The organism is Proteiniborus sp. MB09-C3, from assembly GCF_030263895.1.
Taxonomy (GTDB): domain Bacteria; phylum Bacillota; class Clostridia; order Tissierellales; family Proteiniboraceae; genus Proteiniborus.
Genome location: NZ_CP127161.1, coordinates 980418 through 1038088 on the forward strand (window position 1 = coordinate 980418; position 57671 = coordinate 1038088).

Consider the following 57671-nt stretch of genomic DNA (forward strand, 5'->3'; position numbering starts at 1 on the left):
TACCTAAAATCCCTGTTTCTGTGAACTTATCTCCTGTTCAATTTAAGGATAATAAAATTAGCGATGAGATTAGAGAAATATTAGAGGAATGTGAGCTGGAAGGGAAATATTTAGGCATTGAAATAACAGAAGGGACATTAGTAGAGAACAGACAGGATATAAATGAGAAGCTTTGTTCATTAAAAGCTATGGGGATTTCAATATCTATTGATGACTTTGGCACAGGGTATTCATCATTAGGATATCTTAGAGAGTTAGCATTTGATAATATTAAAATAGATAGAGAATTTATTAAAGATTATCCAGATAATGATGATGGAGTAATTGCTAAAATAATACTTAGCCTTTCTCGTGAGCTTAAGATAAACTCAGTAGCTGAAGGTGTTGAAACAAAAGAACAGCTTGACTTTATAATGAATAATGGTGGCGATTTCATTCAAGGGTATTATTATAGTCCACCAGTTTCAGCAGGAAAAATTGAAGAACTTTTGACGAAGAAAAACGAGAGCGCTTAATCCTCTCGTTTTCTATGATTACTTAATTAATCGGTGGAGGGATACTAATGGTAAAGGAACTTTTAAAGGCCTTTTTCTTTATTTTCGTAGCAGAGATGGGAGACAAGACTCAAATATTAGCTATGACATTTGCAACACAATATAGGGTACAGAAGGTTTTACTAGGGGTGCTAATTGGGTCTGCATTAAATCATGGTATTGCCATAGCTTTAGGTTCTTATTTGTCGAATGTTATTCCGTTAGATAATATACAAATGGCCGCAGGGATATTATTTATTGCATTTGGCCTATGGACTTTGAGAAGTGAAGATGATGAAGAGAAAAAAGATAATAAAAAAAGCTTTGGTCCAGTTTTAACTGTAGCCTTAGCATTTTTTGTGGGAGAACTAGGTGATAAAACTCAGCTTACAGCCATGACATTAGCTACAGATGCAGTTCATCCCGTATTTATACTGTTTGGAACAGTGTTGGGAATGTTGGCTACAAGCAGTCTAGGGATATTTGTTGGAAGTATAATTGGAGAGAAGGTCCCTGAGTTTGGAATCAAAATTGCTTCATCTGGAATATTCTTATTTTTTGGTACTTTAAAGCTCTTTCAAACAGTTCCTCCAAAGTATATAACCGTAATCAATATTATTTTTTATTTTATACTTTTATCTGTGTCAGTTTATCTACTGTTAAAACCAACATTAAAATCAAGAAGTGCAGGAAAAAGACTTCCTATGCAGGAGGCAGCTGCTGCTCTTTATATTCAAGCAAATGAAATAAAAGAAGCTGTTGAGAATATATGTTTGGGAGAATCTCAATGTAAAGAGTGTATGGAAGGTAAGTGCCTTATTGGTTTCACAAAAAAAGCTTTGAAATCTGCTACAGAGGAAGGAACATATATATTACCATCTGAATGGGAAAACATGCCAAATTATAATTCAAAGAATTTTGAACAGGGAAAAGTAATTGAGGCCTTAGCACTAACTATATCTCATTTAATAAAGTATAGTTATAGTTCAGATGAAAATTATGTAGTGAGCAAAGTGAGACAGGCTTTGGAAATCATAGCATTTGGCGAGCCACTTCCTTTTGATGGAAATATAAAAAGATATTATAAGACTATGAAGAAAAGAAATGAAAGACTTTATATTAGAATAAGACAGAGGGTTGAAGAAATAAATTAAGAAAATAAAAGCAAAATTAATATACATTTATGCAGGTAAAAACCTCAATATATATTATGTTTAAAAAGATATCATTAGGGAATAAATATATCAAAGAATATTATATCTAAACATAAGGAGGAAAATAGATGGAAAGAATAGTTGGAAGACCTGCACCAGAATTTACTATGCCGGCAGTAATGATTAACGGTGAAGATTTTGGAGAAGTTAAGCTAAATGACTATAAAGGCAAATGGTTAGTAATGTTTTTCTACCCACTTGATTTTACTTTTGTTTGCCCTACAGAGATAAAAGCCTATAGTGATAAGTTTGAAAAATTTAAGGCAGCAGGAGCGGAAGTGCTAGCAGTAAGTACAGATAGTGAACATTCACATAAAGCTTGGATAAAGGGAGATTTAGGTCAATTAAGATTTCCTTTAGCTTCTGATAGGACAAAGTCTACAGCTAGGGACTATGGAGTTCTTATAGAAGAAGAAGGCATAGCTTTAAGAGGGCTATTTATCATTGATCCAGAAGGGGTAGTCAGATACTCTGTGGTTCATGACCTTGGAATAGGAAGAAGCGTAGAAGAAACATTACGTGTACTAAAAGCATTGCAGGCAGGGGGACTATGTCCTGTGGACTGGAATGAAGGAGATGAACTATTATAGCAATCTACACTTTGCATAGGCATTGCTATAAATAAAAATATAAATAAAAGTAAATTTAGCAAATATAGCAGGGAACTTATTCTCTGCTATTATTTTTGCTATCAATGAAGTAAAATAAGAAATATGATAGTATGATAATGAGGTGGTTTAATGGATATTTTTTATGTTGAACAGATGTTTAAAGAGCGTAAAGGAAAGCCCTTGGAGCTAGAAAATAATTATGCTGTGCTTTTACCACTGATAAATATAGACGGGAAATGGAATGTTTTGTTTGAGGTTCGTTCAGAAAAACTAGACAGGCAACCAAATGAGATATCATTTCCAGGGGGGAAAATAGAAGAAAAAGAGACATTTAGAGAAGGTGCCATTAGAGAGACTTGCGAAGAGCTAAATATTGAGCCTGATAATATAGCTTTATTAGGAGAGCTAGACTATATAGTATCTGTAAATAGTGCCATATATGGTTTTGTAGGGATACTTGAGAACCTTGATGTAGATTATATTCAGTATAGTGAAAATGAAGTAGACCATGTATTTACAGTACCCTTGGACTTTTTTCTAAATAATGAACCGGAAACACATTATACAAGGCTAGAGGTTACTCCTAATGAGAATTTTCCCTACCATCTAATACAAAATGGCAGAGGCTATAATTGGAATAAGGGCAGTCAAGCTGTGCATTTTTATGTCTATGGGGATTATGTAATATGGGGTATGACTGCTAGATTTATTAAAAACTTTGTTAATATAGTCAAAAAAGATATAAAATAAAAAGCAAGTGAGCTTACTTGCTTTTTAAAAATCAAATACAAAGTGAAGAGATTCAATGTATAATTATAAAACCTTTGTATAGTTATTATAAGAGATTATTCAAACTGTTTTCCAGCCAAGCTATTATGTTATTTTTGTTTTTGTTAACCTCGGGAATTGCTTCCCAGGCTTCTATAAAGAGGTCGTTTATAGATTTCACAATAACAGGCTCATTGATTAGAAAACTAAAAGATGATTTTTGATTTTTTAATACATTTGAATATGTATTTTCTAAAGGATTTATTGTACTAATGAGTAAAGAACTTATTCCCTTAGTTTCAAAGCAAAAACCTGGCAATATATTTTTGCTTTTTTTGCTTATTAATGCAATTTCATAATTATCATATTTTTTTAATAAATATATGATGTTATTGATGTACTCAATAATATCATTTTGATCTAATTTAGACTTTAACTGAACATGATATCCATCGACTAATAGAAAATCTCTTTTAGCTATTAAATTTTCTATGTCTTCTCTTATGTAAATATTCTTGTATAAGCAGTTTTTTTTGCCAAAATCAAATGTCTGCAAGCTATTATTTTGATATCTGACTTTCTTTTCAAATTCTGTTTTTGTTGGACTAGACATTCTAAGGTATTTTTCATAAAGTCCTGTAGGCATAGTTAATGAATCAATACTGTTACTATAGAGGTATCTATTTCCTAATCTATTTAAATTTTCTGCTTTGCTTTTACAGAAGAAAATATCTCTGCTATTAAAGCGGTCCACTATTAATGGCGAATAATAAGCAATGGACTTATAATAATAATATAAAAGCATGTTGATGGCTTTTTGATTTTTGAAGTAAAAAGCGCTATCAAAAGAATAACCTATGTAATCTAAGAAGCATAAACATACTATAGCGCCAATTTCAGGGACAATAATGACATCAGTCCCTCTAATATGGGGACTGCTCTCCTTAAAATAAAAAATTTTGAAATTTTCATATTTAGCGAACTTTTGAATAAATTTTATGGTTTTTATATTACTTTTTTTATCGTCTCTTAATAGCAAAGAGATAACTATTTTCCAATCATTCTCTAGAACTTTTATAAAATATTTTTCTATAAGATTAGAAAAAACTTGATTGTATAGAAAAAGCTCTACACCATTATTTAATGTTATAAGAATAGGCTCTGAATGCCTTCCATTCATTTTAGAAGCTTTATAAAGTATATCTGCAACACTAGATAAGACATATTGCTCTCCAACTATAACGCACTCATTACATGACCAGTAGCTATGCATATTGATTTTATCTTCGCTGGATAGGGTATTATCACCACTTGCTAGAATAAACTCCTTTTCCGAGAAGCCTGTCCCAAAATATGGTGAATTAGTTTTATCTTCAGTATTTTTTTTATTCGCAATAGAATATTCTTGGCCAACTAAAAGAATATTTTCTAATATGTCTTCTATCTTTTTGAATTTATCATTTTTCTTATTTCTATTAAGCATATGTATTGCCTCTGTGATGCTTTGCTTCTGTTGGACATTTGTTATGCTGTTCGAAATAAATTTAGCTATATTCTGAATATGATTAGAATTATAAGAAGGAACTCTTTTGTTATTTACCCATCTGCTCACTAAAGAAGGGTCCACATTTATTCCTCTGGCTAATTGATTATAGGTCATATTTAGCGAGGAGAGTATAATTCTTAAACATTCCCCAAATTCTAAAATACTTTTCATAAAACTACCCCCAATATAATCTTTAAATGCATAATGGCTACTTTTAATAACTACACCTATTCAACTTAAAAAACATTTAAAAGACAATAAATTGTCATTGACAAAAACATGACATGTAGGGAAAAGTCATATTTCTTTGTGCTAATATTAGACGTATATCTGACAATATCTAGATTATTCTCCAAAATTCGCATAGCCATTTTATTATCGACTAATCGTAACATAAAAACATATTATTAATCAAAGAACAGATATAATATATTTTATACGAAAATTACATCAATACCTAATGACAAATATATACTTCTAGGGGGCATGCAAAGTGAAGCAAGAAAGAATAAAAAACACAAAATTATTTAATTTTAAAAGTCTAAATACTAAAATAACTCTAGTATTGACACTATCGATATTTATCATATGCATGAGTTTGACATCAATGTCATATTTTAATGCAAGTAAGGCTCTATTAAAGGAAGCAAATGATAATTTAATTCAGATAGCGCGAAGCACTGCAAAATATGTAGAGGCTTCTGTTTCAAAGGATATAGATTCATTAAATCGTACAGTGGAGGATATTCAATATGCGAAAACTGGATATGCATTTATTATAGATAAAGAGGGTAATATTATAGCTCATCCAGATAATAATCTAATTATGTCAGAGAAATTAAAGTATGAAAATATAAAAGATGATCCCCAATATAAATCATTAGAAGCTCTTTACAGGAAGATGATGGCTGGTGAGACAGGGGAAGCCGAATATATTTTTGAAGGAGTAAAAAAGTTAAATGGATATGCTCCTATTGGTAGTACAGGCTGGTCTATTGCAGTAACTGCACCTGAGGATGAAATATTAGAAGGATTAAAGAACTTTGGAAATTCAAGTGTAATTATTGGCATTATAGCAATAATCATAGGTATAATAATTTCTTCAATAATTGGTACTTCTATATCGAAGCCTATAATAGCAATAACAAAACGTGCTGAAAGCATTGCAGATTTAGATCTTAGTGTAGATGTTGATAGCAATTATCTAAATCGAAATGATGAAATAGGGAGAATAGCAACATCCTTCCAGACTATTTTAGATAATCTAAGAAAATTCATATCCAATGTTATGAGTTCTGCAGAACAGGTTGCAGCATCTTCAGAAGAATTAACTGCAATTTCTGAGCAATCAGCAATGGCCTCTCAAAGCGTGGCTGACTCATCTACAGAAGTAGCACATAATTCAGAAGAACAGCTAAAGGAGATATTAGAGGTTACATCTTCTATGGAACAGATATCTGCAAGTGTTCAAGAAGTATATAGCAATACAGAGGAGATCAATAATTTGAGTAAGGAGGCCTTCAAGCAATCAGGCAAAGGAAAAGGTGACATAAAGGAAGTTGCTTCTCAAATGAATAGTATAGCCAAGAGTACAGATAATGTTAAAGAATCACTTGAGGAAGTCATTAACAGTTCAAAGAAGATGAATGATATGACAAATTTAATACAGAGTATAGCAGAGCAGACAAATTTACTATCATTGAATGCAGCAATAGAAGCTGCAAGAGCTGGAGATCAGGGAAGAGGCTTTGCAGTAGTAGCAGAGGAAGTCAGAAAATTGGCAGAAGAATCGCAGAAGGCAACAGAAGATATACAACAACTGATAATGAGCAATGATAAAATAATTCAGAGAGCTAACATAGTTATGGAAAAAGGCCTGAATAACGTCAGCAAGGGAATTGATACAGTCAATGTTACTGAGAAAACCTTTGAAAGCATTGCAGAGCTTATCGAAAGAGTTAGTGAACAGATTAGCTTCATAGCCGAGTCTATAAGCCAGGTGGCTAAGGGAAGTGAGAATGTAGTATCATCTTCTACTCAATTAGAGAATATGAGCAAGGAAGTGTCAGGACAAATACAGAACGTATCAGCTGCAACAGAAGAGCAGACAGCATCTATGGAAGAAATAGCTTCAGCCAGTCAAAGTTTGGCTAAGCTAGCAGAAGAACTACAGCAAAGTATTGCTCGAGTCAAGTTATAGAAAATATTAAAAGCAAAAAAGTTAGAAGTTTCACAAGTGTTTTTTTGTTGAAGCTTCTAACTTTTTTAGTTTATACAATTATTTTTTTATAAGCTAGACTTGGCTTTCATCATGCATTGTTTGCAATCTTTTCAATTCAAGTATAATAAAAGTACTTGTTAGCAGAAAAGAGAAAAAGTCAGCAGTTGGACCAGCCATCCATACACCATTTAAACCAAAGAAACGAGGCAATATCAATATAGCTGGAATGAGCATCAAAACCTGCCTAGATAAGCTAAGGAGCATAGACTGCTTTGGCTTGCCTGTGGCCTGAAAGTAGTTTGAGCTAACAATTTGGAATCCAATAATAGGAAGCATAGTAAAGAAAATTTTCATTCCATTAGCTCCAATACTTATAAGCTCCTTGTCCTTGCTGTTAAACAATGCTACAAGCTGTGCAGGGAATAGCCTAGTAACGATAAAACCAATTATTGTAAAGGACGTTGCTGCCATAATCGCAAGCATCAAAGCCTTTTTAACCCTATCATATTTTTTTGCTCCATAGTTAAAGCCTATGATAGGCTGAGAACCTTGATTAATCCCAAATATGGGCATTAACAATATTGTTGAAAAGCTGTTTATCGCTCCATAGGCTGAAATAGCCAAATCTCCCCCATAAGTCTTGAGACTATGGTTTAGGAGTGTAGTTATTCCACTTGCTGCTACTTGCATTGCAAAAGGAGCAGAACCAATAGCAAGTATACCTTTTACCGTTGATAAATTCAATTTCCAGTTTTCTTTTTTTACTTCAAGGGAACTTTTATTCCTAAAAAAATAACTTAATACCCATGCAGCAGAAACTGCTTGAGAAATAATAGTAGCCAATGCTGCCCCCTTAATCCCCATATTAAATACTATGATAAAAATTGGATCGAGTATTGTGTTAAGTATAGCTCCTATAAGCATTGTAGACATAGCTCTTCTAGGATTTCCTTCTGCACGAATAAAATTATTCATTCCAAATCCTATAGTTTGAAAGACTGCGCCAAATAATATTATGCTTAAATACTCCCTTGAATAAGGTAAAACCTGTGGACTTGCTCCAAAGAGCTTAAGCAATGGATCCAAAAATACTAAACCAAGAATAGAAATAGATGCTGAGAATATTACTAACAAAACCATTGCATTTCCTAGTATAAGCTCCGCTTCTTCTTTTTTTCCTTCTCCTAATCTTATGGATATTAGTGAAGTACCTCCTATACCCACGAGCATACCAAAAGCCATAATAATAATCATAATTGGAAAGGCTATAGTAACACCTGCCAAACCTAGAGAATCAACAAAATTTCCTATAAAAATCCTATCTACTATATTATATAAGGCATTAACTATCATACCTACAATGGCTGGGATAGAAAATTTAAGTAATAATTTCCCTATTTTCTCTTCACCTAATAATTGTGCTCTATCCATTTACTACCTCCTATACTGTTATTTTTATACGCTTCAATTATTAAAATTCTATTGATTTTCCTTTAGTATGTCAATAGGCATTTGTTTTTTACCAATATTATATGGAAAATAGTGCACTTATATGGTAATATGAACATATAATTACTAGACTTGTTACACATCAAAGACTATAAAGCTTTACCAAGGGGATTTGGTGTTATATATTTTTCAAAAAAGTGTTAGAATGCCTACAAAAAGGGTATAAATCAACAATAGCTGACTTACATAGAGAAAAAAATAACAGGAGGAATTTATATGAAACAAGAGAAAATTAGGGGTAAAAAATCCTTTAGCCTCAATAACTTGCAAATTAAAATGACCTTTATATTAATCATATTAACATTGGTTATATGCATAAGCCTAGGGTTACCATCCTATCTGAATGCAAAGAAAGCTTTGCTTAAGAATACAGAGGATAATTTAATTCAATTGGCTAAAAGTGCTGCTAATTATGCAGAGCTTAGTATTATAAAAGACTCAGGCTCATTAGATCATGCAATTTCCGATATTAAATATGCACAAACTGGTTATGCCTTTATTATAGATAAGGAGGGCAATATTGCTGCTCATCCAGACGAAAGCCTAATTATGTCAGATAAATTAAAATATGAAAACATAAAAAATGATTCTAATTATAAATCCCTAGCTGTTCTTTTTAAAAAAATGATGGCTGGAGAAACAGGACAAGCCTCATATATATTTGAAGGCATCAACAAGTTAAATGGATATGCTCCTATAGGAGAAACAGGACTTTCTATTGCAGTAACTGCACCAGAAAATGAGGTATTAAAAGAGCTGAACAATTTAAGGTATTTAACTATTATAATAATTGTTATATCAGCAATTGTAGCCGTAATAGTTTCATCAATAATCAGTAGATACATATCAAAACCTATAGAAATGGTAACTAAACGTGCTGGAGGAATTGCAAATTTAGATTTTAGTATAAATATAGAGGATAAGTTCCTAAACCGAAAAGATGAAATTGGAGTAATTTCGTCATCTTTGCAAACTATACTAGAGAATTTCAAGGGATTTGTGACTAATGTTACATTTTTATCTGAACAGGTAGCAGCTTCTTCTGAGGAACTAACTGCAACCTCTGAGGAATCTGCAATGGCTGCTGAAAGTATAGCTAATTCATCTATAGAAGTAGCACAGAATTCAGAAAAGCAGTTAAGAGAAATTTTGAACATTACTTCCTCAATGGAGCAAATATCTGCAAGTATTCAAGAAATTTACAGTAATTCAGAGGAAATCAACAGTCTAAGCAATGATGCCTTTGAGCAAACAAATGTTGGGAAAAAAGATATAAAAGAAGTAATTTCTCAAATGAATAATATATCTAAAAGCACAAATCATGTTAAAGAATCATTAGCTGAGGTTACCAATAGCTCGAAAAAGATGGAAAACATGACTAACTTGATTCAAAGTATAGCAGAACAGACAAATCTGTTAGCGCTAAATGCTGCCATAGAAGCAGCAAGGGCAGGAGATCAAGGTCGGGGATTTGCTGTAGTTGCAGAGGAAGTTAGAAAGCTAGCAGAAGAATCTCAAAAAGCAACTGAAGACATATATCAATTGATAGTGAATAATGACGAAATCATAAAAAAAGCGAATTTAGCTATGGAAGAGGGCATGACTAATGTCAATAAGGGAATAGATATAGTCAATACTACAGAAAAGTCCTTCGAAAATATTGCTGACTTAGTAAACAAGGTAAATGACCAAATTAGTATCATAGCTGAATCTATAAATCAAGTAGCTAAGGGAAGTGAGCATGTAGTTTCATCCTCTGCTCAGGTTGAAATCATAAGCAAGGAAGTATCAGGGCAAATACAAAATGTATCATCTGCCACAGAGAAGCAAACTGCATCTATGGAAGAAATAGCTTCAACCAGCAACGACTTAGCAAGATTAGCCGAAGAGCTTCATCAAAATATAGCACAAATCAAAATGTAAAAATGACAGGGAGCTTCCCTGTCATTTTCTTATGACCTAACCCAATTTTCCGAATGTTTTATACTAGCTTTATTTGATGATAAACTTTTTTCCCTTTTCTAACAATTAATTTATCATCTTGGAAATCATTTAAGGTGATTATTGTACTCGGATCATTTATTTGATTATCATCAATAGATATTCCGCCTTGAGTGATTAGTCTTCTTGCCTCGCCATTAGATTTTGTAAGTCCAACCTGAGTTAAAAGATTTAAAATTCCTATGCCTTCAATAAAAGTGGATCTTTCAAGCTCAGTTGTAGGCATAGATTCTAAATCACCACCACTACCGAATAGGGCTGCCGATGCTTCTTCAGCCTTTCGTGCTTCTTCTTCACCATGAACGAGTTTAGTTACTTCAAATGCTAATGCCTTTTTTGCTTCATTAATTTCAGCTCCTTCAAGAGCAGAAAGTCTTTTAACCTCATCCATTGGTATAAATGTTAGAAGTCTTAGGCATTGATTAACTTCAGCATCATCGACATTTCTCCAATATTGGTAGAACTCATAAGGAGAGGTTTTTTCTGGGTCTAGCCATACAGCTCCCTTTGCTGTTTTACCCATCTTATTTCCCTCACTATTTGTAAGAAGAGTACATGTCATGGCATATGCTTGCTTACCAGTTTTTCTTCTTATTAGCTCCATACCTGCAATCATATTAGACCACTGATCATTTCCTCCTAATTGCATTTTACATCCGTATTTTTCGTTTAATACATAGAAGTCGTATCCTTGCATCAACATATAGTTAAATTCTAAAAACGACAATCCTTTTTCTAATCTTTGTTTAAAGCATTCAGCAGTTAACATCCTATTTACAGAAAAGTGAGTTCCTACTTCTCTTAAGAAGTCAACATAGTTTAAATCCAATAGCCAATCAGCATTGTTGACTATCAAAGCTCTATCATTGCTAAAATCAATGAATTTTCCTAATTGCTCTTTTATACAGCTTACATTATGTTCAATTTTTTCTTTAGTAAGCATTTGTCTCATATCAGTTCTTCCTGATGGATCGCCTATCATAGCAGTACCGCCACCAACTAAGGCTATAGGCCTATGGCCTCCTCTCTGCATGTGAGCCATGAACATCATCGCTATAAAATGTCCTACGTGCAAGCTATCTGCAGTAGGGTCAAATCCTATATAAAATGTAACAGACTCTTTTCCTAAAAGCTCTCTGATTTCTTCCTCATGAGTTGTTTGTGCTATATATCCTCTTTCCTGTAAAATATCAAATACATTCATTATATTTCCTCCTTTAACTAATAATTTTAAAAATAAAAAAGGGCTTTCTCGAGTCCTGTAAGGACGAGAAAACCCGTGGTACCACCTTAATTTACATCAAAAGATGCCTTATAGTCATTATATCGTATGACATACGCAATACTTTCATATTGAGACTCCAGAGTGTAATTCATGCTTTATGGATTGAAGGCTTTTCACCAACCAGCCTACTCTCTAATAATAACCATAAAGTACTACTAATTCCTTCATAGCCTGTAACTATATGATTTGAAGTATATGATAATTCTTTTTTTACTGATTGTCAAGAGTATTATTAAAAAAGAATCCTTAAATCTAAGGATTCTCTCTTTAAATCTCTATTATTCAATAACTAGATTAGCAGAATTTTCCCACAAGCCATGAATATTACAATAGCTCATAGTATGAACAGTACCTGATTTACCAGCTCTCATTTTAGTAACTACTACAGGCTCATTAAATACTTCTCCTTCACCATGAGCAGAAAAGTTAAAACTACCTACTTCTATAGGGAATTTTGCGCCTTCAGGATGGAAAAATACCTTTATCCAAGAAATATGATGCTCAAGAGTATTAGGATGACTAATTTCTTCACCTACTAAAACCTTGATTTCTATTTCTTCTCCTGCCTTTACCTTCTCAGGAATATGTATTACTGGAACGTGTTTTTCACCTTTCCAATCTCCAGATTGTAAAAATTTACCTAAGCTTTGCATATACTTACCTCCTAATTATTATAATGTATTCATAAACTAAGACTTGGTTCAAAGGGAATTTTATTTTCCTCTGAACCCAAAGTCGTGTTATCCAAGAACTATGCAATTCTCATCTTTCATTTAGGAAAGTGAAAGATGAAAAATTGTAAGATATGGGATAAAAATAAAAACTTTATTGACTCATAGTATTACCTTTTTAAATGCAAATTAGTTGAAAGTTATTAACGTCTATCTAATAGATATTATCTGTACACTAACAATATACCCAGCTATTTTTAGATGAAACAAAAAAATAAAAATGTTAAGTAAAGGCTATAAGTGTATCGACAAATAAATTTATGTTATAATATAAACTAAAATTACTATAACAGCTGGCACAACAGATTAATTAGTAAAGGTGGCCTATTAATTGAAAATTAAAGCGGCGATTTTCTTACTGATAATATTCTTATCCTTTAGTTTAGTTTCCTATTGTACAGATGCTGAGAAGCTTTTAATAATTGGTGGAGAAGCCAATTATCCTCCATTTGAATTTGTAGACGACGATGGTGAATACAGAGGATTTAATGTGGATTTGATGAAGGCTCTTTCATTGGAAATGGGAGTGGAAATAAAGCTAGTGCCAATGGACTGGGTAGATGCGCATATTTCTTTGCAAAATGGGAGCATAGATGCAATACAGGGCATGAACTATAATGAAGCTAGACGAACTCTGTACGATTTTTCTGATGAGTATTTAATAAATTCTCTTGCTTGTTTTGTAAGAGAAGATGAATCTCAAATATTTGGAATTGATAATCTAAAAGGACATAGGGTTGCTGTTCAAAGAAGCGATTTTGCAGCATATGCTCTTGCTGATATTGGAGAAATAGAAGTTGTATTTTTTTCGGATTTGAATGAAGCGTTTAAAACTCTTTTAAATAGAGAAGTCGATGCAGTTCTGGGAAACAAATTAACTGGGCAATACATACTCCGAAACAATAAAGATATAAAGAGTATCAAGATTGTAGGTAATGAGATCAATTTTACATTCTATGGAATGGCTTTTAAGAAAGGTAACGATGAGCTGGTTGGTGAATTTAATAGGGCTCTAAAAAGCTTAAAAAAACAAGGCACATACAATAAAATATATGAAAAATGGTTTGGAGAAGATTTAAATCCAATTTGGAAATATACCAGATATATAGTCGGTACAATTTCTGTTATTGCATTTATAGTATTTCTAATTGTTGTTCTATTTATTAAAATTAATAATGCATTAAAAAAAGAGGTAGAGCAAAGAACTCTTGAACTCACTGTAGCGAACTCACAATTAAAACGAAATCAGCAGATTATTAAAGAAAGTAATAAATATAAAGAACAAATATTAAATGGAATTGGTAATGGACTAATAACATTTGATAATAGGGGAGTTATTACAACAATAAATAAGAGCTGTGAGAATCTATTGAATATAGAGGAAAAGGATTTCATAGGCAAACATATTGATAAGACAGACCTTAATAAATATTTTGATATTGATAAGATAAAGGACTGTTTAAAATCAGAAAGACATTTTAACTATCAGGAAAAGAGACTTTTATTAAATAATAAAGAAATAACTATATCATATATTTTAAGACCTTTATTTAATTTGAACAATGAAAATATTGGGGCTGTAATGACATTCAACGATATAACAGAGCTTAATGTTCTTAGGAAAAGGCTTGCAGAAAATGATAAAATGAATTCATTAGGTATTGTTGTATCAGGAATATCGCATGAAATAAGAAATCCGCTTACAACGATAAAGACATATATTGATCTTCTGCCACTTAAGTATGACAATAGGGAGTTTAGAGAAAAGATAACCACACAGGTACCTATAGAGATATCTAGACTCAATGACTTGCTTTCTGACTTGATAAACTTTTCTAAACCCAAAAAGCTTAAGAAAGAAAAATTTGATTTAGTTCAGCTAGTGAACCATGTAATAGATATTTTTGCTGTTGAGATGAGGAAAAAGCAAATAAGCTTTAACTATCTAGACGAAGCAGAAAAGTTTTTATATGCAGATAAGCAACAAATTATGCAAATAATAATTAATATTCTACTTAACAGTATAGATGCTATTGAGGAGAATGGGAGTATATCTATTGGTATAGATGACTCTCAAGGAGATATCATTGTGAGTATATTAGATGATGGACCTGGTATTAGGGAGGAAGACCTAAATAATCTGTTTGATCCTTTCTTTACTACAAAGCATTATGGGACAGGCTTAGGTTTAGCCATAAGCTATCAATATGCTAAGGATAATAATGCAAGCATTAGTATTACCAGTAAGCATGGTGAATGGACAAAGGTAAAATTAATCTTTTCTTTACAGGATAACATCTAAGGAAGGAGAGAATCATTGTGGAAAAGATATTAATTCTAGATGATGAAAAGCATATTTGTGATTCTTTAGAGTTTGCTCTTGAAGACAATTATAATGTATATACTTCCCAAAGTGTTGAGCAGGCCATGGAAATACTAAGCAGTGAGGACATCAGCGTAGTTTTATTAGATTTAAAAATAGGAAAGTACGATGGAATACAAGTATTAAGGGATATAAAGAATAATAGAAGTGAGGTACAAGTTATTGTAATCACTGCATTTGGTACTATTCAATCGTCTATCAATGCAATAAAAGAAGGAGCATTTCATTATCTAACCAAGCCTTTAGATATGGAGGAACTATATCTATATATTGAAAAGGCAATTGACTATAAAAAGCTAAATTTCTCACTTAACAATCTAAAAAAGATAGTAAATGAAAGATATAGCTTTAAGGAAATAGTAGGGAGTTCAGAAAAATTAAAATTAATGCTTAAAAGAGTTGAAAAGGTAATTGATATTGATTCAACTGTCCTAATAATTGGCGAAAGTGGGACTGGGAAGGACTTAATAGCTAAAGCACTGCATTTTCAAAGTAATAGGAAGGACGGAAATTTTATAGTAGTAAATTGTGCTGCAATACCTGCCAACTTACTTGAAAGTGAATTATTTGGATACGAAAGAGGAGCATTTACAGGGGCAGATAAGAAGAAAGTAGGTAAGATACAGCTTGCCCATAATGGTACACTGTTTTTAGATGAAATTGCAGAAATGGATTTGCAGCTTCAGGCCAAGATATTGAGAACCGTTGAAGACATGGTGGTTACGCCATTAGGAGGCAATACACCTACTAAAATCAATGTAAGAATAGTGGCTGCTACGAACAAGAACCTAGAAGAAGAGGTTAAGAAGGGAAATTTCAGAGAGGATTTGTTTTATAGACTTAATGTCATAAAAATAGAAGTTCCTCCACTGAGAGAGCGTAAAGATGATGTACCTATTTTACTCAGCTATTTTTTAGATAAATACAATAAAAAGCTAAAGAAGGACATTGATGGATTTAGTGAAGAGGCCATACGGATTCTAAAGGAGTATAGTTTTCCTGGTAATGTGAGAGAGCTTGAGAATTTAGTTGAGATGCTAGTAGCCTTATCAGATAAAAATATTATTATGAGAGAAGATTTACCAAAAAGGTATTTCTATAATAGGGATCAAGGTATTGATGAAAATCATATTTGCATTAAGGTGGGAACTAGCTTAAAGGACATTGAAAAAGAAGTCATACTAAAAACCTTGGAGCATTATAATGGAAATCGACAAATTACAGCAGAGAGCTTGCAAATAAGTATCCGTAATCTTCAATATAAAATTAAGGAATATCAAATTTAAAATGAAAGCCTCCTGCAAAAATTGCACTTTAGTGCAAAATATGCAGGGAGCTTTTTTAATTTATATTACAAAAGTGGTTACTTTCAATGAAATTATTAGGCCATGCTTGGCATAACTATTGCAATATTATATATGGATTGCACTTAGCAATTAAATTAGATACCAGTAGGGGGTAATATTAATGTTAAAGCTTAAGAAAACATCGTTATTATTAGTTTTAATGCTGTTACTAAGTGTAATAGCCATTGGTTGCAGCAATGATAGTGAAGGAACAGATGCAGATACTACAGATAAAGTAATTGAAATTTCTTATGGACATGGATTTATGCCTGATACTCCTCATCATAAATCAGCTATTAAGTTTAAAGAAGAAGTTGAAAAAGCAACAAATGGCAAGGTCAAGGTAAACGTATTCCCGTCAGGTCAATTAGGAAGTGCAAGAGAGATGTTTGAAGGATTACAGATGGGAACACAAGAGATAGCACTTGTACCTACAGCTAGAATAAGTGGTTTTGCTCCTGAGCTTCAACTGTTTGATCTTCCGTTTTTATTTCCAGATAGAGAAACAGGGTACAAGATAATGGATGGAGAAGTAGGAACTGAATTACTTGATAAATTAGCACAGCAAAATGTCAAAGGCGTAGCATTTTATGAAGATGGGTACAAGCATTTTACTGCTAATAAAGCTATAGCTAATGTAAACGATTTCAAAGGCGTTAAATTCAGAACCATGGAAAGTCCAATTATCATAAGTCAATTCAAGGCATTAGGTGCTGTACCTGTACCAATAGACTTTGGGGAATTGTATAATTCATTGCAATTAGGTGTTGTACAAGGACAAGAAAACCCACTAGTTACAATAGAAAGCAATAAATTTTATGAGGTTCAAAGCCACTTAACACTTAGTGAACATGCATATTTGGCCCATGTACTAATATTCAGTAACGATTGGTACAATAAATTACCTGAAGATATTCAAAAAATTCTTTATGAAAAAGGCAGAGAAATAGCGCAATGGCAGAGACAAGCAGTTCAAGATGAAGAAGTGAAATATATACAAACAATTAAAGAGGCTGGCACTACTATAATTGAATTAACAGATGAGCAAAAAAATGATTTAAAGGAAGCAACTAAATCAGTTCATCAAGAATATTCTAAACAATTTGGAAGTGAGATTTTAGAAAAGACATATGCTGAAATAGAAAAATATCAATAGTTTTCCAACAAAAGCTTGTATTAAGGCCTTAACAAGGTAGCTTTTGTTGAAATTTATGACGGAAAGTTCTTTAAATAAAAAGTAACAGAATAGAACTTTCCTATTCTTTATAAAAAATAGGAGGAAAAGATGAAATCAGCTAATAAAGTACTATCAAAAATTGAACAGTATTTTATCGCAATATTATTGTTAATTGTTGCAGTTATTTTGTTCATCAATGTAGTTCTCAGATTTTTTGGTACTTCAATGCTCTGGGCTGAAGAACTTGCACGCTATGCCATAGTATGGATAACCTTTGTTGGTGCCAGTGTATGTGTATACAAAGGTGCCCATATAGGTGTTGATGTAATAATGAATATATTAGGGGAAAAGCCAAAGAAAATACTGTCTTTAATATTAGCATTATTTTCACTTATATTTAGTGTTGTTTTCACATATTTTTCATTTAAGATTACAATGAATGTTCATAATACAAATCAAATTAGTTCTACAATGGGAATTCCCATGTCAATTGTGTATGCAGCTATGCCTGTAGGAGGAATTCTTATGTCAATAAGATATATTCAAGAGTTTATTTCCTTGATTAAGGTAGGTGAAAATAAATGATAGGTGTTTTATTTATTTTATTATTTGTATTTTTACTAAGTGCTATGCCAGTATTTATTGCAATGTCTTCAGCCAGTGTTCTTTCATTATCGCTTTTTTCACCTATACCTTTAGAGGTAGTTGCACAAAGAATGTTCTCAGGAATTGACAAGTTCTCTCTAATGGCAGTTCCCTTTTTTATACTTGCTGCCAATATAATGAAGGGCGGTGGCATGTCTAAACGCATAATCAATGTTGCAGATAAGCTAGTAGGACACTTGAGCGGTGGTCTAGCAATGGCAACTGTTATATCCTGTATGTTTTTCGGAGCACTATCAGGTTCAAGTCCTGCAACAGTAATAGCAATAGGAGGACTTTTACTACCTGAACTGCTAAATGCAAATTATGGAGAGAAATTTTCCCTTGGTTTGATAACAGCTACCCCTGCAGTTGCAGTTATTATTCCACCTAGTATTGGGATGATTATATACGGAACTGTTACTGGAGTATCAATTGGAGATTTATTTATAGGCGGAGTTGGACCTGGACTGGTATGGGGGCTTATTACTATAGCATATTGTTACTTTTATGCAAAGAAACATAAAGTGCCGGTGAAAAAAAGAGCCTCATTTAAAGAACTAATGACAGCCATAAAAGATGCTGGATGGGCTTTAGGTGTTCCAATAATAATTATTGGAGGAATATATGGAGGTATTTTTACTCCTACAGAATCCTCAGTTGTTGCAGCAATTTATGCTATAATTGTTTCACTGTTTATTTATAAGGAATTGAGTTTTAAAGAACTGATGAATGAAACAATTGATTCTGCTGTTGGAACTGCTCAAATTATGGTATTGCTAGCTGCTGCTTCAATATTCTCATGGATATTGACAAGACAACAGGTTCCTCAGGTTCTTGCAGCGGGATTAATGGGAATAACCAATTCTAAGATTTCAATACTGCTTATGATTAATATTATTCTTATAATTGCTGGAATGTTTATAGATGCAGCATCAATACAAACAATTTTATCACCATTGTTTTTACCAGTGGCTATAAATTATGGAATAGACCCTGTTCACCTAGGCATTATAATGGTTGTTAATGGAGCTATAGGTATGTCTACACCTCCATTTGGACTTAACTTATTCGTATCTTCAGGGGTTGCAAAAAAACCTCTTGGTACCATTATCAAGGGCACCATGCCTTTTATATTGCTGTCTTTAATTGCCATGGCCATTGTAACATATGTGCCTCAGGTTACAATGTTTCTTGTCAATGCAATGAAGTAAATAACTTTGGGAGACAGTTATCTGTCTCCTTTCCACATTATTCCTAAAATAAAAATTCTCCGCATAACAAATATTAAAGTTAGCAAAATGTATTTCATTTTGGTAAAATATAAATGAAGACATGATATAGGAGAGATAAAATGGCAAATATACAGTTAATCGCAACATCCACATTTGGACTTGAGGCCGTAGTAAAGAGAGAGGTAGAAAAGCTCGGATATAAAGATATTACAGTAGAAAATGGGAAAGTTACTTTTAGTTGCGATGAGTCGGGGATACCTAAAGCAAATTTATGGCTAAGGACTGCAGATAGAGTTTTGTTAAAACTAGGTGAGTTTAAGGCTCTATCCTTTGAAGAGCTTTTTCAAGGGACTAAAGCACTTCCTTGGGATGAATGGATAACAGAGGATGGAGAATTCACTGTCACTGGAAAATCCGTAAACTCTAAGCTTTTTAGTGTTTCTGATTGTCAGGCAATAGTAAAGAAGGCAGTAGTTGAAAAGCTAAAAGAAAAATATAAAACAGAATGGTTTAAGGAAGATGGACCTAAATTCACTATTCAGGTATCTATTCTTAAGGATATAGCAACACTTACTATTGATACAAGCGGAGAAGGATTACATAAAAGAGGATATAGGGTAGAAAATGTAGAAGCCCCTATTAAAGAAACACTAGCAGCTGCTAGTGTTAGCTTAAGCTATTGGAATTCTGGCAGAATATTATTAGATCCTTTTTGTGGCTCTGGAACAATACCTATAGAAGCAGCTATGATAGGTAAAAATATAGCTCCAGGATTACAGAGAAGCTTTGCATCAGAAGAATGGCCTAGAATAGGAGAAGCTCTATGGAAAGAAGCAAGAAAAGAGGCATTTAAAGCTATCAATCAAGATTTAGACATGAAAATATATGCCTCGGATATAAATCCTAAAGCAATAGAGGCTGCAAGGGAAAATGCTTATGAAGCAGGGGTAGATGAATGTATAACCTTTGAAGTTAAGGATATGTCTAAAGTAAATATAAGAGATGATTATGGAGTCATTGTATGTAATCCACCCTATGGCGAAAGACTAGGAGAAAAAAGTGAAGCAGAGGAGCTTTATAGGGAGATGGGCAAGGTATTCAAAAAATTAGATACTTGGTCTGTTTATGTAATTACATCAAATGAGGATTTCGAAAAGCTATACGGCAAAAAAGCAGATAAGAAAAGAAAACTATTTAATGGCAGGATAAAGGTAGATTATTATCAGTATTATGGACCTAGACCTATCTAAATGATTATAAATTATAAGGGGGTTTTGTCATGATAGTATCACACAAAAATGATGTAAAGGCAATGAAAATTGAAAACCCACAAGCAAAAGAAGCAGCAATGAAAGTGCTGGTGTCACCTACAGAAGGGTGGGAAGGTTATGTAATGCGTATCTTAGAGATTGAAGCTGGAGGATATACTCCGAAGCATAGCCATCCTTGGCCACACATAAACTATGTAATAAGTGGCAGGGGAAGACTGCATCTAGATGGAAAAGACATAGATGTAGAAGCAGGCTCATTTGCCTATGTACCATCAAATAAGGAGCATCAGTTTTCAAATGTTGGCAATGAACTATTTGAATTTATCTGCATAGTGCCAAAAGAAGGGCATAAATAGAATAAAGTAAAGGGCTATTCCTATGATTATTTAAAATCATATGGAATAGCCCTTGTTTTCTATGCTCCCATGAACATTTTCATGTCATCTTCCACATTTGTAATTCCACCTATCCCAAATGTTTCAACTAATACCTTAGCCACATTTGGAGATAGAAATGCCGGTAGAGTTGGTCCTAAGTGAATATTTTTAACTCCTAAATATAGAAGTGCTAATAATACAATTACAGCTTTTTGCTCATACCATGCAATGTTATATGATATTGGAAGCTCATTTATATCATTTAATTCAAATACTTCTTTTAATTTTAGCGCAATTACTGCAAGAGAATAGGAGTCATTACATTGTCCTGCATCTAATACTCTTGGAATTCCACCTATATCTCCTAACTCAAGCTTATTATATTTATATTTTGCACAGCCTGCTGTAAGGATTACAGTGTCCTTTGGCAAAGCCTTAGCAAATTCAGTATAATAATCTCTTGACTTCATTCTTCCGTCACAGCCTGCCATAACAAAGAATCTCTTTATAGCACCTGATTTAACAGCATCTACAACCTTATCTGCAAGACTTAATACAGTATTGTGAGCAAATCCACCAACTATTTCACCTGTTTCGATTTCTGTAGGGGAAGCACATTTTTTAGCATGCTCAATTACTTGAGAAAAGTCTTTCCTGCCATTAGCATCTGGCATTATATGTGTCAATCCATCAAAGCCTACTGCACCAGTTGTATATATTCTATCCTTATATGAATCCTTCGGTGGAACTAAACAGTTTGTAGTTAATATTACAGGGCCATTGAAGCTATCAAATTCCTTATCCTGCTTCCACCAAGCATTTCCATAGTTGCCTGCAAAATGAGAATATTTTTTAAATGCTGGATAATAGTGGGCAGGCAGCATTTCACCGTGAGTATAGATATCTACTCCAGTTCCCTCAGTTTGCTTTAAGATTTCCTCAAAGTCTTTTAGGTCGTGTCCGCTTACTAATATTGCTGGGTTATTTCTTACCCCTATATCTACCTTAGTTATTTCAGGATGCCCATAAGTGCTAGTGTTAGCTTTGTCTAATAAGGCCATTACATCTACGCCGTGCTTTCCACATTCCATCACAAGGGCTACTAGTTCATCTGCTGATAGGCTATTATCAGTAGTAGCTACTAAAGCCTTTCCTATAAATGAATATACTCCAGCATCTTCATAACCTAGATTGATGGCATGTTCAGCATATGCAGCCATACCTTTAAGTCCATATGTCAATAATTCTCTTAAAGATCTCACATCTTCATTTTCTGTAGCTAAAATTCCTACATATTTAGATTTTTTATCAAATACTTCCTCTGAATCTGAATACCAAGTTGCAGAATCATGTGTAATATCTACTATGCTTCCTCCAGCCTTTATTACTGATTCTTTAATTTCATCTCTAAGCTTCAATGCTTCTTTGATTCTAGCGACAAAACGAGCTTTATCAAAGTTTGCATTAGTTATAGTCATGAAGAGACCTTCGATTATAAAATGATCTGCTTTTTTTGTATCTAATTTTAATTCCCTAGCTTTATTGTTGTAGAATGAGATACCTTTTAGTGAGTAGATAAGTAAGTCCTGTAAATTGGCTACCTCAGCAGGCTTACCACATACTCCTCTAATTGTACAGCCGGCACCTTTAGCTGTTTCTTGACATTGAAAGCAAAACATACTCATTAAAAACTCCTCCCTTTAATTGGTGATATTTATATTGAAAATTATTATAAACTAAAGTTTCTATCTATATAATAAAAGAGAAGAAATTACAAAGCCGTGATTGGCATCAAATAAAATTGTGATATATGTCACGAAAAATAAATAAAAAATAGAATACGGGGTATATCTTGATTATAGTAATAAATAGAGGAGGTGTAATATATGAGTGTATATACTAAGACTGGAGATAAAGGTCAAACCAGTTTGTTTGATAACAAAAGAGTAGATAAAGATGATATAAGAGTGGAAAGCTATGGCACAATAGATGAACTGAATACCTTGCTAGGTTTATCAAAAAATTATATACGAGATGAGGAGATATACAGGCTTATTCATCAAATTCAAAGGAAGCTATTTGATGTGGGGGCAGAATTAGCTACAGAGGATGAAAATAAAAAACCAGCTACAATAAAGGAAGACGAAGTAATCTTTTTAGAGAAGGAAATAGATAAATACACAGAAAAAATAAAAAAGCCTGATCATTTTATAGTACCAGGAGCAGGTAAGGCATCAGCTTTTTTACATGTCGCAAGAACTGTTTGTAGAAGAGCTGAACGAAGAATAATTACACTATCAAAGGAAGTACAGGTAAATCCCCATCTAATCAAATATGTAAACAGATTGTCTGATTTAATATATATACTTTCAAGATATATTGAAGATGGATTTGAGGAAGTGAATTTCAATTAGAAAAAATAAGGCAGGCCTATAGCTGATATAGACCTGCTCTATTTAATAATACCCACCAAATTGACTTGCAACGCTTATTCCTACTACTAGGGCTATGATTATGCCTATAACTGCTAGAACAAGTCCTACAATGATTAGAATACCTTGAAGCTTCAAATATGAACCTAAGCTTTCAAAAATACCATTGATTTCTCTTGCATCTCCTGCTAAGTATCTATCCACAGATGTTTTAGCATTTCTAAGCTTTACTCCTAGTATAATTTGAATAATTCCGGGAATTAGAGAGACCCCAAAGGTTGCAATTGCGCCTAGACATGTAAGAGCACCTGTTATGATAGTCATTATACCTACGAAGCCAGACCATTTACTTATTGTTTCTAGCAAATTTCTGTCTGGTGTAGAGTATGTTGCTTGATTTAAGTTATCCAATCTAAATTCACCTCCTTTTTTTCAGATTATAATTAGATTATATAATAATCTTATGCGGTATATCAAATAATTATTGGAACATCTTTTGTCGTAAACATGAATCTAGTAAAACAATAGATTTATGATATAATACTATAAATAAGTATTTTAAATATATGCATCATATGAATTTTAGCATAGATTATATAATATAGTGTAAGATATGATTTGAATTAAGAGTTTAATTTATTTATATGCATTTATAGATAAAGGGGGGATAGAATTTGATTCAAGAACCTAAGAGAATATTTATTAATGACAGAATAAAAAAAGATGAGATTATTTCTTATGAAGTTCTAGATGGTATGGTAGACTGGGTACGTGTTATTGACAGGAATGGAATTATTATATATGCAAACAAATCAATGGAAGATGAATTGGGTAAGGACATTGTTGGTAAAAAATGCTATTCTGCTCTTGGGAAGTGTTCTGCTTGTAGCAGATGTATTTCCTCAACCACTGTAAGTACGGGAGAGGTAGTAGAGAAAGAAGAAAATATAGGCGATAGGATATTTTCAGTTAAGAGTTCACCAGTTAAAGATCCAGACGGCAATATTTATGCAGCTGTTGAAGTGTTTAGGGATGTAACCAAGGAAAGGAAGCTTGAAAAGGAAATAATTAAGAAGAATGAAAAGATGAGCAAGGATTTGTCTTTTGCGAGAACTATTCAGAAAAATATATTACCAAAGCAAGGAACATTAGGTCCTCTTAATGTGGATTATTTATATTTTCCCTCTGAAATGTTGAGTGGAGATATTTTCGACATAAATAAAATTAATGAAAACCTTATAGGTATTTACATTAGCGATGTAGTAGGACATGGAATTACAGCATCAATAATGACAATGTTTGTTAGACAGGCTATGAAATCAATAAAATATGATTATTTAGAACCAAGCAAAGCCATTAGCGAACTACATCAGAAGTTCCTAGACTTGAATCTTGATACGGATAAGTATTTTTCTATATTTTATGGTATTTTCGATAAAAGGGATAATACTTTTAGATATGTTAATGGTGGACACAATTGTATTCCTTTACATATTAATTGTAATGGAATAGAATTTTTAGAGTCTAAAGGCTATCCAATCACTTGTCTGTTTGACAGCATTAAATATGAAGAGAAGTCTGTTAAACTCCAAAAAGGGGATAAAATGTTATTCTATACTGATGGAGTAATTGAAACTAGAAATGAAAAGGGAGAATTATTTGGTTTCGATAGATTGATAGATATAACAAGTAAAAACAAAGACAATCTTTTAAGTGCCATAGAGAAGAGTCTTAATGAATTTAAATATAAAGATGTAGATGATGATTTCGCATTGTTAACTGTTGAAATAATGAATTGAGAAGCTGAGCAACCAGCTGGGGATAATAAGTTACTGTATAAGTGACTAGGACAAAAGGGGGATATAAGTGCAGAATATTTTTTTAGACTTTTCAAATTCAATGGTTTTAGAATCAGAGATTGAAAATATTAAAGAAGAAGTATTTACTGCCCATGAAGTATTACAAAGCAGAGCGGGTCTGGGGAAAGAGTATTTAGGCTGGATGGATTATCCTATTAATTATGACAGGAAAGAATTCGAAAGGATAAAGAGAGCCGCAGCTAAAATAAAAAATGATTCTCAGGCACTAATAGTAATCGGTATAGGTGGATCATACTTAGGTGCAAAGGCTACCATTGAAGCTCTAAGTCATTCATTCTATAATTTACTTCCCGTGGATGAAAGAAAAACACCAGAGATACACTTTGTTGGAAATAATATTAGCACTAAATATTTAGTAGATTTATTGGATATTGTAAAGGGGAAGGATATAAGCATAAATGTTATATCAAAGTCAGGCACTACTACAGAGCCTGCTATTGCATTTAGAATATTTAAAGAATATATTGAGAAAAAGTATGGCAGAGAAGAAGCCTCAAAAAGAATATATGTGACAACGGATAAAGAAAAGGGAGCATTAAAAAAACTTGCAGAAGATGAGAAATATGAAACCTTTGTTGTACCTGATGATATAGGAGGTAGATTTTCTGTACTTACTCCTGTAGGACTACTTCCTATTGCAGCTGCTGGTATAGATATTGAGCTGTTAATGGAGGGAGCAAGATCAGCAAGAGAAGAGTACTGTCTTAAGGATTTAGAGGAAAACCATTGCTATATGTACGCTGCTATTAGAAATATACTTTATAGAAAAGGAAAAAATGTAGAAATATTAGCTAGCTATGAGCCTTCAATGCATTATACTGCCGAATGGTGGAAACAGCTTTATGGAGAAAGCGAGGGAAAAAATGGGAAAGGAATATTCCCTACTTCAGCAGATTTTTCTACAGATCTTCATTCCTTAGGACAATACATACAAGATGGCAGAAGATTTTTATTTGAAACAACAATAAATATTGGAAGTATGACGGAGAAAATAAAAATTAATAGCGTAGAATCAGATATTGATGGTCTAAACTATCTGGCAGGGAAAACTGTAGATTATGTAAACAAAATGGCATTTAAGGGTACAGTCATAGCTCATGTAGATGGAGGAGTACCTAATATTATTATAAGTATACCAAAGATAGACGAATTTTATTATGGTAAGCTAATATACTTTTTTGAAAAGGCATGTGCCATAAGTGGATATTTACTGGAAGTAAATCCTTTTGATCAGCCTGGAGTTGAGGCCTACAAGAAAAACATGTTTGCCCTATTAGGAAAACCAGGATATGAAAATCTAAAAAAAGAACTGGAAAAAAGAATATAGAATCAGTTGGATAGATTAGTAGAAGCAAATGGCTATTAAAGTTTGATTCATAAAATTGAAATAAAGGCTGAAGAAAATCCGTAGACACATAATATCAAGTCTACGGATTTTTAATAGCTTTGAACCAAACTTTATTCAAGTTTTAGTGAAATGAGTACTACTAATTTTTCTTCTAATCGCTAAGATTATCAATAGGTCTTACATACTTTAACTCTGTTTTTTTGTTAAGACTAGGTATTACTATATTATCTTTTTTAGTAATATTGACCTTAAGGCGCAGCTGCCTTTTCATACTATCCAATATTCCACCCCTAAAGGTCATATTTGACTCTAGTTCCTTAGGGTCTCCTATAGCCCTTACAATTATTGGAGTACTGATAACATGGTCATCAAATATCAATGTGTTATTTTCTGCTATAAGTGTTGAATACGAAGTATATCTTATATCATTTACTGATATGGCTTCTGCATTGGCAGCATTCAGAGAACTAATTATCTGTAAAAGATAATCATAATTATATGCTACAATGCTGGTGCCATCATCAAAGATAGCTTCTGCCTCAGGTTCATCAATTTCTATTTGAACACCAGAACCCTCCATTTCTTTATATCCTAAAAACATATTATATTTTTCTAGCTCGTTATAAAGAGTCCTTAGGTGATAATCCTTATCAGCTTCTTCTTCTTCAAGCTGCTTAATCTTACCTTCGATTTCTGCTAAGTCTTTTTTAGCTTGTGCTTTTTGGCTTTCCAGATTATTAAGCTCTGCCAATAAGGCTTTAGATTTAGCAATGGGATTAGCACCATCGGTAACATTCTGAGTAGTTTTAAATTGTATAGAAAGTATTACCCCTAAAAGTACACAAACTAGAAAAACTGACAGCATACCTTTTATATTTTTCAAATTAATTCCTCCTAGAATTCCTAGTTATAATTATATAATAACCTTTTTGAGAGAAAAAAGAAATTGTTAATAATTATAATTTTTGCGATTAAAGATAATTAGCAGGAGGAGTGGGTATATTAATTGATATATTTAATACAACAAAAACTATTAGTCATGAGTGATTTAGTCAAGGAGGACGAATATGGAAATAATTATTGATGATAGGGTAAAACAATACTTAAGAGCTTTAGGCAAAAAAACAATTGCAATATATACAGAAACAGTAGGAAGCTGTTGAAGTCCTAGACCTGAAATCTTTGTAAGGACTAGGGAGCCGGAGGCGCCTGAAGATTATGATGTATTTGATATAGATAATATTAAAGTGTATTTATATAAAGAGGCTAGTACAGAGGGAAAAGTTAGCATAAGTATGTCAGAGCAGGCTTCTGATTTGCCGAATAAGGAAATCGCAGTTAAAGTTATTGACTTAAGCAGGTAAAACCTGCTTTTTGTTTTTCTGAGGTTTCTTTATTCCTGATAAAAACATTCAGAAAATCGGGTTAGGTCATTTTCTGCAGTTTCGAAACACAAATTTGTTCACTCCCTACGGTCGTGCAAATTTGGTTCTCATTGCGTTTGACCTACCTACGATTCTTTCGATAAAAACATTCGAAACAATCGGGTTAGGTCATAAATAATAACATAATTTTTGGTTCAAAATATACTGGATAGTATAATAAAAACTTGTGGGAGTGATTTATATGCCAGATGTATTTACACATATATTATGTGGCTATGATACAATACAGGGCTTGGATCAAAGTCTGAGGACAGAAATATTAAAAAAAGAAAAGCTCTTTAATTTGGGCTGCCAAGGACCCGATATGTTTTTTTACAATGATTTCATTCCTACTGCAAAGGGAAAGAGAGGCCCTAAGTTCGGTAGAATGATGCATAGGGAAAAAACAGGGGACTTTTTAGTAGAAAGCATAGATTATATAAAGGAAAAAAGAAATAATAAGGCTGAATTTTATTTGCTATTCACTTATATATGTGGACTAATATGCCATTTCAGTTTAGATAGAAAGGCACATCCATATATATATTATTTTTCAGGAAAGCATGAAAAAGATAAGCCCGAGACACGGAAATATGGAGGCTATCATAAAAGACTTGAATTAATGATAGATACAATATTGATGAAGGAAAGAAAAAATTTAGAGAGCTTTAAGCATCAGATATATGAGGAAATAGATGTAGGACAATCTCTTCCAAAAAGCATTATTGACTATTATGTCTATACATTAAGCAAGATATATGCTCCTAAGGAAATTATAAATTTCATTAATGATTCCTATAAAGACATGAAAACAGTTCTTAAGCTTGCTCATGACCCGTCAGGAATAAAAAAAGGCCTGATGAAGTTTATTGATAAAATTGCAAAGGATGATATAGAATACAGTACTCTTATATATCCAAGAAAAGTTGATAATAGACATGATTATATGAATACTAAACACAGCTTTTGGAATCACCCATGTGATAAATCTGAAGTATATTCTAAAAGCTTTTATGATGTATATGATATTGCAGTAAAGGAAAGCCTGGAAATGATTAAAACAGCCATTAAGTATTTAGAAAATAAAATTTCTATAGACAGCTTAAGAAAGGTTCTACCTAACATTTCCTATATTACAGGTAAAGACACTAATGTCCCTTGTGAGATTATATATTATAAACCTATATTTGAAGCGTAATTAATCATAACTATGATAAACATCACAGATTTTTGTGAGCCTTTTCATGTATTATTATAGTTGTTCAGTTATAATTAAAGCATAATAAAATGAAAGGGCGTGCAAAAATGGCAATTAGAAAAATAATGCATATAGATGAAGAAAAATGTGTTGGATGTGGCCTATGCACAAAAGGATGTGCAGAAAGTGCCATTAAAATAGTCAATGGAAAGGCAAAGCTAATATCTGAAAATTTATGTGATGGTTTAGGAAAATGTATTGGTCATTGTCCAATGGGTGCTATTGAAATAATCGAAAGAGAAGCAGAGGAATTTGATGAAGAGGTAGCAGCAAAACATCTAGAAGGTCTAAGCCAAAAGCAGGCTCCTATAGATAAGCACTACGGAGGAGGATGTCCTGGAAGCAGGGCTATGGCTATTCAAAGAAATGAAAAAGGTGAGACTTCAACTTCAATATCCACAGATGATATTGAAATAAAGATAAAACCACAACTGTCACAGTGGCCTGTTCAGCTGAAGCTGGTTCCAGAAAAAGCCTCATATTTTGATGGCAAGGAGCTGTTAGTAACTGCGGATTGTGTTCCTTTTGCATATCCAAATTATCATCTAGATTTACTTAAAAACAAATCAGTAGTTATTGGCTGCCCAAAGCTTGATGATGTAAATTATTATGTTGAAAAGCTGACTAATATTATATCCTATAATCAAATAACAGGAATTACAGTAGCCCATATGGAGGTCCCTTGCTGCAATGGTATAGTTATGGCAGTAGGTGAAGCAGTAAAAAGGGCAGGAAAAGATATAAAGGTGAATAAAGTTAAAATACTGATTAATGGTGAGAAGGAGAGCTAAATACTCTCTTTTCTTTTTGTCAGGGAAGTATGATATAATTAGATAAAAATTTGCAATCAAGTGGGGGTAAATATATGCTTAAAGAATTTAAAAAATTTGCAATGAGAGGAAATGTAGTTGATTTAGCAGTAGGGGTCATTATTGGAGGTGCCTTTGGAAAAATCGTAACTTCTCTTGTAAATGATGTAATTATGCCTTTATTAGGACTTATATTAGGGGGCATAAATTTTTCAGAAGACAAACTGTTATTGAGAAAAGCAATAGAAGGAAAAGATGCGCTTTATCTACATTATGGACAATTTCTCCAATCAGTTTTAGACTTCTTGATTATATCTTTTTCAATATTTCTTTTTATTAAGGCTATAAATTCATTTAAGAAAAAGGAAGAGGAAAAGCCAAAGCCTGCAGAACCAACTAAGGAAGAAGTTTTACTTACTGAAATCAGAGATTTATTAAAGGAAAGAAGATAGATTCATTAATTCTTAAAAATGAGCTTCAAAGATTTATCTATTGAAACTGTAAACTAATGATTTTCTATAAATATAGAAATTAGAGAATTATAATTAAAGTTGTACACATTAATAATGGGCTTTGTGGATATCTGCATGAGTTTTTTTAAAAAAATGTGGATATTATTCTATAAAAAAGTATAAAAAAGTCTTAAATTGTAATACAATTTTAACTTTTTAATATTTCGTAATATGTTATAATTTTGATAAACAATTGTTTAATTCTAACAGTATTAAATTTGAAAGCAACTGTAATTTTAGTTTTTATAAAGCTGAAAGTAGGTGTTCATATTGAAGCATTTTTTAAAGATATTTTCTATTGCTTTTATTTGCTTTTTATTAGCTGTAGGTGCAGGCGTATATACGTACTCTAAAATATATGTGCCTTCAGAAGAGCAGGATGATATAGGCCAAAGTGATAAAGACGGTGATGGAGATAATAGCTCAAAAAATGAGGAGCCTAAGGATCCCTTCCAAAAAGCCATAGCCTCTAGCAAGAGAGTGAACTTTTTACTCATGGGCATGGAAGGGCCTAGATCTGATACAATGATATTTGCTAGCTATGATCCTAAAGAAAAAAAGGTAGATATGATATCTATTCCTAGGGACACTTATTACTACACTAAAGGATATGAGAATGCGGATGTTAGGAAAATAAACGCAGTATATGGGAGAAGTAAAACAGAGGGAAGTAAAAAAGCAGTAGAAGAAATTTTGGGACAAGTACCTGTTCATCATTACATTATGATAGATTATAAGGGTGTGGAGGCGATTGTAAACTCCATTGGCGGCGTTGAAGTAGATGTACCTTTTCATATGGAATATTTTGATCCAAAGGACGTACCACCTTTACGTATAGATATACCAAAAGGAAAGCAATTGTTAAAAGGCGAGCAGGCAGTAAAATTTTTAAGGTTTAGGCACAATAACGATATGACTGTAGGATATCCTGACGGAGACTTAGGAAGAATAAGGGCACAACAGCAATTCCTAAAATCCGCCATCAAAAAATCCCTAAGTCTTAAAATTATAAACGTAGTAAATACAGCCTTTGATCATGTAAAAACCGATGTTAAATTGACAGAAGCACTAGGCTATGCTGCTGGTTTAATAGGATTTGATGCAGATAATATTTCTATGATCACGTTGCCAGGGAAAGATGAATATAGGACATACAATAAAGTTAAATTATCCTATTTCATACATGATCCCGACAAAATAAAAGAACTGATGATGGGAATTTACAACGTGCAGGAGGAAGTTATTGAAGAAAATAAAAATAATGATTAGGAATGAAATTATTAACCAATCTTAATATCTGCCCGTCAGGATAAGAATTAAGATTTTACCCATTAGTCGTGTTTAGAACGACCTATCATCTAAATAAAGTGAGAAATCTTGAACTAATATACAAGTAAAAGCCTGCAAAGCTGCAGGCTTTTATACTCAATATATAACGGACTCTCATTATTTATTAGTAAGAAGCATTTCTCCAACTATATATATATCTCCTGCTCCCATAGTTACTATGATATCATCCTTGGATGCATTATTTCTAATATAGTTGCTTATCTCTTCAAAGGTTCCTAAGTACTCAGCATCAACTCCATTTTTAACCAACTCATTGACTAAATCCCTCGAGTGAATCATTCCAGTGTCCTTCTCCCTAGCAGCGTATATATCCGCAATTATAACCTTGTCAGCATCAGAGAACGAATCAGCAAATTCCTTAAGCAGTGCTTTAGTTCTTGTATAAGTATGAGGTTGGAATGCGCAAATTATTTTACCTTTAGAAGAATTTCTTAGTGCAGATAATGTAGCCCTAATTGCAGTTGGATGGTGGGCATAGTCATCTATAATTATGGCTTCTCCTAGCTTTCCCTTGTACTCCTGCCTTCTATGAGTTCCAGTATATTTAGCTATTGAATCAATAATAGAATCCATTGGAACTTTACATATATGAGCTGTAGCTATTGCAGCTAGTGCATTATATACATTATGAATTCCTATTGTACTCAATGAAATATCATAAGCTTCCTCGTTATTTACCATTAGTTTAAAAGAAGGAAGTCCTCTATTATTAAATGTGATATCAGTAGCTTTATAATTGGAATCATTGTCAATTCCAAATGTAACTACATTGCATTTAGCGTTTTTAACAGCTTCTCTAACATTTTTATCATCATTGTTTGCAACAATATATCCACCCTTAGGTATTAACTTTACAAAATCTGAAAAGGTGTTAATGATATGAGTTAAGTCCTTATAATAATCTAAATGATCTGCATCTATGTTCAAAATAACACCTATGGTAGCGTGAAACTTCAATATATTCCCTTTATATTCGCATGCTTCTGTGAGGAGCACCTCACCATTACCTATTTTTACATTGCCGCCTATTTGATCTAATTCTCCACCTAATAGAATTGTAGGATCTAAAAGAGAATCATTAAATATTACAGACATCATTCCCGTAGTTGTAGTCTTACCATGAGTACCAGATACAGCAATTGAATTTTTATATAGCTTCATCAACTGACCTAGAAAAGTACCCCTATCTACAGTTGTTATATTTTTATTAAAGGCTTCCAGTAGCTCAGGGTTATCCTTACTTATTGCATCAGTATAAACTACTAAATCAGCATCTCCTATATTATCTTTATTATGACCTATATTTACTACAGCACCCTTACTTTCCAGCTTTTTCAAGATAGAAGAAGGCTTCATATCAGAACCAGAAACTCTGTATCCATTTTCTATAAGTATTTCAGCTAGCCCACTCATACTTATTCCACCAATACCAATAAAATGAACATGGGAAAAGCTATGGTTATGTATATTAAAAGAAAACATTATATTACCTCCTGACAAGGAATAACATGATTATTCATATTATTGCCAACAATTATACTATTATTATCATATTCTAAGATAATTCCTCTTGATACAGTGATGATTATACCACATCAATAACTTTTAAAAAAGGAAATAATTTATAATATTAAATATTTGATTATTGTGTGAATAAAGCTATTCATAAGGTGGAATAATATTCATGTTTAATAGGTATAATGTGGAAATCCATATATGTCTTGGCAATTATTTGTTAAGGAATATATGCACTAAAAATGATTATATCCTATTATTACTTAATATAACACAATAGTAGTGGATAAAAAATCATAAAAAATAACCAAATATTAGTATATGGGTATAAGAATACAAAAATTCATTATTTTTTGTTTAAAAAGAAGGAATTACCAAAAAGATAGAGAATATTATTGTTAATTACGAAATCAGGTTCAGAGACCCCGTGGGAAGGTGGTGAATTCATGAAGGTAACAGACGTAAGAGTCAGAAAAGTTAACAATGAGGGAAAAATGAAAGCTATAGTTTCAGTTACATTCGATGATGAATTTGTAGTACATGACATTAAGATTATAGAAGGGCAGAATGGATTATTTATTGCTATGCCTAGTAGAAAGATGGCTGATGGGGAGTTTAGGGATATAGCTCATCCAATTAATTCAGAGACAAGAAATGCTATACAAGAAGCAGTTTTTGCTGAGTACGAAAAAGCAATGATTGAGTAAATTAAAGGGTCGTTAGACCCTTTTTACTTTTTTGCAAATAAGTATATATAATACTGTATACATATTTTATATATTATCTTGTATTTTTATATGCAAAATAGTATATTATTATTGGTAGCTAATAAACGATTTTACTTAAATAGATGAATTAGAAGGCATAAAATAGCTAAATATTATCTATATAGTACTAGTATAACATAATAGCTAAGAGGAGAGTGAAATATGATTTTTTCTATTATACTTGCAGCAGGAGAAGGTACGAGAATGAAATCGAAGCTTCCAAAGGTTATGCATAAAATCTGTGGGAAGCCATTATTAAGTCATGTAATAAATACTGCTAAAGCCTCTGGTATAGATAAAAACATAGTTATAGTAGGTAATGGCAGTGACCTTGTGCAGAAGGGCATTGAAGAAGAAGTATTTTTTGTAGAACAACCTATAGGAGAAGGGGTACCGTATGGAACTGGATTTGCTGTTATGCAGGCCAAAGACTATATAGAAGATGACAGCCATGTTATTATTTTATATGGTGATACTCCCCTAATTACTAGTGAAACAATAAATAACACTATTGAGTTTCATAAAAAAGGCAATTATGAGGCAACCGTTTTAAGTGCTGATTTTGATGACCCTACAGGCTATGGAAGAATAATAAGAGACAGTAACGGAAATGTAACCAGCATAGTTGAACATAAAGATGCAAGTGAGGAAGAAAGAAATATTAAAGAAATCAATTCAGGAATTTATTGCTTTAATGGTAAGAGTTTAAAGCTGGCATTAGATAGATTAGACAGTAATAATGCTCAAAATGAATATTATATTACGGATGCAATAAAAATACTTAATGATTTAGGATTAAAGGTTGGAGGATATAAAATCCTAGATAAGGAAGAAATTTTTGGAATAAATTCTAGAATACAGCTTGCTGAGGCTGAAAAAGTCATGAGAAAAAGAATTAATAATGCTCATATGGCTAATGGAGTCACTATTATAAATCCTGATAATACTTATATTGATGCAGATGTGAAAATAGAAAGAGACACTATAATATATCCTGGTGTTATTATTGAAGGCAAGAGCAATATTGGAGAGGATTGTATCATAGGACAGAACAGTAGAATTGTAGATAGTCATGTAGGAAATGAAGTAGACATTCAGATATCAACAATTTTGGAAAGTAAAATAGGAGATAATGCACATATTGGTCCTTATGCATATCTTAGACCGAATAGCGAGATTGGAAAGAATGTAAAAATAGGGGACTTTGTAGAGGTTAAAAATTCAAAGATAGAAGATAATTCAAAAGCTTCTCACCTTTCATACATTGGCGATGCATATGTAGGAAAAGGTGTTAATATAGGCTGCGGAGTAGTATTTGTAAACTATGATGGCAAGGAAAAGCATAAGACAATAGTACAGGATAATGCCTTTATAGGGTGTAATACTAATCTTGTATCGCCTGTAGAAGTAGAAGAAGGAGCTTATATTGCAGCAGGCTCTACTATCACAGAAAGAGTACCAAAGGAAAGTCTTTCTATAGCAAGAGCTAGGCAAGTAAATAAAGAGGGTTGGGTTAAAAAGAAAGGTTTAAAAAAATAAAGGAGGCTTATAAATGAACATTAGTGGAAGAGACTTAAAGATTTTCACGGGCAATGCGAATAAGGAGCTAGCAGAAAGAATATGCACTGAGCTCGGTGAAACTTTAGGAAACAGTGAGGTTGGTGTATTCAGTGACGGAGAAATTTCTGTGAATATAGGTGAAACGGTAAGAGGATATGATGTATTCGTTATTCAGCCTACATGTCCGCCTGTAAATGAAAGTTTGATGGAGCTTTTAATAATGATTGATGCACTTAAAAGAGCCTCTGCTGGTAGAATAAATGCTGTAGTTCCTTACTATGGATATGCAAGACAAGATAGAAAGGCTAAAGCAAGAGACCCTATAACAGCTAAGCTTGTCGCTGATCTTCTTGAAGTATCTGGACCAGATAGAATAATAACTATGGATCTGCATGCTGCTCAGATACAGGGATATTTTGACATACCAGTTGACCATCTGCTAGGAGGACCTATACTTGCACAATACTGCAAGAAAAACTTAGTAGGTGATACAGTCATAGTATCACCTGATGTTGGTGGCGTTCAAAGAGCAAGGAACTTTGCTAGTATTTTAGACTTACCTATTGCAATTATTGAAAAGAGAAGGCCAAAGGCAAATGTGTCAGAGGTTATGAATGTAATAGGAGATATTGAAGGAAAAGATGCTATAATAGTTGACGATATTATTGATACAGCTGGTTCTATGACTAAGGCTGCAAGTGTATTAAAAGATTTTGGAGCTAAGAGAGTTTTTGCATGCTGTACTCATGCAGTATTATCAGGCCCTGCTATTGAGAGAATACAAAATTCTGTTATAGAGAAACTAGTGGTTACAGATACAATTCCATTAACAGAGGAAAAGAAAATAGATAAAATAGAAGTAGTATCAGTGGCATCTATTATAGCAGAGGCAATAAGAAGAATATACAGAAATGAGTCCGTTAGCAGAATATTCGATTAGACTCATAAAGGAGTTGGTTGTTTGTATGCAGTAATAGGGCTGGGCAACCCTGGCAGTAAATATAAAGGAACCAGACATAATGTGGGTTTCGATACAATAGACTGTATTGCCCAGAGAAATAATGTAAAGATTACTAAGATCAAGTTCAAAGCAGTGTATGGAGAGACACAAATAGGCGGCGAAAAGGTACTGCTGGTAAAGCCACAGACTTATATGAATAGAAGTGGAGAAAGCGTTTTAGAAGTATATAATTTCTTTAAGATACCACTAGAAAATATTATTGTGATATTAGATGATGTAGACATAAAATTTGGCTCACTAAGGATAAGGACAAAAGGAAGTGCAGGCACTCATAATGGGATGAAATCTATCATATACCTGCTTCAAAGTGATAATTTTCCAAGGGTTAAAATTGGCGTAGGTAAACCTAATGAGCATCAGGATTTAGCAGATTTTGTACTAAGCGGTTTCTCGAAGGATGATAGAATATGTGTAGACAGTACTATTGAACAAGCTGCCAAAGCAGTTGAAAAGATTATCACAAATGGTATAAATACTGCAATGAATGAGTTTAATATAAATATTGATAGCCCAGGCATATAAAGCCTGGGCTACAGGTGTTTTAGCTAAGGAGCTGGTTTTATGGAATTAAATATGTTTATAGACAGTTTAAAGAATCTGTCTTCATATGACCAATTATTGAATGAAATAAATAAAAAATCCTCACCAATTGCCTTACATGGATTATCAGAGGAGAATATAGCCCATATATCGTATGGGCTAAATAAGCACTTAAATAGACAGATACTTATAATAACCTATGATGATATGAGAGCAAAAAAAATAGTAGAGGACTTAAGCTTTTTTAGTAGAGAAAATAGCGAATTATTTCCCACAAAGGAAGTAGTTCTTTATGATATTGATGCTCATAGTCATGAAGTATCAAACCATAGAGTAAAAGTTATGGATAGACTTATCCAGGGCGAAAACATAGCTGTGGTATCATCTATTCATGCCATAATGAACAAGATAATGGCAAAAGATTTGATTAGGAAATATACAATTGATATTAAATTGGGGCAGACTATTGATTTGAACCAGCTATCAAAAACCTTTGTAGTCCAAGGCTATGAAAGGGTGGACATGGTAGAAGGAGTAGGACAGTTTAGTATAAGAGGAGGCATTATTGACCTTTTTTCAGTCAATTCTCAAAATCCTTTTAGGATTGAACTATTTGATGATGAAATAGATTCAATAAGAATATTTGATTTAAAAAGTCAAAGATCAATTGAAAATTTATCTAATATTCACATTCCGCCAATTAAAGAGATTCTAATTTTAGATGGAGAGATGGAGAGTATCATCAATGGCATTGAAGGTGATTTAAACACATCTATCAAAAAGCTTCAAAAAAAGGGAGAAACAGAAATAATTGATAATCTGACTGAAAAGTTTAGATATTATATAGATAGATTATCAAATGGACTAAGTATAGGAAATATTGACTTACTAGTACCTTACTTGAAACAAAATATTTCTAATATTATTGAATACTTCAAAAATGACTCGCTGGTCATAATAGACGAACCGCAGAGAATAGAAGAAAGCATTAAGGGTCTTAAACAGGATTTCATAAATAGATACACTGATCAATTTGAGAGAGGAGAAGTATTATCGAAGCATCAGGATATATACCATACCTATGATACTATTTTAGACAATATATCTAAAATGACTTGCATCACTACAACAAATCTTTTAAAAAATAATCCTAGATTTAAACCTAAGGCTATAATCAATTTCACTATAAAGAGTATGCAGTCCTTTCATAATAAGATTGAGATTTTATCGGATGAGCTTAAGCATTTTAAATATAGAGGATATAAGACCATAATACTTTCTGGCACTAAAGAAAGAGGGATTAGGCTAGCACAAAACCTTTTAGAAAACAATATCGAATGTAGCTATGTAGATGATGCCTCTAGGGAAATCAAATCAGGACAGGTATTTATAACTGCTGGGAGCATAAGCAGAGGATTTGAATATTCAAACCTAAAGCTTGCAATTATAAGCGATAAAGAAGTGTTTGGGACATATAAAAAGGCAAGATCAGTAAAGACAAGAAAGGATACTGCTAAGATTGCATCCTTTACAGATTTAAATATAGGGGATTATGTAGTGCATGAAACCCATGGTATAGGAAAATATGTTGGAGTAGAGCAATTAACAGTGCAGGGAGTACGAAAGGACTATTTATCAGTAAAGTATTCAGGTGAAGATAAGCTTTATGTGCCAATAGATCAAATGAATCTAATTCAAAAATATATTGGTTCAGATACAACTGAGCCTAAGGTAAATAAGCTTGGCAGCAGTGAATGGGCAAAAACTAAGACAAAGGTTAAAAAAGCCATAGAAGATATGGCAGCAGATTTGATTAAGCTTTATGCTTCCAGACAAACTATTAAGGGATATAGGTTTTCTCATGATACTCCATGGCAAAAACAATTTGAAGATGCTTTTTCATATGAGGAAACCGATGATCAATTAAGATGTATAGAGGAAATCAAAAGAGATATGGAAAAAGATAGACCTATGGATAGATTGTTATGTGGAGATGTGGGCTATGGAAAGACTGAGGTGGCTTTGAGGGCTGCATTTAAGGCAATAATGGATGGCAAACAGGTGGCTATTTTAGTACCCACAACCATATTAGCTCAGCAGCATTATAATACAATAATCGAGAGATTTAGCCAGTTTCCTGTAAAAGCTGAGATGTTAAGCAGATTTAGAACACCAAATCAGCAAAAGAAAATAATAAATGACTTAAAAAGCGGAAATCTTGATATTGTAGTTGGAACTCACAGACTTCTATCAAAAGATGTAAAATATAAGGATTTAGGATTATTGGTCATAGATGAAGAGCAAAGATTTGGGGTTAAGCATAAGGAATCAATTAAAGTAATAAAGGAGAGTATAGATGTCCTTACCCTAACAGCTACTCCTATACCGAGAACTCTTCATATGTCTTTAATAGGTATTAGAGATATGAGTGTCATTGAAGAACCCCCAGAGGAGAGATACCCTGTACAGACATATGTTGTTGAATACAACGACCAGCTAATGAGAGATGCTATTATTAGAGAACTCAATAGGGAAGGACAGATTTATTATCTTTATAATAGAGTTCAAAATATTCAACAGTTTGCTTCTAAGGTAAAAAGCTTAGTTCCTGATGCCAGGGTAGCCATTGGTCATGGGCAGATGAGTGAGAGAGAGCTTGAAAGAGTAATGATGGATTTTCTTAATAGAGAGACAGATGTGTTGGTATGTACGACCATTATTGAGACAGGTCTTGACATACCTAATGTAAACACAATAATCATAAATGATGCTGACAAAATGGGACTTTCTCAATTATATCAGTTAAGAGGCAGGGTAGGGCGTTCTAACAGAGTAGCCTCCGCCTACTTTACTTATGAGAAGGATAAAGTGTTAACTGAGGTTGCAGAGAAGAGGTTAAAAGCAATAAAGGAGTTTACTGAGTTTGGCTCTGGATTTAAAATAGCAATGAGAGACTTGGAAATCAGAGGAGCAGGCAACTTGCTGGGCTCAGAACAGCATGGTCAAATGGCTGCCATAGGCTATGATCTATATGTTAAATTCCTAGATGAGACTATAAAGAAACTTAAAGGAAAACAAGGGGAAGAAGCAGTAGAGACTACTATAGAACTTAATGTAGACGGATATATACCTAAAAAATACATCGAAAACGAGGAACAGAAAGTAGAAATATATAAGAGAATTGCATCTATTATGAATAAGCAGGATTATTCAGATGTCTTAGAGGAAATAATAGACAGATTTGGCGAAATACCAAATGAAGTGACAAATCTATTAAAGATATCATATATCAAATCTCTTTGCAGTAAGGCAAAGATAGTTTCTGTATCTCAAAATGATCAAATTATAAAGCTAGAATTTAAATCGCTAGAAAGCATTACTCCTGATTTGATAAATGAATTAGTCTTGTCCTATGGCAGAAGAATGACATTTGATTTATCTAAAAACCCAAATTTCAAATATAAGCTTACAGGCAAGTCACAAGAGAGCATATTGAAAGAGTTAGAGAAGGTAATTGAAAAAATTAGTAGTTTTCATATGGATACAAATAATATATAATATTATATATGTAGGCTTAACGTTAGGAGGGTAAGGATTGCAATTTAGAATAAATAGAAAAATAATATTAATTACAGCAGCTATATTCATATTATCTATGGTACTAAATGGTTGCAATGCATCAAAAGAAGATTCAGTTGCAATAGTTAATGGAAAGATTATATCAAAATCTGAATTTGGAATTAATTTCGATATAAATAAAAAAATGTATGAAAATCAGTTAGGATCAGATATTATGTCAAAGGATATGGGAAAAGGAAAAACCTTTGAAGAAGAATTGAAGCAAGTAGTATTAGACAATCTTATAGTTGAAAATGTAATATTACAGGATGCAGAGAAGCAAAAGATTACAGTGAAAGACAAAGAAGTTGATGAGGCTATAGATCAGTTCATTGTGTCAGTAGGTGGAAAAGAAAAATTAAAAGAGTTTCTTAAACAAAACAGTATGACTGAAGATTATATGGAAAAAAGAATGAGAACTGAAATGATTATAGATAAATACAGAAATCATTTCTTTGAATCCATTATTTCTGATGAAGATGTTAAGAAACAATATGAAGAAAATAAGGATTCCTATGTTTCTATTAGAGCTAGTCACATATTGGTAAAAACGGAAAAGGAAGCTAATGATATATTAAAAAGGATAAATAGTGGAGAATCCTTCGAAGAGCTTACAAAATTATCTACTGAACCTGGTGCAGAGGCAAGGAAAGGAGATTTAGGTTATTTTACTAAAGGTAAAATGGTTCCTGAATTTGAAAAAGCTGTTTTTGAGTTAAAACCAGGTGAAATAAGCGATGTAGTAAAGACAGAATTTGGATATCACATAATAAAGCTAACTGATATAAAGGATTCATTTGAAGAAGTTAAGGACAATGTGCTAGCTGATCTACAAAATAAGGAATCTGCTAAATTTGATCAAAAAGTTAAAGAGTTAAGAGATAATGCAAAGATAGAGATTCTTATGAATACTGAAGTCCCAAAAAGTGACGAAGAAAATAAAGCCCAGGACAGTGATCAGGATAAAGGGCAAGATAATACAGAAAATGAATAAGTAAATTAGAAGGCTGCCTTATGACCTAACCCGATTTTCTGAATGTTTTTATCAGGAAATCGCAGGTAGGTCAAATGCAACGAGCATCAACCCTGTTGTAGGTTTATGATAGGAGTGTCCGTCAGGACCAAATTTATGAGAGCGATAGCGAGCAAATAAATTTGTGTAGCGAGACTGCTAAAGCAGTCTTTTTTTATTTTTGCTATAAAATTTCCACATATGCATAAAATAATCTCAATAGTAAAATAATAAGTAAACAAAGAGCTATATATTTACATTTATTATTGAGGAGGGAAATAAGTGAAAGCTACTGGAATCGTAAGAAGGATTGATGACCTAGGTAGAGTAGTAATACCTAAAGAAATTAGAAGAACACTTAGGATAAGAGAAGGTGATCCTTTAGAAATATTTACTGACAGAGAAGGAGAGGTAATATTAAAAAAATATTCTCCTATTGGTGAGTTAAATGAATTTGCAACTGAATTCGCTGAGTCATTATATGAAAATATAGGTCATACTTCAGTGATATGTGATAGGGATACAATCGTTGCTATTTCAGGAGGATCTAAAAAAGAGTACTTAGATAAAAGAGTAAGTCCTGAACTAGAGAAAATTATGGAAAGCAGAGAGACCTATTTAGCTACGGGCACAAGTAAACCAATTAGGTTGGCCTCAGATGAGTTAAACCCAGAAAAATATCTCAACCAAATTATTGCACCTATTGTAACACAAGGAGATCCAATTGGAGCAGTAGTACTTGTAACAAAGGAACCAAATGTGAAAATGGGAGACGTTGAAATTAAGCTTGCCGAAACTGCAGCAGCATTTTTGTCAAAGCAAATGGAGCAATAGTATATCTACATAGCCTACCAGCAGTGGTAGGCTTAAATATTTCTGTTCATTATCTGGCCTAGTTCTGATATAATAGTATTTGCTAATTATAAATGTATGGTTCTAGGGTTTTAACAAAGAAAATTTATTAAAATCTTAGTCGGATATACATGAGGTTTAGATAACAAGATTGGAGGACGCTTATGGCTAGAGATAATTTTTTAAAAGGAGCTGCTATACTGGGGCTGGCAGGTCTAATAGTAAAGATACTAGGAGCTTTTTATAGAATTCCCCTTTCAAACATGATAGGACCAGAGGGAATGGGGTACTATCAAACTGCATACCCACTTTACGTATTACTGGTGGCAGTATCCACATCAGGGTTTCCTACTGCTATTGCCAAAATAGTTTCTGAAAAAAGAGCACTGCATGATTATAGAGGAGCCCATAGAGTATTTAGAATATCATTCATGGGTTTTTTAGCTGCTGGTATAATTACATCCTTGTTTGTATATTTTACGGCTGGATATATTGTAGAGGCAGTTGGAAATAGCAAAGCCTATTATTCTCTCATTGCTATGACACCAGCACTATTTTTTGTGCCGATCATGTCTGCTTTTAGGGGATATTTTCAAGGTAGGCAGTCCATGACACCTACTGCTATATCTCAGTTCATTGAGCAGCTGTTTCGTGTTTCTATAGGCTTATTTCTAGCCTATCAGTTAGTGGGGATTGGACTTCCACAAGCAGCAGGAGGAGCATCCTTTGGAGCCTCCGCAGGAGCTATTGCAGGTACCATTATTATAGTTATTATATATATAAAGGAAAAAGGCAAAATAATAGAAGAGGTTAAGAGTAGCGCTGCTTCTGAGCAGGAAAGTGTAAGTAAAATTGTAAAAGATATTCTAATTATAGCTGTGCCTATTACTATTGGTGCTTCAATTTTACCTATAATTAGTACTATAGATACTTTTCTTATTATGAGAAGGCTACAAGAAATAGGTTTTACCCAAAAAGAAGCCACGGCTTTATATGGACAACTTACGGGAAATGCGCAAACTTTAATTAATCTTCCTCAAGTACTGTCTATGGCTATAGCAGTGAGCTTAGTGCCAGCAATATCTAGTGCATTTGCAAGAAAAGATTTTAGTGAAATTAGAAGTACAACTAAGTCAGGAATTAGGGTAACTCTCCTTATTGGACTTCCTTGTGCATTTGGTTTATTTATATTATCTACACCTATTATTGATCTTTTATACTATAACTATAGTTTAGCTGAAAAACAAAGCACAGGAGCCATACTTCAAATTTTAGCTATAAGTCTTATATTTTTGACATTGATTCAATCTCTTACAGCTATACTTCAAGGATTGGGAAAAATAATGATACCTGTTAAGAATTTAGCTATAGGAGCTATAGTTAAGACCATATTTACTTATATACTTACAGGTATACCTTCTATTAATGTAAAGGGTGCAGCTATTAGTACAATAATGGCTTATTTGGTTGCTGCAATACTTAATTTTATTGAAGTTAAAAAATATACTAAGGTTCAGTTCAGGTTTATAGATATAGCCTTAAAACCTATAATATCAACTCTTATAATGACGGCCATTGTTTGGGTTAGCTACAGATATACTTCTGGAATACTAGGAAGCAAGATTTCAACTGTACTTTCTATTGGTATTGGCGGAATTGCCTATGTCATAGCCTTGCTTCTAAGCGGTGCCTTAACATCAGAGGACTTTGAGCTTTTACCTAAGGGAGAAAAGCTGGCTAAGAAATTAAAATCTAAAAGACTTTTAAAAAGCTAGAAATACACATGTATAAAGAAAACAGGATTTGTCAATGATAAGAGTAAATATGGAGGTAAACTATGGGGAAAATTGTAGTAGTAGGGCTAGGACCAGGAGATATAAGCTCACTTACATTAGGTGCTATAGAAAAAATATGTAATGGAAATAAGGTATTTTTGAGAACAGAAAAACATCCTACAATAAAATATCTAGATGAAAAAGGAATAGATTATAGTTCATACGATTATGTATATGAAAATCAGCAGAATTTTGAAAAAGTATATGAGTTTATAGTCCAAGATTTAGTAAAAAAGTCTCAAAAATTTGAAAGCATTACTTATTGTGTACCTGGTCATCCATTAGTAGCTGAGAAAACAGTCACAATGCTAATGGAGCTTGAAAAAAGAGAATCCATAGAGTTAGAAATAATACCTGGTTTAAGCTTCATAGAGCCTGTAATATTAGCAGTAGGTTATGATCCTATAAATGGTCTTAAAGTAATAGATGGACTAAATATTTTTGAGACAAATTTTGATATAAATATTGACTGTTTAATAACTCAAGTGTATGATAAAATGAGAGCATCAGAGCTTAAGCTTGCTCTCATGGAAGTTTATGGGGATGAACATGAGATATATGTTATAAACTCTGCTGGTATTAAGCATGAAGAAAAGGTATTTAGGATTCCTCTGTATGAGTTAGATAGACTAGATTGTATAAGCTTTTTAACAAGTGTCTATGTACCTAAAGTAAAAAATAAAGCCAGATATGATATCTATGATTTAATGAGAATCATGGAAAGGCTAAGAGGAAAGGATGGATGCCCTTGGGATGCAGAACAGACCCATATCTCTTTAAGGGAATATGTGATTGAGGAAGCTTATGAAGTAGTAGACACAATCAATAATGATGATATGGATGCTCTAGCAGATGAACTAGGAGATTTATTGCTTCAAGTAGTATTTCATAGTCAAATCGGCAAGGAAGAAGGATACTTTAACTTTTGGGATGTTACATCAAATATTTGCAATAAGCTTATTCATAGACATCCTCATGTGTTTTTAGATCAAACGGCCAGCAATGTATCTGAGGCTTTAAAAAGCTGGAATGATATGAAGGCTGAAGAAAAAAGTATTCAAAGCTATACTGATAGGCTTAAAGACGTACCTAAGAGCCTTCCTTCACTTATGAGAAGCTATAAGATTCAACAAAGAGCTGCTGATGTGGGGTTTGACTGGGACGACGAAAGTGGGGCAATAGAGAAGCTGTATGAAGAGTTAGACGAAGTTATGGAAGAAATCAGGAACAAGGATAAGGACAGTTTAGAAGGCGAAATAGGAGATTTAATATTTGCAGTAGTAAATGTATGTAGGTTTGTAGGCATAAATCCTGAAAATGCTATAAATAGAACCATAGAAAAATTTGTCGATAGGTTTGAATTTATAGAGGTCGAAAGTAAGAAAATGGGTATGGATTTAAAGAAAATGCCCCTCAAAGACATGGATTTTATGTGGAATAAGGCAAAAATACATAAAAATAAAAAAAATGATAAAAAATAGTACAGAAAAGAAGGATTTTGCTAAAAAACATAGAATAAGCTATACGTAACCAAATTAATATTAAAAGGGAGGTTATATTGTGAACAAAGCTGAATTAGTAGCTAGCATGGCTGAAAAAAGTAATTTAACTAAAAAAGATGCTGAAAATGCTTTAAATGCATTTATGAAGAGTGTTGAGGAAGCATTAGCAGGTGGAGAAAAGGTGCAATTAGTTGGATTTGGTACTTTCGAGGTTAGAGAAAGGAAAGCTAGAGAAGGTAGAAACCCAAGAAATCCTGAAGAAGTTATAAAAATACCAGCATCTTCAGCTCCAGTTTTCAAAGCTGGCAAAACTTTAAAAGAAGCAGTTAACAAATAAGAGAATCAGGTCAGTGACCTGATTTTTTTATGACCTAACCCGATTTCACGAATGATTTTATCGGGAAATCGATGGTAGGTCAAACGCAACGAGCACCAAATTTATGTGAGCGATAGCGAACAAATAAATTTGTGTTGCGAGACTGCGAAATATGCGCAAGGGACATTTGCTTTTTAACATTGTAGAGGTGACTGTAGGGCAGTCTGTACTGTCATATAAAATGGGGTGAACTATATGAGAATAGACAAATATCTAAAAAATGCAAGAATAATCAAAAGAAGAACTATAGCAAAAGAGGCCTGTGAACAAGGAAGGGTTTTTGTGAATGGAAAAGAAGCAAAGCCTGGAACTGAATTAAGCATTGGAGATAAAATAGAGATAAACTTCGGTACAAATACCATGAAAATAGAAGTTCTCAAGCTACTTGAACATGTTACTAAGGAAAGTGCAGAAGATATGTATAGGAATTTATAATATGATTATAAGGATGATAAATCAAAATTCTTTGTCATATATCTAGGGAATGATACCCTCATTGTTTTTTGTAATAGGGAGAGATAATATATGAATTGTCCATACTGCAATAAGGAAATGGAAAAAGGATATATTAGTGATAATAGAAGGTATAAAATGCTTTGGTTACCTGAAGGAACAGGATTTTTTCTAAGAACTGAGAAAAATATAAAAAAGCATAATGGCATGATTATATCCAAATCACATTTATTAGAGTGGGATAATCCAGTTGCATATGCCTGTAGGATATGCAAAAAAGTGATTATTGAGTATGAAGATTAGCTGATTAAGCAGAATGAAAAGAGTATTAATATTTAAGCAAGGTTAAGTTAGATTATTTATATATCTAGTCTTAACCTTGTTTTTTTATTTCTTAAAAAACATACTATATAGAGCTAATATCTCCTATACCTAGCATAAACAAAGTATGAAAAACATATTTATTAACATAAGTATAAAAAGGAGGAGAAAGATGACTGAGAAAAAGGTTACAACCAAAAGTAATAATATAATACTTGAAGATAGAGAAAAGCTTGCGATTTCAGGTGTTGAATCTGTAGAAAGCTTTAACGATAACACAATCATCCTCGCAACATCAAAGGGAGGCATCAATATAAAGGGGACTTCATTAAATATAAGCAAATTAAACCTAGAAGATGGAAATGTAACTATTCAAGGTATTATAAATAGTATAGTTTATACGAACAAAGAAATTTCAAGTGGGAAAGGAAATGGATTATTAGGAAAGATGTTTAAGTAAGTATTAGCATTAGCATGAGGTGGTCGGATGGACATCAGTATTCAAAACCAAGTTTATATATTTTTTGCAACCCTATATGGTGGTATAGTAATGGGGTTTATATATGATTTATATAGGATATTTAGATATTATCTAAGGCCTAAGAAAGTGGCTACCTTTATAGAGGATTTTATTTTCTGGATTATTATCTCAGTTATATTTCTGACAGTTATTTTATACACTAATTGGGGTGAAATAAGGGGATATATTTTTCTTGGGTTCTTTAGTGGAGCCTTTTTATATTCAAGGTTTTTAAGTAAAATTATAATTACTACAATAGTATGGCTTGTAAATGGCATTGTAAAAATCTTAAAGTATATACTTAAAGTTGTTTTTCTCCCATTCAGATTGATCGGCTCAAGGCTTCAAGGACCATATAATAAGGCAAGATCTAATGTAAACAGGTTAACTAATAGAGCTAAAAGATATCTAAAGCTGCCTTTTATAATGCTTAAGGGTTTAAAGAAAAATATTAAAACCATATTTAGAAAAAAGTAAGTCCTAAAAATTTTGCTTTTACAAAGGATTTTAATAAGTTTTGTAGAAGCATTATATACTAAAGCAGAAATAAGAAAGGTGAGTCTAATGAGAGAAAGAAAACCTAGAAGGAGATTTAGAATAAGTCATTTTTTCATATTAGCCGTAGTTATCTATTTGGGAATAACATTTTTTAAACAGCAAAGGTTAATCAAGGCTTTTGAAAGTGAAAAGATACAAAAACAAGAGGAAGTAAAGAAACTCAATAGTGAAGTAGCGGATATAGAAGAAAAATTGAAGTATACAGACTCATTAGAATATATTGAGAAAATGGCTAGGGAAGAGTTAAAAATGGTGATGCCAGATGAGATAATATATATAGATACTAATAAAATCAAAGACAAGTCTAGCAAGGGCATAGATAACTGATTTTAACAGATTGACATATTAATTGTTATAATATATACTAAAATAAGTTGATGTATTTAAAATATCTAAAGGAGGAGTTTTTAATTTATGCCCGTTTTAGTAGGTAATGTAGTTGAAGGCACAGTCACAGGTATTACAAACTTTGGTGCTTTTATTCAACTGCCAGAAGGAAAGACTGGACTAGTTCATATATCCGAAATATCTCATGATTATGTCAACAATGTAAGCGATTACTTAAAAAAAGATCAAGCTGTTAAGGTAAAGATTTTATCGATTAGTGATGAGGGAAAAATTAGCCTCTCAATAAGACAAGCCGAGCCGAAAAAGTCTAAAACTATGCCAGTAGAAATAGACTGGAATAAGACTGACGATAAGCAAAAATTTATGTCTTTTGAGGATAAGATGGCAAAGTTTTTAAAGGATAGCAGTGAGAAGCAAGAGCAGATCAAAAAGAAGGAAACAAAAAAAGGTTTTGGAGCGAAAAGTCGCAGAGCATAGAATACAACCGGGGATTCCCCGGTTTTTTTATGACCTAACCCGATTTTCTTTTGACAAAATTATGTTTTGTTTTTAATAAAAAGGTATTAAGTATAGTTAATCTAGGTTCTAAATATTAAGCTGTATTATGGCTGCATACTTTATTTGCAGGAATATTACAGGATAATACATTAGTTCATCTAGATTATTTTTTTTATTAGGCATGAATTATACTTGTCGATATTTGATGGCATTAGATTTTAGCAGGAGTAGACTACTTGCTATAAAGATTTCTTAAATTAACATTATATTTTCTTTAAATACTTTAGCCCTAAAAAATGATAAAAGTATACTAGATATTGTCAGAAACTTATTAAAACCCTACAACCTAGATTGACAAATATTTTGAAATCTATTTGTTACAATGACATAAACTAAAGACTGGGTGGAGGGATATGAAATGATAAGTAGAACTGAAATGTTTCCTACAAGTGAACAAGGCAGGTGGAGCAGAAGAGCTATTGATTTCAAGAACCTAAAAGGAATTATTAAAGGAATTAACATCAGTACTTTTGTAATTGGTGTTTTAGCCTATCTTATAAGCAGATCGTCTATTATGGAAGGATTGACTCCTTTTGGAATTGCATTTATATCGGCCTATTGTATAAAATACGGAAGCTCATATTTGATTCCGTTATTTATATCTTTGGGGATTATAACGGTTCATGGACTTGGCAGTTATCAATATATTTCAGTTGTATGGTTTATATTCTTCACATTTAAAATATTAAATCCCAAATTTAAGGAAAGCATAATAAAAACATCTATATTCTCAGCCTTATCTCTGGTGCTGCTCAAAAGTTTGTACTTAATCATTAATGATTATTATATTTATGATTTAATGCTAACAGCCTTTGAGGGTATAGTCGTATTTACTCTTACATATATACTTTCCTATAGTATCCCTACTATAGATACTACGTTTAACAGGGTGTTTTCAAGTGAGGAAGTCATTTGTGGAGCAATAATGCTTGCATTAGCTGTATCTGGCTTGGATAGCATAGGTATATTCGGGATATCAATAAAAAATGTAATTGGAATAGCAATTGTAATATTTTTTGCATTTAATAAAGGACCTTCAATAGGTACTGCTGTAGGTATTACTATTGGTGTAATTACATCGATGTCGCAGATTAGCTTGCCTTTTGTCATATCCATATATGGATTTGCGGGGCTTTTGTCTGGACTATTTAAGGAAGTAGGCAAAATCGGTAGCTGCCTAGGTTTTCTTTTGGGAAACATTATTATGTCATTTTATATAGATGGATCTACACAGACAATACTTAAAAATAAGGAAATTCTATTATCCATTGTCATATTTCTTTTAGTTATAAAATTAGCAAAAGGATTAGGCAGCAAGGTTGTTATCGGTGTATCTGGTAGAACACAAATAGAGGAAGCATATTCAAATAGGGTTAAGGATATGACTTACAAAAGGCTTACTGAAATATCACAGGTTTTTGAAGAGCTTGGACAAACCTTTAGAAGGGTATCAGATAGGGAAAAGGTTGTTGAACAAAAGGATGTATCTAAGCTTATTGATGCTGTAGCTAATCAAGTTTGCAGTAAATGCTCTCTTTGCAGGTTTTGTTGGGAAAGCGACTTTTACACAACATATCAATCAATGTTTGAGATTTTAGGCATTATTGAGATGAAGGGAAGCATTTCTCCTAATATGATGCCAGATATCTTTAATAAAAGATGTACAAAAACCGATGAAATTGCACAGAAGGTCAATTATCTATTTGATATCTATAGGCTTGACTATAGATGGGAGAATAAAATATTGGAAAGCAGGCAGCTTGTATCTCAGCAGCTAGAGGGCATGTCTAAAGTGATTAAGGATTTGGCAAATGAAATATATAATGATGTAAGGTTTAAACAGGACGTAGAAAAGGAGATCTATGCAGGTTTGAAAAAAAATAAAATAAATGTAGATAAGGTAATTGTTACAGAGAATGAAAGAGATGATTTCGAAATATACCTAGAGGTGAAATCTCGAGATAGCGATGATGTTATAAATAAATCAAAAACAATCGTGTCTGAAATAGTAGGTATTCAGCTGACTAGTGATAAATATTGTGCCAGCACTAAACAAGAGGATAAAAAAATAAAATTTAAGCTTATAAAGGCAAATCGTTTTGGAGCAATTACAAAGGTATCTAGGATGGATAAAGGATTTAATAGCGTATCTGGAGATAATTATACCTTTGGAGAAAGAAACAATAACTACTTCGCAGTCATTAGTGACGGAATGGGGGTTGGACACAAAGCAAGCCAAGAAAGTGATATTACTATCTCATTACTTGAAAAGTTTTTAGAGGCAGGATTTGATAAAGAACTAGCTTTGAAGACTATTAACTCAGTATTAGTGCTAAAGTCCTCAGACGAGATGCTGGCAACCATAGATATGTCAATTATCGATTTGTACAGAGGTAAGACTCAATTTGTGAAAATTGGTTCAGCGCCGACATTTGTTAAGAGAAGGGATAAGGTACAGATAATTAATTCTCATTCACTTCCTGTAGGTATACTTAAGGATGTTGATATTCAAGTATACGAGGAAGAATTAGAGGATGGAGATTTCATTGTTATGGTATCTGATGGTATTTTAGATTCGAATTATGATGAAGATAATAAGGAAAAGTGGTTAGCTAAGATTATTCATGATATTGAAAGTGTAAATCCTCAGACTATTGCAGACAAAATAATGGATGCTGCATTAGAAGCTTGCCATGGGACAGCAAATGATGATATGACTGTACTAGTAACTAAGATATGGAAGAGAAGATAAACAAAGTTCGAGATGAAATCTTAGAACTGTTAGCCATCGAATAAGGCATGTGAGAAAACTCACATGCCTTATTATGACCTAACCCGATTGGTGGCTTAAACACAACAGCAAGTTCTGAAAATTGATGGACTAGCATATCTATGTATTAGTTACAAAATGATGTCTAAAATCATTAAAATGTATATAAATCTAGGGCTTGGCAATAATTACAAAAAAAGCTTAGGAGGATTGTTGTTATGGATAAGATTATTGAATTTAGACAGGTAATGCTTATAACTGATGGAGAATCTAATGAGGGTATAGACCCTATAAGTGCTGCAAGAGAAGGATATGAAAAAGGAGTTACTATAAGCACCATAGGAATAACAGATAAAACAAATGATGAAAGACCATTAAAAGAAATTATGGATATAGCAGAAGCTGGTGGAGGGGTATGGGAATTGACTAATATTCAGAACCTTTCAACTGCTTTGAGCATGGTAACTGTAAAATCAGTTTATAAAACCATAGAGGAAGCAGTAAGTAAGGAATTGAAAGAAATAATCGGTACTGGACTTAATGATATGCCTCCACAATCTAGAGTAAAGGTTACAGACATGATAGACAGGCTTGGAGATGAGATAAATATTAATTGCTGTGTAGTTATAGATTCCAGCAGCAGCATGGCTAATAAAATTAGTATGGCTAAGAAAAGCATATTAAATCTCTTGAGAATATTAAATCAAAGGAAAGGAAAAACGAAAGTATCAGTAATAAGCTATCCTGGGAAAAATCAAGGACAATATGATATTCTCTGTGACTTTACAGAAAATATAGCACTGCTTGAAGAGTCACTTAACAAGATACTTATAGGAGGCAATACTCCTACAGGTCCTGCCATTAAAAGTGCTATAGAGCTTTTAAGTAATGATCTCAATTATGGAATTAATGTAGAAGAGGAAATAGTTTTTAAGAGTATGAGTGTATAAAATAGAGTGCAATTAGGTAAGACACAATATTTATTTGTATGGACAATAGTCAGGAGTACCCTTCGGATTACACTCATGATGATAATATTCTATCATCATGAGTGTAACGAAGGGTCTCAATTTTTTCACAATGATTAGGGTTAAGGGGGATATAGAAATGCTTCAGCTAACAGAGATTGTTACTGGAAAATGGAATAGTAATAAATATACAGTATTATCTAAGCTAGGTGAAGGTGGTATAGGGGCAGTATATAAGGTAAAAGACATTAGGGGAAATATTAGAGCTCTAAAAATTAGCGAGGATATTAATTCTATAACTAGAGAATTTAATATGCTTACTAAGCTAAAACAGCTTAAGAATATTCCAAATGCATATGAGATTGATGATTATAAAAAAAATAAGAATACATATTATTTTTTTATTATGGACTATATAGAAGGGTACAATATTAAAGAAATAATAAAGCATGGAAAAATAAAAGTAAAAGATATAATAGGAATTGGAATTATTTTATTGAATATTCTTGAAAAAATTTATAAAATGGGATATGTATATGCAGATATGAAGCCAGATAATATTATGATAGATAAGAGACTTAAAAAAGTTAACTTTATTGACTTTGGCGGCGTAATTGAAGTTGGACAAGGAGTCAAGGAATTCACTCCAACCTACAGTACATTTTTCTGGGGAGCAGATAGAAACTATGATTATGTAACTAATTTGAATTTTAGTGTAGCAATGATAATTACATCCATGCTGCTAAAAAGAGAATTTAATCCATTAGTACATAATTTAGAGCAGGTAATATCAAATATAAAGCTGCTTGCCATAGACAATAGATTAAAAAAATGTTTAATAAAGGCACTTAAAGGAGAAATTAACCATATAAAAGCTTTCAGAGAAGAACTAAAAAAACTTTTTAAGGATTGTAATTCATCTTTAATGGTTATGGGTAAACTAAACTCCAAAACAAAAGCTAATAGAAAAATGGGAATTATAGATGCTTTTTTTATATTTAGTATAGGATTTTTTTTAATTGTAATGATTATTGGGGTAAATACCTACCTTTTTAGCGGGTAATGAGTTTAACTATGGATGTTTTAATAAAAAGAATATAGGTGATATTGCTTATGAAGGAAAAAGTTGTTAATTCAATAAAAGAGTATAGTTTAATAGCAAAAAATGATAGAATAGTAATCGGTGTTTCTGGTGGTCCTGATTCCATGGCCTTATTATATATTTTAAAAGACTTAAAGGATGAGCTGGGATTCAATATTTATGTTGCCCATATAAATCATGGCATTAGAAATGAAGAAGCAGATGCAGATGAAGAATTTGTAAGGAATATCTGTCTTAAATTTTCACTTCCCTTTTACTCAACAAAAGTAAATATGGATGAATATGCTAGAGAAAATAAGATTACTTCAGAAGAAGCGGGAAGAGCTATAAGATATGGTTTTTTTAACAAGATATTAGATGGCATTGGTGGGGGGAAAATTGCTGTAGCCCATAATAAAAATGATCAGGCAGAAACATTATTGATGAGATTCTTTAGAGGAACAGGCTTAGAAGGTTTAAGAGGAATGGAACATAAAAATATGAATATCATAAGACCTCTCTTAGATATAAGCAGAGAGGAGATAGAAAAATATTGCAGAGACAATAATATAGCTGTTAGAATTGATAGGACAAACCTTGAGCCTATATATGGCAGAAACAGAACAAGGTTGGAGGTTATTCCTTATATTGTAAAGCACTATAACAAAAACATTATTGATACATTAAATAGAACCTCTAAATTAATGCAAATGGATAGTGAATTCATACTAGGAATTGTAGAAGAAAAATATAAAAATATAGTTGTAGATGAGTCTCCAAATAGTATAGTATTATATATAGATAAGCTAAAAAATGAGCATTATTCTATTAAATCAAGAGTTATTAGGAAAAGTATTGAAAAGATAAATGGAAGTTTAAAAGGTATTGAAGAAAAGCATATTAACAATATTATAAGTTTAATAGAGGAAAACATAACAGGAAAAAGTATAAATATAACTAATAATATTGTCATTAAAACAAGTTATGGAAATATGATAATTAAGAAAGATAATAAAAATAATATAGATTTTTTTAAGTACTTTCTACCCGTGGGAGAGACTATACACATATATGAATTAGGCTCTGATATTACTTCTAAGGTAGTATCCATATCTGAAGTGGATATTAAACAAATTAATAGGTTCATAAAGTACTTTGATTATGATAAAATAAGGGGTAAACTGTACATAAGAAATAGAAAAGATGGAGATAGATTTACTCCACTAGGGATGGAGGGTTCTAAAAAGCTTAAGGATTTTTTTATAGATGAAAAAGTGCCTAGAGATGAAAGAAATCTTATACCAATTATCGAAGATAATAAAGGGATAATTTGGGTAGTAGGATATAGAATAAGCGAAGAGTATAAGGTCAGTTGCCATACTTCAAAAGTTTTAATATTAGAATATAAAAAACATTAAGATAGTTAGAGGAGGATATTTGATGAAAAACAGCGTAAAGGAAGTACTAGTTTCATACGAGGATATTCAAAAGAAAGTTAAAGAAATGGGGGAGAAAATTACAAAGGATTATCAAGGCAAAGAGCTGATGCTTGTTGGTGTACTAAAAGGTGCATTTATGTTTTTAGGAGATCTTGCGAAGAACATAGAAATTCCACTTACTATAGACTTTATGGCAGTTTCCAGCTATGGACATTCTACAGAATCTTCTGGTGTAGTAAGAATTCTTAAAGATTTAGAAGGAAGTATAGAGGGTAAAGATATATTATTAGTGGAAGATATAATTGATACTGGGTTGACTCTAAACTATCTTGTTAACAATTTAAGATCTAGAGGAGCTGCTAGTGTAAAGATATGCACTCTTCTTGATAAACCAGAAAGAAGACTGGTTAATGTAGAATTAGCTTATAAAGGTTTTGATATACCTGATGAATTTGTAGTTGGTTATGGAATAGATTTTGCAGAAGGATATAGAAACCTTTCAGACATATGTATATTAAAGGAAGAAGCATACAGCCATATACTAAAAAAATAAAGTTTGACCATTATTGTCTTTTTATAATTGCTATGTTAGAATATAATGATAGTATTAACAACTCAGTCTGAAGGGAGGACTATTTTTGAAAAGATATTTCCGAGGTATAAGCTTCTATTTGCTTATATTCATTATACTAGTATTTGCAGTTCAGCTGCTTACGAAAAATGTTGAAGAAACAAAGCAAATGGACTATACCACGCTTATTGAAGAAATCAACAAAGATAATGTTGAAAGCATAGTAATAGTTAAAAATGAAGATACTGTAAAGGGTAGGCTTAGGGATAATACAACCTTTACTCTAACCTTACCTACTAGTTCAGATAGTTTCTATATAGATTATCTAAGAAAACCGATAGAGGAAGGTAGAATCAAGAGTGTGGCTGGAGAACCTCAACCACAAACTCCATTTTTTCTATCAGCTCTTCCTACTATTTTTATGATTCTTGTATTTGTTGTATTCTGGTTTGTGTTTATGCAGCAATCACAAGGCGGTGGGAACCGTGTAATGTCATTTGGCAAAAGTAGAGCTAAAATGCACAAGGATGAGGGCAAGAAGATTACTTTTGCTGATGTAGCAGGCTTACAAGAGGAAAAAGAAGAGCTTAAGGAAATAGTTGATTTCCTTAAAAGCCCAAGAAAATATATTGAATTAGGTGCTAGAATTCCTAAAGGAGTGCTAATGGTAGGGCCTCCAGGTACAGGAAAAACTTATTTGACAAAGGCTGTGGCAGGAGAGGCAGGAGTCCCTTTCTTCAGTATAAGCGGCTCTGACTTTGTTGAAATGTTTGTAGGTGTAGGAGCTTCTAGAGTAAGAGATTTATTCGAGCAAGCTAAGAAAAACTCACCTTGTATAGTTTTTATAGACGAGATAGATGCAGTAGGTAGAAGAAGAGGAGCAGGTCTTGGTGGAGGACATGATGAAAGGGAGCAGACCTTAAATCAGCTATTAGTAGAGATGGATGGCTTTGGAGAGAATGAAGGCATAATCATAATAGCAGCTACAAATAGGCCTGACATATTAGACCCTGCATTACTCAGACCAGGTAGATTTGACAGACAGGTGTATGTTGGACTTCCTGATATAAAAGGAAGAGAAGAAATTCTTAAGATTCATACAAGAGGAAAACCGCTAGCAGACGATGTAGATTTAAAGGTTGTAGCAAGAAGAACGCCAGGCTTTACACCAGCTGATTTAGAGAATCTAGTAAATGAGGCCGCACTGCTTACAGCTAGACAAAATCTTACTAAAATACCTATGTCTATTATTGAAGAGGCATCAACAAAGGTAGTGGCAGGACCAGAGAAAAAGAGCAGAGTTATTAGTGAAAAAGAAAGAAAGCTTACTGCATATCATGAGGCAGGCCATGCAGTAGCTGCAAGACTTATTCCAGGCTCAGATCCAGTTCATATGGTCACTATAATTCCAAGAGGGAGAGCAGGAGGATTTACTATGTATCTTCCCGAGGAAGACAGAAACTATGCAACTAAGAAAGAGATGGAAATAATGCTTGTTCATATGCTAGGTGGAAGAGTGGCAGAACATCTTGTACTGGAAGATATAAGTACTGGTGCTCAAAATGACCTTGAAAGAGCAACAAAGATAGCTAGGAATATGGTTACTCATTATGGAATGAGTGA

Annotated in this window: 51 protein-coding genes and 1 other annotated feature (2 of these 52 cut by a window edge); of the genes, 43 read left to right on the forward strand and 8 right to left on the reverse strand. The window is 32.7% G+C overall.

Annotated features, from left to right (window positions below; all coding sequences use genetic code 11):
- From QO263_RS04660 to QO263_RS04675, 4 genes are all read left to right on the forward strand, one after another.
- A protein-coding gene (locus tag QO263_RS04660; protein WP_285626962.1) for a putative bifunctional diguanylate cyclase/phosphodiesterase crosses the window boundary here: on the forward strand, window positions 1-515 show its 3' portion. It extends 889 nt beyond the left edge of the window; 515 of the gene's 1404 nt are visible here — the last part of the coding sequence; the start codon falls outside the window, past its left edge; it ends in the stop codon at window positions 513-515.
- 47 nt (window positions 516-562) lie between these two features.
- Window positions 563-1687 (forward strand): TMEM165/GDT1 family protein, encoded by a 1125-nt coding sequence (locus tag QO263_RS04665; RefSeq protein WP_285626966.1) that lies wholly within the window; start codon window positions 563-565, stop codon window positions 1685-1687.
- Window positions 1688-1815: 128 nt separating this feature from the next.
- Window positions 1816-2337 carry a peroxiredoxin gene (locus tag QO263_RS04670; protein WP_285626968.1) on the forward strand — a complete coding sequence of 174 codons (522 nt, stop codon included), beginning with the start codon at window positions 1816-1818 and terminating at the stop codon, window positions 2335-2337.
- A 150-nt stretch (window positions 2338-2487) separates the two neighbouring features.
- Window positions 2488-3108, forward strand: a complete 621-nt coding sequence (locus QO263_RS04675) for an NUDIX hydrolase (protein ID WP_285626970.1) — start codon at window positions 2488-2490, stop codon at window positions 3106-3108.
- Between the two features lie 85 nt (window positions 3109-3193).
- On the opposite strand, the gene QO263_RS04680 is transcribed toward QO263_RS04675, so the two are convergent.
- Window positions 3194-4843 (reverse strand): helix-turn-helix domain-containing protein, encoded by a 1650-nt coding sequence (locus tag QO263_RS04680; protein WP_285626974.1) that lies wholly within the window; start codon window positions 4841-4843, stop codon window positions 3194-3196.
- 322 nt (window positions 4844-5165) lie between these two features.
- Between QO263_RS04680 and QO263_RS04685 the strand changes: the two genes are divergently transcribed.
- Entirely contained in the window at window positions 5166-6872 is a 1707-nt protein-coding gene (locus QO263_RS04685; protein ID WP_285626977.1) for a methyl-accepting chemotaxis protein, read from the forward strand.
- A gap of 93 nt (window positions 6873-6965) precedes the next feature.
- Here the strand turns inward: QO263_RS04685 and QO263_RS04690 are convergent, their stop codons facing one another.
- On the reverse strand, window positions 6966-8324 hold the full coding sequence (locus tag QO263_RS04690; protein ID WP_285626980.1) for an MATE family efflux transporter: 1359 nt from the start codon (window positions 8322-8324) through the stop codon (window positions 6966-6968).
- Between the two features lie 294 nt (window positions 8325-8618).
- Here QO263_RS04690 and QO263_RS04695 point away from each other — a divergent pair, with 294 nt between their 5' ends.
- Entirely contained in the window at window positions 8619-10325 is a 1707-nt protein-coding gene (locus QO263_RS04695) for a methyl-accepting chemotaxis protein (protein WP_285626983.1), read from the forward strand.
- A gap of 58 nt (window positions 10326-10383) precedes the next feature.
- On the opposite strand, the gene tyrS is transcribed toward QO263_RS04695, so the two are convergent.
- Entirely contained in the window at window positions 10384-11607 is a 1224-nt protein-coding gene (tyrS, locus tag QO263_RS04700; protein ID WP_502928694.1) for a tyrosine--tRNA ligase, read from the reverse strand.
- A 56-nt stretch (window positions 11608-11663) separates the two neighbouring features.
- Window positions 11664-11865, reverse strand: a binding site (T-box leader).
- A gap of 101 nt (window positions 11866-11966) precedes the next feature.
- Complete coding sequence (locus QO263_RS04705; protein ID WP_285626985.1) at window positions 11967-12341, reverse strand: class II SORL domain-containing protein; 375 nt, start codon at window positions 12339-12341, stop codon at window positions 11967-11969.
- A 409-nt stretch (window positions 12342-12750) separates the two neighbouring features.
- Between QO263_RS04705 and QO263_RS04710 the strand changes: the two genes are divergently transcribed.
- The 7 genes from QO263_RS04710 to QO263_RS04740 all read left to right on the forward strand — a co-directional run bounded on the left by QO263_RS04710 (window position 12751) and on the right by QO263_RS04740 (window position 20829).
- Window positions 12751-14721 carry a transporter substrate-binding domain-containing protein gene (locus QO263_RS04710; RefSeq protein ID WP_285626987.1) on the forward strand — a complete coding sequence of 657 codons (1971 nt, stop codon included), beginning with the start codon at window positions 12751-12753 and terminating at the stop codon, window positions 14719-14721.
- A gap of 17 nt (window positions 14722-14738) precedes the next feature.
- On the forward strand, window positions 14739-16088 hold the full coding sequence (locus tag QO263_RS04715) for a sigma-54-dependent transcriptional regulator (RefSeq protein ID WP_285626990.1): 1350 nt from the start codon (window positions 14739-14741) through the stop codon (window positions 16086-16088).
- Window positions 16089-16269: 181 nt separating this feature from the next.
- Window positions 16270-17304 (forward strand): TRAP transporter substrate-binding protein, encoded by a 1035-nt coding sequence (locus QO263_RS04720; RefSeq protein WP_285626993.1) that lies wholly within the window; start codon window positions 16270-16272, stop codon window positions 17302-17304.
- Window positions 17305-17433: 129 nt separating this feature from the next.
- The gene (locus QO263_RS04725) at window positions 17434-17910 is read left to right on the forward strand and encodes a TRAP transporter small permease (RefSeq protein WP_285626996.1); all 477 of its coding nucleotides are present in this window, start codon (window positions 17434-17436) and stop codon (window positions 17908-17910) included.
- Window positions 17907-19181, forward strand: a complete 1275-nt coding sequence (locus QO263_RS04730; protein WP_285627000.1) for a TRAP transporter large permease — start codon at window positions 17907-17909, stop codon at window positions 19179-19181. The genes QO263_RS04725 and QO263_RS04730 overlap by 4 nt, the downstream gene beginning before the upstream one ends.
- A gap of 140 nt (window positions 19182-19321) precedes the next feature.
- On the forward strand, window positions 19322-20452 hold the full coding sequence (locus QO263_RS04735) for a THUMP domain-containing class I SAM-dependent RNA methyltransferase (RefSeq protein ID WP_285627003.1): 1131 nt from the start codon (window positions 19322-19324) through the stop codon (window positions 20450-20452).
- Between the two features lie 29 nt (window positions 20453-20481).
- The gene (locus QO263_RS04740; protein WP_285627006.1) at window positions 20482-20829 is read left to right on the forward strand and encodes a cupin domain-containing protein; all 348 of its coding nucleotides are present in this window, start codon (window positions 20482-20484) and stop codon (window positions 20827-20829) included.
- Window positions 20830-20888: 59 nt separating this feature from the next.
- Here the strand turns inward: QO263_RS04740 and hcp are convergent, their stop codons facing one another.
- Window positions 20889-22535, reverse strand: a complete 1647-nt coding sequence (gene hcp / locus QO263_RS04745) for a hydroxylamine reductase (RefSeq protein WP_285627009.1) — start codon at window positions 22533-22535, stop codon at window positions 20889-20891.
- 201 nt (window positions 22536-22736) lie between these two features.
- On the opposite strand from hcp, the gene QO263_RS04750 reads away from it, so the two are divergent.
- A complete protein-coding gene (locus QO263_RS04750) occupies window positions 22737-23264 on the forward strand; it encodes a cob(I)yrinic acid a,c-diamide adenosyltransferase (RefSeq protein WP_285627011.1) in 528 nt (175 codons plus the stop codon).
- A 42-nt stretch (window positions 23265-23306) separates the two neighbouring features.
- Here the strand turns inward: QO263_RS04750 and QO263_RS04755 are convergent, their stop codons facing one another.
- Window positions 23307-23693, reverse strand: coding sequence for a DUF5362 family protein (locus QO263_RS04755; protein ID WP_285627014.1), 387 nt, complete (start codon window positions 23691-23693; stop codon window positions 23307-23309).
- A gap of 263 nt (window positions 23694-23956) precedes the next feature.
- Between QO263_RS04755 and QO263_RS04760 the strand changes: the two genes are divergently transcribed.
- Together QO263_RS04760 and QO263_RS04765 are read left to right on the forward strand one after the other, a co-directional pair.
- Window positions 23957-25081, forward strand: a complete 1125-nt coding sequence (locus QO263_RS04760) for a SpoIIE family protein phosphatase (protein WP_285627017.1) — start codon at window positions 23957-23959, stop codon at window positions 25079-25081.
- A 67-nt stretch (window positions 25082-25148) separates the two neighbouring features.
- Complete coding sequence (locus tag QO263_RS04765) at window positions 25149-26489, forward strand: glucose-6-phosphate isomerase (RefSeq protein ID WP_285627020.1); 1341 nt, start codon at window positions 25149-25151, stop codon at window positions 26487-26489.
- Window positions 26490-26661: 172 nt separating this feature from the next.
- On the opposite strand, the gene QO263_RS04770 is transcribed toward QO263_RS04765, so the two are convergent.
- Entirely contained in the window at window positions 26662-27393 is a 732-nt protein-coding gene (locus QO263_RS04770; RefSeq protein ID WP_285627022.1) for a DUF881 domain-containing protein, read from the reverse strand.
- Between the two features lie 295 nt (window positions 27394-27688).
- On the opposite strand from QO263_RS04770, the gene QO263_RS19120 reads away from it, so the two are divergent.
- The 5 genes from QO263_RS19120 (at window position 27689) to QO263_RS04790 (ending at window position 31782) form a co-directional block, all read left to right on the forward strand.
- On the forward strand, window positions 27689-27874 hold the full coding sequence (locus QO263_RS19120) for a CC/Se motif containing family (RefSeq protein ID WP_502928711.1): 186 nt from the start codon (window positions 27689-27691) through the stop codon (window positions 27872-27874).
- 262 nt (window positions 27875-28136) lie between these two features.
- Complete coding sequence (locus QO263_RS04775) at window positions 28137-29132, forward strand: zinc dependent phospholipase C family protein (RefSeq protein ID WP_285627025.1); 996 nt, start codon at window positions 28137-28139, stop codon at window positions 29130-29132.
- 107 nt (window positions 29133-29239) lie between these two features.
- Window positions 29240-29983, forward strand: coding sequence for an ATP-binding protein (locus QO263_RS04780; RefSeq protein ID WP_285627028.1), 744 nt, complete (start codon window positions 29240-29242; stop codon window positions 29981-29983).
- Between the two features lie 74 nt (window positions 29984-30057).
- Window positions 30058-30453, forward strand: a complete 396-nt coding sequence (gene mscL, locus QO263_RS04785) for a large-conductance mechanosensitive channel protein MscL (protein WP_285627031.1) — start codon at window positions 30058-30060, stop codon at window positions 30451-30453.
- 330 nt (window positions 30454-30783) lie between these two features.
- Window positions 30784-31782, forward strand: coding sequence for an LCP family protein (locus QO263_RS04790; RefSeq protein ID WP_285627032.1), 999 nt, complete (start codon window positions 30784-30786; stop codon window positions 31780-31782).
- Between the two features lie 177 nt (window positions 31783-31959).
- On the opposite strand, the gene murC is transcribed toward QO263_RS04790, so the two are convergent.
- The gene (gene murC / locus QO263_RS04795) at window positions 31960-33345 is read right to left on the reverse strand and encodes a UDP-N-acetylmuramate--L-alanine ligase (protein ID WP_285627034.1); all 1386 of its coding nucleotides are present in this window, start codon (window positions 33343-33345) and stop codon (window positions 31960-31962) included.
- A 479-nt stretch (window positions 33346-33824) separates the two neighbouring features.
- Here murC and spoVG point away from each other — a divergent pair, with 479 nt between their 5' ends.
- The 22 genes from spoVG to ftsH form a co-directional block, all read left to right on the forward strand.
- The gene (spoVG, locus tag QO263_RS04800) at window positions 33825-34085 is read left to right on the forward strand and encodes a septation regulator SpoVG (protein WP_285627036.1); all 261 of its coding nucleotides are present in this window, start codon (window positions 33825-33827) and stop codon (window positions 34083-34085) included.
- A gap of 222 nt (window positions 34086-34307) precedes the next feature.
- Window positions 34308-35684 (forward strand): bifunctional UDP-N-acetylglucosamine diphosphorylase/glucosamine-1-phosphate N-acetyltransferase GlmU, encoded by a 1377-nt coding sequence (glmU, locus tag QO263_RS04805; protein ID WP_285627038.1) that lies wholly within the window; start codon window positions 34308-34310, stop codon window positions 35682-35684.
- A gap of 13 nt (window positions 35685-35697) precedes the next feature.
- Window positions 35698-36645, forward strand: coding sequence for a ribose-phosphate pyrophosphokinase (locus QO263_RS04810; RefSeq protein WP_285627040.1), 948 nt, complete (start codon window positions 35698-35700; stop codon window positions 36643-36645).
- 21 nt (window positions 36646-36666) lie between these two features.
- On the forward strand, window positions 36667-37248 hold the full coding sequence (gene pth, locus QO263_RS04815; RefSeq protein WP_285627041.1) for an aminoacyl-tRNA hydrolase: 582 nt from the start codon (window positions 36667-36669) through the stop codon (window positions 37246-37248).
- A gap of 39 nt (window positions 37249-37287) precedes the next feature.
- Window positions 37288-40824: a transcription-repair coupling factor gene (gene mfd, locus QO263_RS04820; RefSeq protein WP_285627042.1), complete on the forward strand. Its 3537-nt coding sequence runs from the start codon at window positions 37288-37290 to the stop codon at window positions 40822-40824.
- A gap of 37 nt (window positions 40825-40861) precedes the next feature.
- Window positions 40862-41878, forward strand: coding sequence for a peptidylprolyl isomerase (locus tag QO263_RS04825; RefSeq protein ID WP_285627044.1), 1017 nt, complete (start codon window positions 40862-40864; stop codon window positions 41876-41878).
- 300 nt (window positions 41879-42178) lie between these two features.
- Complete coding sequence (gene spoVT, locus QO263_RS04830; protein WP_285627047.1) at window positions 42179-42730, forward strand: stage V sporulation protein T; 552 nt, start codon at window positions 42179-42181, stop codon at window positions 42728-42730.
- Window positions 42731-42912: 182 nt separating this feature from the next.
- Window positions 42913-44523 (forward strand): putative polysaccharide biosynthesis protein, encoded by a 1611-nt coding sequence (locus QO263_RS04835; RefSeq protein WP_285627049.1) that lies wholly within the window; start codon window positions 42913-42915, stop codon window positions 44521-44523.
- A gap of 62 nt (window positions 44524-44585) precedes the next feature.
- Window positions 44586-46064, forward strand: coding sequence for a bifunctional methyltransferase/pyrophosphohydrolase YabN (gene yabN / locus QO263_RS04840; protein WP_285627052.1), 1479 nt, complete (start codon window positions 44586-44588; stop codon window positions 46062-46064).
- 79 nt (window positions 46065-46143) lie between these two features.
- Entirely contained in the window at window positions 46144-46422 is a 279-nt protein-coding gene (gene hbs / locus QO263_RS04845) for a non-specific DNA-binding protein Hbs (RefSeq protein WP_285627054.1), read from the forward strand.
- A gap of 234 nt (window positions 46423-46656) precedes the next feature.
- The gene (locus QO263_RS04850) at window positions 46657-46896 is read left to right on the forward strand and encodes an RNA-binding S4 domain-containing protein (protein WP_285627058.1); all 240 of its coding nucleotides are present in this window, start codon (window positions 46657-46659) and stop codon (window positions 46894-46896) included.
- Window positions 46897-46986: 90 nt separating this feature from the next.
- A complete protein-coding gene (locus tag QO263_RS04855) occupies window positions 46987-47217 on the forward strand; it encodes a PF20097 family protein (RefSeq protein WP_285627062.1) in 231 nt (76 codons plus the stop codon).
- A gap of 190 nt (window positions 47218-47407) precedes the next feature.
- The gene (gene yabP / locus QO263_RS04860) at window positions 47408-47695 is read left to right on the forward strand and encodes a sporulation protein YabP (protein ID WP_285627065.1); all 288 of its coding nucleotides are present in this window, start codon (window positions 47408-47410) and stop codon (window positions 47693-47695) included.
- A 27-nt stretch (window positions 47696-47722) separates the two neighbouring features.
- Window positions 47723-48232: a spore cortex biosynthesis protein YabQ gene (gene yabQ, locus QO263_RS04865; RefSeq protein ID WP_285627068.1), complete on the forward strand. Its 510-nt coding sequence runs from the start codon at window positions 47723-47725 to the stop codon at window positions 48230-48232.
- Between the two features lie 87 nt (window positions 48233-48319).
- Window positions 48320-48640 carry an FtsB family cell division protein gene (locus tag QO263_RS04870; protein ID WP_285627071.1) on the forward strand — a complete coding sequence of 107 codons (321 nt, stop codon included), beginning with the start codon at window positions 48320-48322 and terminating at the stop codon, window positions 48638-48640.
- An 87-nt stretch (window positions 48641-48727) separates the two neighbouring features.
- Window positions 48728-49138, forward strand: a complete 411-nt coding sequence (locus QO263_RS04875) for a S1 RNA-binding domain-containing protein (protein ID WP_285627074.1) — start codon at window positions 48728-48730, stop codon at window positions 49136-49138.
- Between the two features lie 439 nt (window positions 49139-49577).
- A complete protein-coding gene (gene spoIIE, locus QO263_RS04880; RefSeq protein WP_285627077.1) occupies window positions 49578-51971 on the forward strand; it encodes a stage II sporulation protein E in 2394 nt (797 codons plus the stop codon).
- Window positions 51972-52207: 236 nt separating this feature from the next.
- Complete coding sequence (locus QO263_RS04885; protein WP_285627080.1) at window positions 52208-52939, forward strand: vWA domain-containing protein; 732 nt, start codon at window positions 52208-52210, stop codon at window positions 52937-52939.
- Window positions 52940-53096: 157 nt separating this feature from the next.
- Complete coding sequence (locus tag QO263_RS04890; RefSeq protein WP_285627084.1) at window positions 53097-54020, forward strand: protein kinase domain-containing protein; 924 nt, start codon at window positions 53097-53099, stop codon at window positions 54018-54020.
- A 50-nt stretch (window positions 54021-54070) separates the two neighbouring features.
- A complete protein-coding gene (gene tilS, locus QO263_RS04895; RefSeq protein WP_285627087.1) occupies window positions 54071-55456 on the forward strand; it encodes a tRNA lysidine(34) synthetase TilS in 1386 nt (461 codons plus the stop codon).
- Window positions 55457-55478: 22 nt separating this feature from the next.
- Window positions 55479-56030: a hypoxanthine phosphoribosyltransferase gene (hpt, locus tag QO263_RS04900; RefSeq protein WP_285627091.1), complete on the forward strand. Its 552-nt coding sequence runs from the start codon at window positions 55479-55481 to the stop codon at window positions 56028-56030.
- A gap of 85 nt (window positions 56031-56115) precedes the next feature.
- Window positions 56116-57671, forward strand: the 5' portion of a protein-coding gene (ftsH, locus tag QO263_RS04905) for an ATP-dependent zinc metalloprotease FtsH (protein WP_285627094.1). 259 nt of this gene lie beyond the right edge of the window; 1556 of the gene's 1815 nt are visible here — the first part of the coding sequence; it begins with the start codon at window positions 56116-56118; its stop codon lies beyond the right edge, outside the window.

Coding starts and splice junctions, on each gene's coding strand:
- QO263_RS04855 (WP_285627062.1), top strand. CDS start 46,987: ATGAATTGTCCATACTGCAATAAGGAAATGGAAAAAGGATATATTAGT.
- QO263_RS04675 (WP_285626970.1), top strand. CDS start 2,488: ATGGATATTTTTTATGTTGAACAGATGTTTAAAGAGCGTAAAGGAAAG.
- QO263_RS04730 (WP_285627000.1), top strand. CDS start 17,907: ATGATAGGTGTTTTATTTATTTTATTATTTGTATTTTTACTAAGTGCT.
- QO263_RS04670 (WP_285626968.1), top strand. CDS start 1,816: ATGGAAAGAATAGTTGGAAGACCTGCACCAGAATTTACTATGCCGGCA.
- QO263_RS04870 (WP_285627071.1), top strand. CDS start 48,320: ATGAGAGAAAGAAAACCTAGAAGGAGATTTAGAATAAGTCATTTTTTC.
- QO263_RS04750 (WP_285627011.1), top strand. CDS start 22,737: ATGAGTGTATATACTAAGACTGGAGATAAAGGTCAAACCAGTTTGTTT.
- QO263_RS04680 (WP_285626974.1), bottom strand. CDS start 4,843: ATGAAAAGTATTTTAGAATTTGGGGAATGTTTAAGAATTATACTCTCC.
- QO263_RS04705 (WP_285626985.1), bottom strand. CDS start 12,341: ATGCAAAGCTTAGGTAAATTTTTACAATCTGGAGATTGGAAAGGTGAA.
- tilS (WP_285627087.1), top strand. CDS start 54,071: ATGAAGGAAAAAGTTGTTAATTCAATAAAAGAGTATAGTTTAATAGCA.
- glmU (WP_285627038.1), top strand. CDS start 34,308: ATGATTTTTTCTATTATACTTGCAGCAGGAGAAGGTACGAGAATGAAA.
- QO263_RS04735 (WP_285627003.1), top strand. CDS start 19,322: ATGGCAAATATACAGTTAATCGCAACATCCACATTTGGACTTGAGGCC.
- tyrS (WP_502928694.1), bottom strand. CDS start 11,607: ATGAATGTATTTGATATTTTACAGGAAAGAGGATATATAGCACAAACA.
- QO263_RS04850 (WP_285627058.1), top strand. CDS start 46,657: ATGAGAATAGACAAATATCTAAAAAATGCAAGAATAATCAAAAGAAGA.
- spoVG (WP_285627036.1), top strand. CDS start 33,825: ATGAAGGTAACAGACGTAAGAGTCAGAAAAGTTAACAATGAGGGAAAA.
- QO263_RS04875 (WP_285627074.1), top strand. CDS start 48,728: ATGCCCGTTTTAGTAGGTAATGTAGTTGAAGGCACAGTCACAGGTATT.
- QO263_RS04885 (WP_285627080.1), top strand. CDS start 52,208: ATGGATAAGATTATTGAATTTAGACAGGTAATGCTTATAACTGATGGA.
- mfd (WP_285627042.1), top strand. CDS start 37,288: ATGGAATTAAATATGTTTATAGACAGTTTAAAGAATCTGTCTTCATAT.
- QO263_RS04775 (WP_285627025.1), top strand. CDS start 28,137: ATGCCAGATGTATTTACACATATATTATGTGGCTATGATACAATACAG.
- QO263_RS04695 (WP_285626983.1), top strand. CDS start 8,619: ATGAAACAAGAGAAAATTAGGGGTAAAAAATCCTTTAGCCTCAATAAC.
- QO263_RS04810 (WP_285627040.1), top strand. CDS start 35,698: ATGAACATTAGTGGAAGAGACTTAAAGATTTTCACGGGCAATGCGAAT.
- murC (WP_285627034.1), bottom strand. CDS start 33,345: ATGTTTTCTTTTAATATACATAACCATAGCTTTTCCCATGTTCATTTT.
- hpt (WP_285627091.1), top strand. CDS start 55,479: ATGAAAAACAGCGTAAAGGAAGTACTAGTTTCATACGAGGATATTCAA.
- mscL (WP_285627031.1), top strand. CDS start 30,058: ATGCTTAAAGAATTTAAAAAATTTGCAATGAGAGGAAATGTAGTTGAT.
- spoIIE (WP_285627077.1), top strand. CDS start 49,578: ATGATAAGTAGAACTGAAATGTTTCCTACAAGTGAACAAGGCAGGTGG.
- yabQ (WP_285627068.1), top strand. CDS start 47,723: ATGGACATCAGTATTCAAAACCAAGTTTATATATTTTTTGCAACCCTA.
- QO263_RS04665 (WP_285626966.1), top strand. CDS start 563: ATGGTAAAGGAACTTTTAAAGGCCTTTTTCTTTATTTTCGTAGCAGAG.
- QO263_RS04740 (WP_285627006.1), top strand. CDS start 20,482: ATGATAGTATCACACAAAAATGATGTAAAGGCAATGAAAATTGAAAAC.
- hcp (WP_285627009.1), bottom strand. CDS start 22,535: ATGAGTATGTTTTGCTTTCAATGTCAAGAAACAGCTAAAGGTGCCGGC.
- QO263_RS04890 (WP_285627084.1), top strand. CDS start 53,097: ATGCTTCAGCTAACAGAGATTGTTACTGGAAAATGGAATAGTAATAAA.
- QO263_RS04725 (WP_285626996.1), top strand. CDS start 17,434: ATGAAATCAGCTAATAAAGTACTATCAAAAATTGAACAGTATTTTATC.
- QO263_RS04720 (WP_285626993.1), top strand. CDS start 16,270: ATGTTAAAGCTTAAGAAAACATCGTTATTATTAGTTTTAATGCTGTTA.
- yabN (WP_285627052.1), top strand. CDS start 44,586: ATGGGGAAAATTGTAGTAGTAGGGCTAGGACCAGGAGATATAAGCTCA.
- QO263_RS04835 (WP_285627049.1), top strand. CDS start 42,913: ATGGCTAGAGATAATTTTTTAAAAGGAGCTGCTATACTGGGGCTGGCA.
- QO263_RS04780 (WP_285627028.1), top strand. CDS start 29,240: ATGGCAATTAGAAAAATAATGCATATAGATGAAGAAAAATGTGTTGGA.
- yabP (WP_285627065.1), top strand. CDS start 47,408: ATGACTGAGAAAAAGGTTACAACCAAAAGTAATAATATAATACTTGAA.
- QO263_RS04690 (WP_285626980.1), bottom strand. CDS start 8,324: ATGGATAGAGCACAATTATTAGGTGAAGAGAAAATAGGGAAATTATTA.